Origin of the sequence: Caballeronia sp. ATUFL_M2_KS44 (assembly GCF_023630965.1) — a bacterium.
GTDB lineage: Bacteria > Pseudomonadota > Gammaproteobacteria > Burkholderiales > Burkholderiaceae > Caballeronia > Caballeronia concitans.
The window spans coordinates 681,273-734,721 of record NZ_JALQEA010000006.1; the positions used below are offsets into that span (position 1 = coordinate 681,273).

At 62.0% G+C, this 53,449-nt stretch carries 64 protein-coding genes and 4 tRNA genes (2 of these 68 only partly in view); 42 read left to right on the forward strand and 26 right to left on the reverse strand.

What is annotated here, in order from left to right:
* The 5 genes from map to minE all read left to right on the forward strand — a co-directional run.
* On the forward strand, window positions 1-259 hold the end of the coding sequence (gene map / locus NCR39_RS03170; RefSeq protein ID WP_040051815.1) for a type I methionyl aminopeptidase. The gene continues 524 nt to the left of window position 1, outside the view; only the last 259 of its 783 coding nucleotides appear in the window; its start codon lies beyond the left edge, outside the window; the stop codon is at window positions 257-259.
* Between the two features lie 189 nt (window positions 260-448).
* Window positions 449-973, forward strand: a complete 525-nt coding sequence (locus NCR39_RS03175; RefSeq protein WP_040051816.1) for a GNAT family N-acetyltransferase — start codon at window positions 449-451, stop codon at window positions 971-973.
* Window positions 974-1,089: 116 nt separating this feature from the next.
* Window positions 1,090-1,869, forward strand: coding sequence for a septum site-determining protein MinC (gene minC / locus NCR39_RS03180; RefSeq protein WP_250450653.1), 780 nt, complete (start codon window positions 1,090-1,092; stop codon window positions 1,867-1,869).
* A gap of 78 nt (window positions 1,870-1,947) precedes the next feature.
* Entirely contained in the window at window positions 1,948-2,763 is an 816-nt protein-coding gene (gene minD / locus NCR39_RS03185; protein ID WP_250450654.1) for a septum site-determining protein MinD, read from the forward strand.
* A 9-nt stretch (window positions 2,764-2,772) separates the two neighbouring features.
* Window positions 2,773-3,027, forward strand: a complete 255-nt coding sequence (gene minE, locus NCR39_RS03190; RefSeq protein WP_008350955.1) for a cell division topological specificity factor MinE — start codon at window positions 2,773-2,775, stop codon at window positions 3,025-3,027.
* A 122-nt stretch (window positions 3,028-3,149) separates the two neighbouring features.
* Here the strand turns inward: minE and NCR39_RS03195 are convergent, their stop codons facing one another.
* Window positions 3,150-4,523 (reverse strand): chloride channel protein, encoded by a 1,374-nt coding sequence (locus NCR39_RS03195; RefSeq protein WP_250450655.1) that lies wholly within the window; start codon window positions 4,521-4,523, stop codon window positions 3,150-3,152.
* 269 nt (window positions 4,524-4,792) lie between these two features.
* Window positions 4,793-4,972 (reverse strand): hypothetical protein, encoded by a 180-nt coding sequence (locus NCR39_RS03200; RefSeq protein ID WP_250450656.1) that lies wholly within the window; start codon window positions 4,970-4,972, stop codon window positions 4,793-4,795.
* Window positions 4,973-5,196: 224 nt separating this feature from the next.
* Between NCR39_RS03200 and NCR39_RS03205 the strand changes: the two genes are divergently transcribed.
* A complete protein-coding gene (locus NCR39_RS03205) occupies window positions 5,197-6,396 on the forward strand; it encodes an OpgC domain-containing protein (RefSeq protein WP_250450657.1) in 1,200 nt (399 codons plus the stop codon).
* A 24-nt stretch (window positions 6,397-6,420) separates the two neighbouring features.
* Here NCR39_RS03205 and NCR39_RS03210 read toward each other — a convergent pair whose 3' ends face one another.
* Both NCR39_RS03210 and NCR39_RS03215 read right to left on the reverse strand, forming a co-directional pair.
* On the reverse strand, window positions 6,421-7,725 hold the full coding sequence (locus tag NCR39_RS03210) for an MFS transporter (RefSeq protein ID WP_250450659.1): 1,305 nt from the start codon (window positions 7,723-7,725) through the stop codon (window positions 6,421-6,423).
* Window positions 7,726-8,007: 282 nt separating this feature from the next.
* A complete protein-coding gene (locus NCR39_RS03215; protein ID WP_250450662.1) occupies window positions 8,008-8,499 on the reverse strand; it encodes a TonB family protein in 492 nt (163 codons plus the stop codon).
* Window positions 8,500-8,625: 126 nt separating this feature from the next.
* On the opposite strand from NCR39_RS03215, the gene NCR39_RS03220 reads away from it, so the two are divergent.
* On the forward strand, window positions 8,626-8,796 hold the full coding sequence (locus tag NCR39_RS03220) for a hypothetical protein (RefSeq protein WP_250450664.1): 171 nt from the start codon (window positions 8,626-8,628) through the stop codon (window positions 8,794-8,796).
* A 62-nt stretch (window positions 8,797-8,858) separates the two neighbouring features.
* Entirely contained in the window at window positions 8,859-9,002 is a 144-nt protein-coding gene (locus tag NCR39_RS03225; RefSeq protein WP_250450666.1) for a hypothetical protein, read from the forward strand.
* Window positions 9,003-9,020: 18 nt separating this feature from the next.
* Here the strand turns inward: NCR39_RS03225 and NCR39_RS03230 are convergent, their stop codons facing one another.
* The 4 genes from NCR39_RS03230 to NCR39_RS29740 all read right to left on the reverse strand — a co-directional run bounded on the left by NCR39_RS03230 (window position 9,021) and on the right by NCR39_RS29740 (window position 10,411).
* Window positions 9,021-9,344, reverse strand: a complete 324-nt coding sequence (locus NCR39_RS03230; protein WP_250450668.1) for a hypothetical protein — start codon at window positions 9,342-9,344, stop codon at window positions 9,021-9,023.
* A gap of 376 nt (window positions 9,345-9,720) precedes the next feature.
* Entirely contained in the window at window positions 9,721-9,891 is a 171-nt protein-coding gene (locus NCR39_RS03235) for a hypothetical protein (RefSeq protein WP_250450671.1), read from the reverse strand.
* A gap of 91 nt (window positions 9,892-9,982) precedes the next feature.
* Complete coding sequence (locus tag NCR39_RS03240) at window positions 9,983-10,234, reverse strand: hypothetical protein (protein ID WP_250450673.1); 252 nt, start codon at window positions 10,232-10,234, stop codon at window positions 9,983-9,985.
* Between the two features lie 3 nt (window positions 10,235-10,237).
* Window positions 10,238-10,411, reverse strand: a complete 174-nt coding sequence (locus NCR39_RS29740) for a ribbon-helix-helix protein, CopG family (RefSeq protein WP_350029649.1) — start codon at window positions 10,409-10,411, stop codon at window positions 10,238-10,240.
* Between the two features lie 126 nt (window positions 10,412-10,537).
* Between NCR39_RS29740 and NCR39_RS03245 the strand changes: the two genes are divergently transcribed.
* The 18 genes from NCR39_RS03245 (at window position 10,538) to NCR39_RS03330 (ending at window position 21,666) form a co-directional block, all read left to right on the forward strand.
* Entirely contained in the window at window positions 10,538-10,798 is a 261-nt protein-coding gene (locus NCR39_RS03245) for a hypothetical protein (RefSeq protein WP_250450675.1), read from the forward strand.
* Between the two features lie 136 nt (window positions 10,799-10,934).
* Complete coding sequence (locus tag NCR39_RS03250; protein WP_250450677.1) at window positions 10,935-12,032, forward strand: hypothetical protein; 1,098 nt, start codon at window positions 10,935-10,937, stop codon at window positions 12,030-12,032.
* A 183-nt stretch (window positions 12,033-12,215) separates the two neighbouring features.
* Complete coding sequence (locus NCR39_RS03255; protein WP_250450678.1) at window positions 12,216-12,449, forward strand: terminase small subunit-like protein; 234 nt, start codon at window positions 12,216-12,218, stop codon at window positions 12,447-12,449.
* Window positions 12,442-12,645, forward strand: a complete 204-nt coding sequence (locus NCR39_RS03260) for a hypothetical protein (protein WP_250450680.1) — start codon at window positions 12,442-12,444, stop codon at window positions 12,643-12,645. The genes NCR39_RS03255 and NCR39_RS03260 overlap by 8 nt, the downstream gene beginning before the upstream one ends.
* Window positions 12,642-12,890, forward strand: coding sequence for a hypothetical protein (locus tag NCR39_RS03265; RefSeq protein WP_250450681.1), 249 nt, complete (start codon window positions 12,642-12,644; stop codon window positions 12,888-12,890). Before NCR39_RS03260 ends, NCR39_RS03265 begins: the two co-directional genes overlap by 4 nt.
* Window positions 12,887-13,378: a hypothetical protein gene (locus tag NCR39_RS03270; RefSeq protein ID WP_250450682.1), complete on the forward strand. Its 492-nt coding sequence runs from the start codon at window positions 12,887-12,889 to the stop codon at window positions 13,376-13,378. The genes NCR39_RS03265 and NCR39_RS03270 overlap by 4 nt, the downstream gene beginning before the upstream one ends.
* A gap of 7 nt (window positions 13,379-13,385) precedes the next feature.
* The gene (locus NCR39_RS03275) at window positions 13,386-13,628 is read left to right on the forward strand and encodes a hypothetical protein (protein WP_250450683.1); all 243 of its coding nucleotides are present in this window, start codon (window positions 13,386-13,388) and stop codon (window positions 13,626-13,628) included.
* Window positions 13,625-13,918: a hypothetical protein gene (locus NCR39_RS03280; RefSeq protein WP_250450684.1), complete on the forward strand. Its 294-nt coding sequence runs from the start codon at window positions 13,625-13,627 to the stop codon at window positions 13,916-13,918. Before NCR39_RS03275 ends, NCR39_RS03280 begins: the two co-directional genes overlap by 4 nt.
* Before the next feature lie 24 nt (window positions 13,919-13,942).
* Window positions 13,943-14,353 carry a hypothetical protein gene (locus tag NCR39_RS03285; protein WP_250450685.1) on the forward strand — a complete coding sequence of 137 codons (411 nt, stop codon included), beginning with the start codon at window positions 13,943-13,945 and terminating at the stop codon, window positions 14,351-14,353.
* Between the two features lie 21 nt (window positions 14,354-14,374).
* Window positions 14,375-14,611, forward strand: coding sequence for a hypothetical protein (locus NCR39_RS03290; RefSeq protein WP_250450686.1), 237 nt, complete (start codon window positions 14,375-14,377; stop codon window positions 14,609-14,611).
* 32 nt (window positions 14,612-14,643) lie between these two features.
* On the forward strand, window positions 14,644-16,584 hold the full coding sequence (locus tag NCR39_RS03295; RefSeq protein ID WP_250450687.1) for a transglycosylase SLT domain-containing protein: 1,941 nt from the start codon (window positions 14,644-14,646) through the stop codon (window positions 16,582-16,584).
* 39 nt (window positions 16,585-16,623) lie between these two features.
* Window positions 16,624-17,898: a hypothetical protein gene (locus tag NCR39_RS03300; protein WP_250450688.1), complete on the forward strand. Its 1,275-nt coding sequence runs from the start codon at window positions 16,624-16,626 to the stop codon at window positions 17,896-17,898.
* 176 nt (window positions 17,899-18,074) lie between these two features.
* On the forward strand, window positions 18,075-18,572 hold the full coding sequence (locus NCR39_RS03305; protein WP_250450689.1) for a DUF2280 domain-containing protein: 498 nt from the start codon (window positions 18,075-18,077) through the stop codon (window positions 18,570-18,572).
* Entirely contained in the window at window positions 18,565-19,845 is a 1,281-nt protein-coding gene (locus NCR39_RS03310; protein WP_250450691.1) for a hypothetical protein, read from the forward strand. Before NCR39_RS03305 ends, NCR39_RS03310 begins: the two co-directional genes overlap by 8 nt.
* 1 nt (window position 19,846) lies before the next feature.
* Window positions 19,847-20,200: a hypothetical protein gene (locus NCR39_RS03315; RefSeq protein WP_250450693.1), complete on the forward strand. Its 354-nt coding sequence runs from the start codon at window positions 19,847-19,849 to the stop codon at window positions 20,198-20,200.
* Window positions 20,201-20,415: 215 nt separating this feature from the next.
* On the forward strand, window positions 20,416-20,748 hold the full coding sequence (locus NCR39_RS03320; protein ID WP_250450695.1) for a hypothetical protein: 333 nt from the start codon (window positions 20,416-20,418) through the stop codon (window positions 20,746-20,748).
* A 3-nt stretch (window positions 20,749-20,751) separates the two neighbouring features.
* On the forward strand, window positions 20,752-21,075 hold the full coding sequence (locus NCR39_RS03325; protein WP_250450697.1) for a hypothetical protein: 324 nt from the start codon (window positions 20,752-20,754) through the stop codon (window positions 21,073-21,075).
* Window positions 21,076-21,084: 9 nt separating this feature from the next.
* Window positions 21,085-21,666 carry a hypothetical protein gene (locus NCR39_RS03330; protein WP_250450699.1) on the forward strand — a complete coding sequence of 194 codons (582 nt, stop codon included), beginning with the start codon at window positions 21,085-21,087 and terminating at the stop codon, window positions 21,664-21,666.
* A 549-nt stretch (window positions 21,667-22,215) separates the two neighbouring features.
* On the opposite strand, the gene NCR39_RS03335 is transcribed toward NCR39_RS03330, so the two are convergent.
* On the reverse strand, window positions 22,216-22,899 hold the full coding sequence (locus NCR39_RS03335) for a DUF4145 domain-containing protein (protein ID WP_250450701.1): 684 nt from the start codon (window positions 22,897-22,899) through the stop codon (window positions 22,216-22,218).
* A gap of 238 nt (window positions 22,900-23,137) precedes the next feature.
* Between NCR39_RS03335 and NCR39_RS03340 the strand changes: the two genes are divergently transcribed.
* Window positions 23,138-23,560, forward strand: a complete 423-nt coding sequence (locus NCR39_RS03340; RefSeq protein ID WP_250450703.1) for a hypothetical protein — start codon at window positions 23,138-23,140, stop codon at window positions 23,558-23,560.
* A gap of 3 nt (window positions 23,561-23,563) precedes the next feature.
* Entirely contained in the window at window positions 23,564-24,154 is a 591-nt protein-coding gene (locus NCR39_RS03345; RefSeq protein WP_250450705.1) for a recombinase family protein, read from the forward strand.
* Between the two features lie 245 nt (window positions 24,155-24,399).
* On the opposite strand, the gene NCR39_RS03350 is transcribed toward NCR39_RS03345, so the two are convergent.
* From NCR39_RS03350 to rph, 8 genes are all read right to left on the reverse strand, one after another.
* The gene (locus tag NCR39_RS03350; protein ID WP_250450707.1) at window positions 24,400-25,050 is read right to left on the reverse strand and encodes a hypothetical protein; all 651 of its coding nucleotides are present in this window, start codon (window positions 25,048-25,050) and stop codon (window positions 24,400-24,402) included.
* Between the two features lie 32 nt (window positions 25,051-25,082).
* The gene (locus tag NCR39_RS03355; RefSeq protein ID WP_250450708.1) at window positions 25,083-25,355 is read right to left on the reverse strand and encodes a helix-turn-helix transcriptional regulator; all 273 of its coding nucleotides are present in this window, start codon (window positions 25,353-25,355) and stop codon (window positions 25,083-25,085) included.
* An 88-nt stretch (window positions 25,356-25,443) separates the two neighbouring features.
* Complete coding sequence (locus NCR39_RS03360) at window positions 25,444-26,688, reverse strand: tyrosine-type recombinase/integrase (RefSeq protein WP_250450709.1); 1,245 nt, start codon at window positions 26,686-26,688, stop codon at window positions 25,444-25,446.
* A gap of 164 nt (window positions 26,689-26,852) precedes the next feature.
* A tRNA-Ser gene (locus tag NCR39_RS03365) sits at window positions 26,853-26,942 on the reverse strand.
* Window positions 26,943-26,987: 45 nt separating this feature from the next.
* Window positions 26,988-28,196, reverse strand: coding sequence for an MFS transporter (locus NCR39_RS03370; RefSeq protein WP_250451451.1), 1,209 nt, complete (start codon window positions 28,194-28,196; stop codon window positions 26,988-26,990).
* A gap of 11 nt (window positions 28,197-28,207) precedes the next feature.
* Window positions 28,208-29,431, reverse strand: coding sequence for a radical SAM family heme chaperone HemW (gene hemW / locus NCR39_RS03375; protein ID WP_250450710.1), 1,224 nt, complete (start codon window positions 29,429-29,431; stop codon window positions 28,208-28,210).
* Window positions 29,428-30,027 (reverse strand): RdgB/HAM1 family non-canonical purine NTP pyrophosphatase, encoded by a 600-nt coding sequence (rdgB, locus tag NCR39_RS03380; RefSeq protein WP_250451452.1) that lies wholly within the window; start codon window positions 30,025-30,027, stop codon window positions 29,428-29,430. The genes hemW and rdgB overlap by 4 nt, the downstream gene beginning before the upstream one ends.
* Before the next feature lie 10 nt (window positions 30,028-30,037).
* Entirely contained in the window at window positions 30,038-30,796 is a 759-nt protein-coding gene (rph, locus tag NCR39_RS03385) for a ribonuclease PH (protein ID WP_250450711.1), read from the reverse strand.
* Between the two features lie 269 nt (window positions 30,797-31,065).
* On the opposite strand from rph, the gene NCR39_RS03390 reads away from it, so the two are divergent.
* The 5 genes from NCR39_RS03390 (at window position 31,066) to NCR39_RS03410 (ending at window position 35,997) form a co-directional block, all read left to right on the forward strand.
* Entirely contained in the window at window positions 31,066-32,010 is a 945-nt protein-coding gene (locus NCR39_RS03390) for a YicC/YloC family endoribonuclease (protein WP_250450712.1), read from the forward strand.
* A gap of 9 nt (window positions 32,011-32,019) precedes the next feature.
* Window positions 32,020-32,694 carry a guanylate kinase gene (gmk, locus tag NCR39_RS03395; RefSeq protein WP_250450713.1) on the forward strand — a complete coding sequence of 225 codons (675 nt, stop codon included), beginning with the start codon at window positions 32,020-32,022 and terminating at the stop codon, window positions 32,692-32,694.
* 69 nt (window positions 32,695-32,763) lie between these two features.
* Window positions 32,764-32,967 carry a DNA-directed RNA polymerase subunit omega gene (gene rpoZ, locus NCR39_RS03400; protein ID WP_006025620.1) on the forward strand — a complete coding sequence of 68 codons (204 nt, stop codon included), beginning with the start codon at window positions 32,764-32,766 and terminating at the stop codon, window positions 32,965-32,967.
* A 77-nt stretch (window positions 32,968-33,044) separates the two neighbouring features.
* On the forward strand, window positions 33,045-35,441 hold the full coding sequence (locus tag NCR39_RS03405; RefSeq protein WP_040051831.1) for a RelA/SpoT family protein: 2,397 nt from the start codon (window positions 33,045-33,047) through the stop codon (window positions 35,439-35,441).
* 64 nt (window positions 35,442-35,505) lie between these two features.
* Window positions 35,506-35,997 (forward strand): phage protein NinX family protein, encoded by a 492-nt coding sequence (locus NCR39_RS03410; RefSeq protein WP_250450714.1) that lies wholly within the window; start codon window positions 35,506-35,508, stop codon window positions 35,995-35,997.
* Window positions 35,998-36,067: 70 nt separating this feature from the next.
* Here the strand turns inward: NCR39_RS03410 and NCR39_RS03415 are convergent.
* Window positions 36,068-36,144 (reverse strand) — tRNA-Arg (locus NCR39_RS03415).
* Window positions 36,145-36,231: 87 nt separating this feature from the next.
* A tRNA-Arg gene (locus NCR39_RS03420) sits at window positions 36,232-36,308 on the reverse strand.
* A gap of 160 nt (window positions 36,309-36,468) precedes the next feature.
* On the opposite strand from NCR39_RS03420, the gene greB reads away from it, so the two are divergent.
* Window positions 36,469-37,020 carry a transcription elongation factor GreB gene (gene greB / locus NCR39_RS03425; protein WP_250450716.1) on the forward strand — a complete coding sequence of 184 codons (552 nt, stop codon included), beginning with the start codon at window positions 36,469-36,471 and terminating at the stop codon, window positions 37,018-37,020.
* Window positions 37,021-37,096: 76 nt separating this feature from the next.
* Here greB and NCR39_RS03430 read toward each other — a convergent pair whose 3' ends face one another.
* The gene (locus NCR39_RS03430) at window positions 37,097-38,251 is read right to left on the reverse strand and encodes a porin (RefSeq protein ID WP_250450718.1); all 1,155 of its coding nucleotides are present in this window, start codon (window positions 38,249-38,251) and stop codon (window positions 37,097-37,099) included.
* Between the two features lie 528 nt (window positions 38,252-38,779).
* Window positions 38,780-38,962: a hypothetical protein gene (locus NCR39_RS03435; RefSeq protein ID WP_502800172.1), complete on the reverse strand. Its 183-nt coding sequence runs from the start codon at window positions 38,960-38,962 to the stop codon at window positions 38,780-38,782.
* A gap of 728 nt (window positions 38,963-39,690) precedes the next feature.
* On the opposite strand from NCR39_RS03435, the gene NCR39_RS03440 reads away from it, so the two are divergent.
* The gene (locus NCR39_RS03440) at window positions 39,691-40,836 is read left to right on the forward strand and encodes an exonuclease domain-containing protein (protein WP_250450720.1); all 1,146 of its coding nucleotides are present in this window, start codon (window positions 39,691-39,693) and stop codon (window positions 40,834-40,836) included.
* A gap of 10 nt (window positions 40,837-40,846) precedes the next feature.
* On the opposite strand, the gene NCR39_RS03445 is transcribed toward NCR39_RS03440, so the two are convergent.
* The 5 genes from NCR39_RS03445 to pepN form a co-directional block, all read right to left on the reverse strand.
* A complete protein-coding gene (locus tag NCR39_RS03445) occupies window positions 40,847-41,455 on the reverse strand; it encodes a chorismate mutase (RefSeq protein ID WP_250450721.1) in 609 nt (202 codons plus the stop codon).
* Between the two features lie 205 nt (window positions 41,456-41,660).
* On the reverse strand, window positions 41,661-41,810 hold the full coding sequence (locus NCR39_RS03450; RefSeq protein ID WP_250450722.1) for a hypothetical protein: 150 nt from the start codon (window positions 41,808-41,810) through the stop codon (window positions 41,661-41,663).
* Window positions 41,811-42,430: 620 nt separating this feature from the next.
* Window positions 42,431-42,506, reverse strand: a tRNA-Thr gene (locus NCR39_RS03455).
* 53 nt (window positions 42,507-42,559) lie between these two features.
* Complete coding sequence (locus NCR39_RS03460) at window positions 42,560-43,579, reverse strand: class 1 fructose-bisphosphatase (protein ID WP_250450723.1); 1,020 nt, start codon at window positions 43,577-43,579, stop codon at window positions 42,560-42,562.
* A 165-nt stretch (window positions 43,580-43,744) separates the two neighbouring features.
* Window positions 43,745-46,465, reverse strand: coding sequence for an aminopeptidase N (gene pepN, locus NCR39_RS03465; RefSeq protein WP_250450724.1), 2,721 nt, complete (start codon window positions 46,463-46,465; stop codon window positions 43,745-43,747).
* Window positions 46,466-46,669: 204 nt separating this feature from the next.
* Between pepN and NCR39_RS03470 the strand changes: the two genes are divergently transcribed.
* From NCR39_RS03470 to aepY, 7 genes are all read left to right on the forward strand, one after another.
* Complete coding sequence (locus NCR39_RS03470) at window positions 46,670-47,374, forward strand: DUF4136 domain-containing protein (RefSeq protein WP_250450725.1); 705 nt, start codon at window positions 46,670-46,672, stop codon at window positions 47,372-47,374.
* Between the two features lie 146 nt (window positions 47,375-47,520).
* Window positions 47,521-48,237, forward strand: coding sequence for a CDP-alcohol phosphatidyltransferase family protein (locus NCR39_RS03475; RefSeq protein WP_250450727.1), 717 nt, complete (start codon window positions 47,521-47,523; stop codon window positions 48,235-48,237).
* Complete coding sequence (locus NCR39_RS03480; protein WP_250450728.1) at window positions 48,234-49,046, forward strand: HalD/BesD family halogenase; 813 nt, start codon at window positions 48,234-48,236, stop codon at window positions 49,044-49,046. Before NCR39_RS03475 ends, NCR39_RS03480 begins: the two co-directional genes overlap by 4 nt.
* Window positions 49,043-50,059, forward strand: a complete 1,017-nt coding sequence (locus NCR39_RS03485) for a flippase-like domain-containing protein (RefSeq protein ID WP_250450729.1) — start codon at window positions 49,043-49,045, stop codon at window positions 50,057-50,059. Before NCR39_RS03480 ends, NCR39_RS03485 begins: the two co-directional genes overlap by 4 nt.
* Window positions 50,060-50,082: 23 nt before the next feature.
* On the forward strand, window positions 50,083-50,871 hold the full coding sequence (locus tag NCR39_RS03490; protein ID WP_250450730.1) for a phosphocholine cytidylyltransferase family protein: 789 nt from the start codon (window positions 50,083-50,085) through the stop codon (window positions 50,869-50,871).
* A 22-nt stretch (window positions 50,872-50,893) separates the two neighbouring features.
* A complete protein-coding gene (gene aepX / locus NCR39_RS03495) occupies window positions 50,894-52,591 on the forward strand; it encodes a phosphoenolpyruvate mutase (protein ID WP_250450731.1) in 1,698 nt (565 codons plus the stop codon).
* A protein-coding gene (gene aepY, locus NCR39_RS03500; protein ID WP_250450732.1) for a phosphonopyruvate decarboxylase crosses the window boundary here: on the forward strand, window positions 52,584-53,449 show its 5' portion. It continues 292 nt past the right edge of the window; the window shows 866 of its 1,158 coding nt (coding positions 1-866); the start codon lies at window positions 52,584-52,586; its stop codon lies beyond the right edge, outside the window. The genes aepX and aepY overlap by 8 nt, the downstream gene beginning before the upstream one ends.

Genomic DNA, 53,449 nt, shown 5'->3' on the forward strand with positions numbered 1-53,449 from the left:
GTATCACGAAGATCCGCAAGTGCTGCACTACGGCCAGCGCGGCGCGGGCCTGCGCCTGAAGCCGGGCCTCGTCTTCACCATCGAGCCGATGATCAACGCGGGCCGCGCGGCCACGCAGCAATCGCGCGATGGCTGGACGGTCACGACCAAGGATCGCTCGCTGTCCGCGCAGTGGGAGCACATGGTCGCGGTCACCGAAGACGGCTTCGAACTGCTCACGCCCTGGCCGGACGGCACGGGCGACTATGCGCAACCGTGAGCGGCACAGCAGCCTGGAAAGTCGCGAAAAACCACAGAAAGCCACGAAAGGGTGCGCTGTGAAGCACTTTCCAGGATTTAGGAATTGACGGGTTCGCCCGTTCGGATGAAGCTACGCGAATGGGCCTGCGCCCGCGCCGTCGCGAGGCGCCTTTAGCAGAGCCAGAAAGCCAGAGAGATAATCGCCCGCATGAGTCCCTCACTGACCGTCAGCCGCATCGGCGCGCAACAAGGTTCGGTTTTGCGCGAGCTTCGCACGGCATCGCTGCGCGAAGCGCCGTACGCATTCGGCGAAACGCTGGAAGACGCGCTGCTCGTCGATCCCGCTTCGTTCGACGACACCGCCACGCTGCACGCGAATTCGCCCCGGCTCGCCACGTTTCTGCTGTACACCGAAGGTCATCCGGCCGGGCTCGTGCATGCGTATATCGAAGAAGCCGACGGCGCGCGCGCATTCGTCAGCGCGTTATGGGTCGCGCCCGCGGTGCGTCATCTGCGCGGCGGCGAGCTGCTCGTGAACTTCGCGTCGCAGTGGCTCGCGGAGCAGGGCGCATCGCAGGTGCATGCATGGATCGCCGATGAAAACCGCAACGCCATGCGCTTCTACGAGCGTCTCGGCTTCGGCCCGACGGGGGATCGCCGTGCGATGCCGTCGCACGAGCAGGAAGCCGAATCGCTCTACGTGCGGCACATGCAGCCGGACCGCGACGTCTGAGACTTTCTCCGCGCGCCCGCTGCGCACTCATGCTTTCATCGCCAGAAAATCGGCCTTAAAAACTATGGCCGCGAGCGTGTACGCCTGTAAAATACGCAAAATTTTTGGCCGTTCCTATGTCGCTCAACAAAACGCCCTTCTTCGAACTGCGCAGCGGCTCCGTCGACACGCTTCTCTTCGTCGTCAAGACTCCCGACCTCGATGCCCTGCGCACCGAACTCACGCGGCGCTTCGAAGCGACTCCCGAATTCTTCGCTAACGATGTCGTCGCCATCGACGTGCGGCGTCTCGCCGCTACGGACGGCGGCGAAGGCGAGCGCGTGTCGCTTGCGGAGCTGGAGACGCTCCTGAAGAGCGTGCGCATGCGTCCCGTTGGCATCGTGGCGCTGCCTTCGCAAGCGTGGGCGATTCAATGGGCGAACGCGGGCGGCCTGCCGATTCTCGAAGCACGCGATCGCCGCGGCGCGCCGAAGCCTTCGGCCGACGAAGCGAAGCCGAACACCGAAGCCGCCGCCGTTATCGAAGCGGCCGTCGCGAAAGAGCCGCCGCCCGCGCTGCCGCAGCCGGCGACCATCATCGACCGGCCGCTGCGCTCGGGGCAGCAGGTGTACGCGAAGGGCGATCTCATCGTGCTCGGGCTGGTGTCGTATGGCGCCGAGGTCATCGCGGAAGGCAACATCCACGTGTATGCGCCGTTGCGCGGCCGCGCGCTCGCGGGCGTCCACGGCAATCTCGACGCACGAATCTTCTGCACGTGTCTGGAGCCGGAACTGATCTCGATCGCGGGAATCTACCGGACGACCGAGAACCCGCTTTCCGCCGACGTGCAAAGCAAGCCCGTGCAGATCTGGCTGGACGAAGAAAAACTCATGATCGAACCGTTGCGGCTGACCTGAAGCCGCGCGCCCGATGCGTTTGGCGCGCGCCGATGTGCCACGCGCGAGCGGACCTATTGACGAACACAAGGTACTTGTATGGCAAAAATCATTGTGGTGACTTCGGGGAAGGGCGGCGTCGGCAAGACGACCACGAGCGCGAGCTTCGCATCGGCGCTCGCGATTCGCGGCCACAAGACGGCCGTGATCGACTTCGACGTCGGTCTGCGCAACCTCGACCTCATCATGGGCTGCGAACGCCGTGTGGTGTACGACCTGATCAACGTCATTCAGGGCGAAGCGAACCTGCATCAGGCGCTCATCAAGGACAAGAAGTGCGAGAACCTTTATATCCTTCCGGCGTCTCAGACGCGTGACAAGGACGCTTTGACGCTCGAAGGCGTGGAGAAGGTCATCGACGAGCTGATCAAGATGGACTTCGAATATATCGTCTGCGATTCGCCCGCGGGCATCGAATCCGGCGCGCTCATGGCCATGCACTTCGCCGACGAAGCGCTCATCGTGACGAATCCGGAAGTGTCGTCGGTGCGGGACTCGGACCGCATTCTCGGCATCCTCGCATCGAAGACGAAGCGCGCGATGGAAGGCAAGGAGCCCGTCAAGGAGCACCTGCTGATCACGCGCTACAACCCGAAGCGCGTGTCCGAGGGCGAGATGCTGTCGCTCAACGACATCCAGGAGATTCTGCGCATCGACCTGATCGGCGTGATTCCGGAATCCGAAGCGGTGCTCCACGCATCGAACCAGGGTTTGCCGGCCGTGCATCTGGACGGCACCGATGTCGCGGAATCCTACAAGGACGTGGTGTCGCGTTTCCTCGGCGAGGAAAAGGCGCTGCGTTTCACCGACTACCAGAAGCCTGGCCTGCTGCAACGCATCTTCGGCACCAAGTAAGGGGACGCAATGTCGATTCTTTCGTTTTTGCTGGGCGAGAAAAAGAAGTCCGCTACGGTCGCGAAGGAACGCTTGCAGTTGATCATTGCGCACGAGCGCGCGGGTGGCAAAGCCGCCGCCGATTATCTGCCGGCGTTACAACGGGAACTCGTTGCCGTGATTTCGAAGTACGTGAAGATTTCCGACGACGATATTCGAGTGAGCCTCGAACGTCAGGACGATCTCGAAGTGCTGGAAGTGAAGATCGAAATTCCGCAGGCGTAAGTCGCAAGACGCCACGCGTAGTGCATGGCGTCGTTCGCTTCGTGCGGCGGCGTCGGAATGAAAAAGCCAGGATCGCGTGGTCCTGGCTTTTTGCCTTTGCACGCTATCGTTTGCGCGGGTTTTCACGCCTGCTTTTCGATGCGCTCCTCTTCCTCGTCGTCCGGCACTTCCGGCGACGGCGCTTCGGGCGCCACGGCCACGGGCGTCATGTAGCGCACCGCCAGCGCTTCGTACAGCGGCGGCGCGAACACGCGCGACACGCGGCTCGAAATGAGCGCCGTGCCCATCAGCGAGATGACGAGCGCGTGCCCGTTGATCATCTCCATCACGATGACGAACGCCGTGATCGGCGATTGCGTCACGGCGGCGAGGTAGCCGACCATCGCGAGTGCGATGAGCATCGGCAATTGCATGTCCGAGAAGACCATGTGGAGCACGTTGCCGAAGCCCGCGCCGATCGACAGCGACGGCGCGAAAATGCCGCCGGGGATGCCGGGCAGATACGAGCCGATCATCGACACCATCTTGAGCAGCGGATAGAACGCCGACAGCTGCTCGCGTCCTTCGAGCAGGCCGCGCGCTTCGGCGTAGCCGCTGCCGAAGGTCGTGCCGCCCGACACGAACCCGACCGCCGCGATGATGAGCCCGCACAGCGCCGCGAACGCGACCGGCTGCGACGTGTGCAGCGCGCGCAGCGGCGCGGGAATCCACTTCGCCGTGTTGAGCAGCAGCCAGCAGAAAAGCCCGCCCGCGATGCCCGTGACGACCGCCGTGACGACGACCGCCACCGCGAGCAGCTTCGGAAAATGCGCGCCGACGTCGATGGTCCCGAAGTACGTGTAGTTGCCGTTCAGCCCCAGCGCGACGATGCCCGCGACGATGATCCCGGTGATCAGCACGCCGCTTGCGCGCGTCGAAAAACTGCGCGTCAGCTCCTCGATGGCGAACACGATACCCGCGAGCGGCGTATTGAACGCCGCCGAGAGTCCCGCCGCCGCGCCCGCCAGCACCAGCTGCCGTTCGATTAGCGAATTCGAGCGCGGATAGAAGCGCCGCATGTTGAACATGAGCGCCGCGCCGACCTGCACGGTCGGACCTTCGCGGCCGATCGTGAAGCCGCCGAGAATCGCGATGAACGAGACGGCGATCTTGCTCGCGAGAATCCTGAGCGTGAGGAGCCGCCCGCCTGACGCCGACGTCGGACCATGCAGCACCGCGATCACCTGCGGAATGCCGCTGCCTTCCGATCCGCGAAAGAAGCGTCGCGTGAGAAAGACGCACAGCGCCGCGACGGCCGGCGTCACGATGAGCGGCAGCCACGGATGCGCCGCGCGCTGATGCATGAAGAGGCCGTATCCCCAGTCGATGAGCCGCGCGTAATACACCGCGACGACACCGACGAGAATCGCGCCCAGCCAGAAGATGCCGTAACGCCGCCAGAGGCTGCGCGTGCGGCGCGTGGTGATGGTCGAAAGAGAGCGGAGCGCTCGGAGCATGCTGTGGCCGTCGCTTTTGCAGGAAGCGCCGATTATATCGGCCATCTCAAAAACGACGCGGCGCTTCTTTCGTTGAAAAGCGGCGGCACAAAAAAGAACAGGCGCGAGGCTTTCGCCGGGCGCCCAGGAAACGCTCCCATGAAGCAGGAGCGGAGAGGAGAAGAGCGCCGCGCGCGCCGGAGTGGTTCATGGCATGCGCGGCATTACTCGTTCCGACTGTGCGCTCCGGCGGAAGTTCAATCGATCTGAAAGTCGCTTTGCAAAGACGTTCAGGCGGTAAGTATTTCGAAAGCAACGACGGCGGCGATCGCGCTCAAGTTGGCGATGATCGCTTCGCACACGACGCCGCGCCATGTCGCGGGCCGGAACCGGATGGCGAGCAGCAGCGCGACGGACAGCGCGATGGCAATCATCGCGACGAGATGCGAAGCTTGCAGATACACACGCATGACGATCTCCGTTGAACGCCTGATTCCTTCGAGTATAAGCAGCCTGCAGCGCGCCGAAAACCGACAAAAACGCCATGCTCCCGCCAGCTTGCGGACGGTGATCCGGTGTTACTTTTCATGCACGCATTTCAGGGAATCTTCTCACCGGCCTGCATACCAACCCGTATGCGCGCCGCCTGATTTCGAGAAGCGCGCCCGACCGCAGTCCGTGGAGCATTCGCCCGATGACTTCCCCGCCGACACGTTCTCTCGAAGTCGATTTCTTTCGAGGAATCGTGCTGCTGATTATCGCGGTGGACCATATATCGGGAAGCGTGCTGTCGCACTTCACGTTGCATCAGTTCGCGTTCTGCGATTCCGCGGAAGTGTTCGTGTTTCTTGGCGGTTATGCGTCGGCGGCGGCTTATACGGCGCTCGCGACTCGCCGTAGCCATTCGGCCGCTCGCCGACGCTTTTTCAAGCGAAGCTGGGAGATTTATCGCGCGTATCTGCTGACGGCGGTGCTGATGCTCGTCTGCGGCGCGCTTCTGATGCTCCTCAAGATCGATTCCCCGATGCTGCAATACACCGAATGGCCGGCGTTGCTCGCGCGTCCGTTCGGCCTGACATTCGATATCGCGACGTTCCGCCAGCAGCCGTATCTGTCGTCCGTGCTGCCGATGTACTCGCTCTTCGCGCTCGCCGTGCCGATGGCCGCGCCGCTCGCGCAACGCAAGCCCGTCATCGTGATGTTCGGCAGCCTGCTCCTGTGGCTCGCCGCCGCGCCGATCGCGCACGCGCTGCCGTCGTCGTACGGGCAGGCGTGGTCGTTCAATCCGTTTGCCTGGCAGCTCATGTTCGTGACAGGCGTGCTCGCGCGCGTGCAGCCGGTCAGCGACACGTTCCACGCGAGCCGGACCGCGCGCTGGCTCACGTGTGCCGCAATCGCGTTCGCGCTGACGTTCGCGTTCGCCAAGCTCTTTCTCGAAACGCAGGCGCCGCCGGGATACATGAAGCAGAACCTGGCGACGCTGCGCATCGTGAGCTTCGGCGCCGTCGCGTGGATCGTCGCGCGGGCGGTCTACGCCGGTTGGATCGGCGATCTCGCGCGCAAGCTGCCGGGCGTCGTGACGGTCGGGCAGCAGGGGCTCGTGTGCTTCATCGCGGGAACGTGCGTGTCGCTCGTGCTGGATTCGGCCCTGCGCGCGATGGGCGTCGAGAATCTCGGGCGCTCGCCGTCGCACTGGCTCGCGGGCCTCGCCGCCGATGCAATCGCCATCGGCGCGCTGCTCGCGCTCGCGCGCTTCTGGGCAGATCGCAAGGCGAAGGCGGCCCGGGCGAAGGACGCGGCGCGCGCGGCATCGTCCAAACCGGCGCCGCGGCTGCCGGTCATCGAGCGCCGCCCCGTGCCCGCGCACGCCGGCAACCGGCGGCGCGAGCGCTGAGCGAATCGCGCAAATCCGCTGCGATCAGTCGAGCGCGATATCGCGTGTCTCGCGCATCGCGATCACCGCAAGAAGGCTCACCGCCGCAGCCGCCGACACATATCCGCCGACCCACGCCAGCCCGCCGCGATTGGCGAGCAGTTGCGCGATATACGGCGCCACCGACGCGCCCAGAATCCCGCCCAGGTTGTACGCGACGCCCGCGCCCGTGTAGCGCACGTTCGTCGGGAAAAGCTCGGGCAGGAGCGCGCCCATCGGGGCGAACGTGACGCCCATCAGGAACAGTTCGATGATCAGGAACAGCGCGACGTAAGCGGTGTTGCCGCTGCCGAGCAACGGCGCCATCGCGAAGCCGGAAAGAATCGCCGCGATGCAGCCGACGATCAGCACGGGCTTGCGGCCGAAGCGGTCGCTGGCGATGGCGGAGATCGGCGTGGCGATCGCCATGAATACGACGGCGAGGCACAACAGGCCGAGGAATTTTTCGCGCGAGAAGTGCAGCGTCGCGACGCCGTACGACAGCGAAAAGACCGTCGAGATATAGAACAGCGTGTAGCAGACGACCATCGCGAACGCGCCGAGCAGCGTCGGTCCGAGATAGCGGCCGAGCAGCGCCGCGATGGGCACGCGCACGCGCTCGTGGCGTTCCAGCGCCGCGCGGAACGCGGGCGTTTCCGCGATTTTCAGGCGCACGTAGAGTCCGAGCGCGACCAGCACCGCGCTCACGATGAACGGCACGCGCCAGCCCCAGCTGCGGAATTGCTCGTCGGACAGCGCGAGCGCGAGGCCGAAGAACAGGCCGTTCGACGCCAGGAAGCCGACCGACGGCCCGAGCTGCGGGAACATCCCGAAGAGCCCGCGCTTGCCCTGCGGCGCGTATTCGGTCGCGAGCAGCGCCGCGCCGCCCCATTCCCCGCCGAGCCCGATGCCTTGCCCGAAGCGCAGCACGCACAACAAGATGGGCGCGAGACCGCCGATGGAATCGTAGCCGGGCACGAAGCCGATGAGCGTCGTGGAGACGCCCATCACGAGCAGCGAGGCGACGAGTGTCGATTTGCGGCCGACGCGATCGCCGAAATGCCCGAACAGGAACGAGCCGACCGGCCGCGCGAGAAACGCGATGCCGAACGTGACGAATGCGGAGAGCGCCTGCGCGGCGGGCGATCCGTGCGGAAAGAACACGGGGCCGATGACGAGTGCGGCGGCGGTCGCGTACACGTAGAAGTCGTAGAACTCGATCGCGGTGCCGATGAAGCTTGCGAAGATCACGCGCGAGGTGCTTTGGGCTTTGTCGCCGGGATTGGCGGCGGAAAGCGAGGGTGAGGCCATGGTGTCTCCGTCTGTCGTGCTTTGCGATGCTGTTATGTGGAGCAGCGCCGCGCGCATCGGCAGCCGATGAGCGATGGCGCTGGTCATGCTTCTATGCTTCTCGGGATGACGTGCCTCGGGATGCGCGGGAGTGTGCGCGAGGCGAGGGCGGCGTGGCCGCCTGGGCGCTTCGCACGGCGCGCGGGGTGAGCGCGCGGCGAAGGCGTGCGCCGGGCGGAGCCGGCAGGGGTGCCAAAAATTATAGCGACGGGGCGCGGCGAGCGCCATTCGGACGCACCTCGGCTAATCGATGCTCGTGGCTTGCGGCGAGTGCGACGTCTGCAACTGGAATTGGCCGTTGTCGTTGAACATCCAGCCTTCGAAGAGTTCGATCTGCCCGCTGCCGTTCAGAAGCCGCGCGGGCGGCGCGGGCAGCGGCGCGGCGCGGCGCAACGAGGCGAGCGCGGTGGCTTCGGCTTCGTCGTCGCCGTTGGTGCGATACACCGACGACTGCACGAGCCGTCCGCCGCGATCGACGGTGAACGCGACGAGGACGAACGAGCGGAGCATCGCTTGCGGTGTGCCGCGCAGCACGAGCGACGGATTGCGTTCGAAGATGCGCTGCGCAATGCGCGACTTGTAATCGTCGAGCGTCGGGCTGGGCGCGGGCGTCGACGGCGCGGCGGCGCGTGCCCTCACGACGCTCGGCGGCGGTGTGAACGTGCAGGCCGTCGTCGCGAGAAGGATGATCGACGCCAGGAAGGTGCCGGACCGTCGTATGAAAAGAGTCGTCATGGAACCGGGCTTCTAGGGAACGATGCTTCAATAGTAGACCGTGATCGCGGAGGCGGGTGCATAACTTGCTAACGACGTTCTTACACATCGAACATCGAACATGAACGAACGAGAACGGAGGAAGCCATGAATAGCGAACTGAATCGCGAACAGAATCGCCCGGAGGACGTACAGCCGGCGGAGCACAGCGACAACGAGAAGAGCAAGCTGCCGGAGCGTGACGATGAAGGCCGCAAGCAGGCGCCGCACGATCATCCCGGCAAGCAGCCGGGCGAGGGCGAAGCGCCGGTGGGTTGAGCGCACGGACGGTGCGGTGCTAAGGTAGGAAAGGGCCGTTCCACGCCTTTTGGGAGGATGTCATGTCGACCGCCAATGATCCCGCTTCCGCCGCCTCGCCCGAACAACAGCCGCCATCCCCGAACGAAGCCGAGGCCGCGCCCGATGCCGACAAGGCAGAGCCCGCGCCGCACGAACGTCCGCCCGTCAGGACGGACGACAACTGACGCCGGCGTTCGCGTCGCTCAGTCGCGGTACGGCTTGACGAGTTCGGCGCAGCGCAGCGGCGTGAGGGATCGCGCCGCTGCGGATTCCGTCGCGCGCGTTTCGGCGCAGCGGTACACGCTGTTCGTCTTCTGCAGGATATAGACGTCGCCCGGCAGCCCGGAAGTGCGCGCGGCGACGCTCGTCGTGCCGACGATGGCGTAGCCGTTCTGGATCAGATCGAACATCGACGTTTCGGCGGCGCGCCATTGCGCGTTGGGCAATGCGTCGGCGTGCGCGGATGCTGCGGCACAGCCGAAAGCGAGCGCCACGAGGATCGTCAGGATGCCGCTTGGCGTTTTCATGCGGAGGTCTCCGTGTGAAGGCGATGAGCGGGGTTAGATGGAAGCGGCGTGCGCGCGTTCATGAACCCATGCGAATGCGCGTGCGAGGAACGGCGTCGAATGGCGGCGATTGAATCGCCAGGCCGAAATAACACGCTCGGAGAGTGCGGCAAGCCGTGCGGCGGGACGGAAGAAGGGGGAGGGGAAGGAAGCTGGCGGAGGCGGTGAGATTCATGCAACCCCCGCAAACCCAAGCCAGTAAAGGGTTTCAGCTACCGTGGTAAAAAAAGTTACCACGGTTGTTACCACGCAACATCGAGTGCTTACGACGGGGATTCGAACTCCCTGCAAACGCTGTTCTACCTAATCGTCCCCGTCTTTGGCGATCCGTTGCAGCTTACAGCCATTGCAGCGGGGGATAGTCTTCGTCGGGAAGCGCGGGCCGCGTCGTGACGTACCACAGGAGTTCGCGCACCGACCGATTGCAATTAATTGCAATTGCAGATGGCGGCGCGGCGGGTGGCATGGCAGTGCTGGCGACTTCTGTTTTCTGAGTTTCCGAGTTCATCTCAACCTCCTCTAATGGACCAACGGCAGCGCCTGAACATATCCAGCGAGGGCCGCCAGCACCGAAATAAAGATCACCGCAGCCGCATTTTTCACAGTGACGCTCCTTGCGCATCGCGCTTCAACTGCATTTCCCAAAACTTGCGGATCACGCCGCCTAGTTCCCATTCGAAGTTATGCAGGGCACGTATCGCGTCATCGCGTGTATCGCAGCTAGGAATCGTGCCGAGTTTCAGGTGCGCCCAATACGCCGCACTCGATAACTCCTGAAGCGTCACGACCATGGCGTCAAACTCTTCCCGCGTTTTGACTTCGTGATTGAGTGATTCAATAAGGCTAGTCATCGTTTAACCCCCGTTTTTCTCAAGAAAATCACTGACTGCGCGTCGGATTGCCTCTGACATTGGCATTCCGGACTTATCGGCAAATGCCTTTAGGCGTGCATATAGCTCGCTAGAAATGCTGAAAATGGTTCGTTGCATGATTGGTGTGGGTATAAGGGCGGTGATGCCGAGCGGCATCACGTGATACCAGTATGAGCCAGTCTCAAAAATACTGGAAGGGCATTATGTACGATATCGGACTGATACTAACAAGTCGATTGTCAAACTAACGCCAACGAACGATTTGTCAATGTGAGTCGATTTATGCAACTCTCCTTCCCGGATACTCTGAAACAGAGGTATCGTCAGGGTATGGATTATCAGACCCGACTGGAGAACGATATGGAAGTGAGAGTGGTCGTGAGCAGCAAGCGGAAGAAACGCCAGCCAATGCACAAGGATAATTTCCTATTGCCCGAGGCAATCAGAGCGCCGCTGGCGGATCGGGCGGAGAAACTGGGATGCACGAAGGCAGATATCGTGCGCATGGCGCTGCGTCAGTATCTCGGAATTGATGCGGCCTGAAAACAAAAACCCCGAGTCCGTTGCGAGCGGATCGGGGTTGAACTGAGTAACGCACCTATCAGAGTAGCCGTTACGTAACCCTATTGTAGTTGCGTGACGGCACCTTTTCAACGTTTTAAACGTGAGGTAGCTAGTCGTGGCCGTTATCTTCAAATCGACGGTGAAACCGTCCGTAAATACCGGTTCGATGTTTTCCGCCGGTGTCTCCAACTCGGTCGCAGCCGCCGACCTTCGCACCAAGAAACAATCGCAGCCGGTCGAAACGCTGGATACCAAGGCGGGCGTAAGCGTCATTCCTGACGAGTACCTCATTCTTTGCAAGGGGAAAGAGGGCACCGCGCGGATGCTGGCGGAAATCGTATTCAAGTATCAACCTAAGCCGGACGGCAAGCCGTTTCTCGATCAGTACCGCAACGATGGCGGTTATTGGCTATGTTTCACCTACGAGGAGTGGGGTGAAATCACTAACTGCCGTAAGGAGCAAGCGAAATACCGGCTTGAGCAGCTTGTGGACCTTCGGTTGATCGAGATGAAGACGATGAAATACAAGGGCCGAGGGGTGAGACGCCAAGGCGTGCGCTTACTGATCGCTGAAGGCGCGGCGAGCATCAAGGGCCGCCCAACGTTCTCAGCTATCAGAGCAAATACTCTGATGAGCCATCAGAGCAAAAACTCTGATGCTATATACAAGCAGGAAGAAGACAAGTACGAAACACTCAAACACTCCAAAACAGCGAGCAAGCTCGCGGGGGGAGTAGGTACATCGGAAATAGGGGAAAGCCAGCAGGGGAAGGAAAAAACCAAAACCACCAAAACCACCAAAACCACCAAAACCACCAAAACCACCGAAACAACGAAAACCAACCCCACCAGCAGTGTGAAAAACCCCGGCAACCTTACAGAATGCGTACAGGAAGCACGGCACGTATGGGAAAGCCTGACCCAGCCTCAAGGGCTGCCCGCTCACCTGCGCGGTAACCTGACGCCCACCGAGATCAGCCAACTTGAGCGCATCGTCTTTCGCGTCAAGCGCCGGGGCGAAGAGAGCATAGGCAGCTTCTTCCAAAGCGTGGTGAAGGAATGGGAGACCTTCACGGCCATAGCGGTCACGGACAAAGGCGCGAAGAGCCCGCCCGCACAACCCAAGATTTATTTCCTGCTGCGCTTTCTCGACGTCCTCTTAGAAGACCGCGCCGCGCAGCATTGCAGCACCGCCAAGACGCTGGCGGCATGAAGTTGATAGGCGAGTAGCAGGAAGGGCGGCAACGCGTTGTAGGGCTTCTGGTAGATGGTCTGTCCCTAGATTGCAATCAAGTGCAATTGCCGGTGAGGACTGCGAAAAAAAGTTGTGGGCAGCCCTTCCAAGCTACCCCGGTGACGGAGTCTAATGATTGGACTCCTCACGAAACGACAAGCCATGAGCACCTATCGTAACGCGGGCCGAAAGACATACCCACCAGTGATTGCCGACGCGATCATTGCAAAGGTAGCAAGCGGCCTTGCCCTCGGGCAGATATGCGAAGACCGCGCCATGCCCTGTAAGCAGACGTTCTACAACTGGATCAGCGATGACCCGATGTTGAGCAAGCGGTACGCCGACGCGGTGCGGGCCGCCATCGATGCACGAACACAAGAGGTTAGCCATGAATGAACCGAAGACCACGATGGACCTGTTGAGCGATGCCTACGTGGCACTAGCCACCGCAGCCGCAGCGTATGAGGCCGACACGCCGGGATACAGCGTGATGCACGAGTTTTACTCGTTTCAGCTACGCCGCCATCTCAACACCATCGCGGGCGCATTGCAGGACCGCCGCGAGGAAGCAGCCAAGGGAGCCAAGTCATGATCACCGTAGAGCAAGCAATGGCCGCCCGCCGCAGTGGCCTCACTCCCAAGGGCACGACGCAAGCCGATGGCTTGGTCATGGTTGAAATCACCGATGACACGGGCCGCCGGATTCGTGAGTTCTACGGCCAGCCCGGAATGTGGATGGATGCGTTCAAGTCAAAGATGGGCCTAATGGTGAAACTCGATAAGGAGTGTGCGGGGCCGCAGAATTTCTCGTCAAGTGTTCCCAAGGTGATGCGATGAGCGGCGATCAACTTTATCAGCCGGTAGCCGACGGCCTGACGGTCAACGATGCACCGGGAATGCGGCCCGCCGATCTTGCCTATGCGGAGCGCCAACCATTCGAGCGGATCAGGGCACGGCTTGACGACGCCTTGCAGGTCACGGGCGAACGTCCCTTCTGTCCGCAAGTGGGGCAGTCGCCGGAAGCCTACCGCCGCCAGCTTTTACAAGTGCTGGCCCCGCATACCGAGACGTACAAGCGACTCAATACCGGCACGATCACCGTTGACAGCGCAGATCGGTTCGAGCACCGCATCGTTAGCGAGGCCATGACGGAGCCGATCAGGAACAACACGTTGGCAGCGATCACAAAGAAGGATCGCACGGGCCGTCAGATCACGGAGTACGTCGGCAGCATTGATTCTTGGATGGGCATGTTCAAGGCGACGCCTGCGGAGTCGGCCATCTTTGTGAACGGCAAGCCCAAGGCAGCGCCTGCGATCTTCTGAGGACGCGATGAAGACCTGCCCCAAGTGCAAAGTCACCAAGCCGCTTAACGAGTTCTCGATGAGCCGCGACCGTGTCGATGGCCGCGCCGCACAGTGTAAGACCTGCGCGAATGCCGCTTATCGGCAATGGTACGCGCGCAACGCGGCAAAGCGTCGGGAGCAGATCGAAGCATGGAAGCGTGAGCATCCCGAGAACGTCAGGGCACATAGCGCCCGCTATCGACAAGCAGCAACACGACGAGACGCATGATGAATCGACTTCAATTCCTGACGGAGAAGGCAGCGGTTTTGGTTCAGACCGCCGAACTTCAGACCAAGATGGGTGGCCGTGACCTTACGGTCGCACGAGGCGCGTTCACTCTGATTGCACAGGCCGCCCATGCACTGGAGGAAGCGGCAGGTATTGCGCCTGAGCCGTACCGCGCAGAGTTCCGCGCGAAATTCATCGGCCTCGTGCAGATTCTTGGCGAATTGACCGAAGCAATCAAAGACCTCGAAGGCGAAGAGATGGCGCTGGCCACCCGCGCGACCAAACATTAAGTGATGCAATCAATTGCAATCACCATGACGACGCCCAGCCTGCCGCCCGAAGTACTCGACGCCATCAACGCCGAATTCCCCGACGTGCTGGAAGTGAAACGGCGGGCGCGCATCAACAGCATCGTCATCACCGTAGAAGGCCGGGCGCGCACGGTTACCGGTGACCAATTTCAGCTAGGCGGCACGCAAGTGCAGGTGCAATGCGTCGATATCGACCCAGACCAAGAGACGAATTCGCATCGCGCGTGCTTTGGCGTGCTGGCCAACGGCTTCGCTGCAAGCAAGCGCGTCCGTGTCGGCAATCAATACCTTTGGGTTGCCACCGCATTCGGACAATCGCCCCGCGTCATTACCGAAGCCGATGGCATGGCGATGATGAACGCCGCCCGTAACCGAGCGATTGCCGACGCCCTCGCGGCAATTGATTGCAATTGATTGCAATGAGATCCCGACGCCATGACCACCGTTGAAGCCATGAAGAAAGAAGCCCGCGAACACGGCGGGGCCGCCGTCCGCACGCACGGCATGAAGGTAGCCGTCACCTTTGAGCCTAGCCAGAAACTCTACTTCTGGACCGTCGATGACTGCATGAGCAACGAGGCGGCAGCCCAGCGGCACCTCGAAACAATGGCGACCGCGCAGAGGCATTCCGCGTGGCCCGGTTACACCCTGCGCGCGCACGGCATCGCGTGATTGCAATTGATTGCAGCAACTGAGAACAGACCATGAGCGACAACACGGGCGGCGGTACGAAGGCCATCATCGAGATTCCAATCGATGACAGCGCGTTTAACGCCTTCATCGAAAAATACCAAGCATTCAGGCAGCAGAACGCCTCTCTGCCTGAGGCATGGGAGAAGGCCAACGTCCAAGTGGCGGAGCTTGAAAGTGAGTTTGAGAAAGCCGCGAACGAGGCGAATCGCCTCAACGCCGCCGCCTCCAATTCGCGCACGATGGGCGAGAGCGGTTTCCTCGCCAAGTTCGCGCACAATAGTCGCGACACGTCTAAGGCATGGCGTGAAATCAGCAAGGAAATCGAATCGAGCGGCAAGCACCTCTCAGGCTTGGCGAGAATGTCTCTGTCGTTGAACGGCTTAGGCAAGCTGCCCGGCCTCGTTGGCGTTGCTGGCGGCATCTTCGCGGGACTCTTCGCCGGAGTGGAAAAGTCCGCTGGCGACCTCGCGAATCAAAACAAGAGCGCCCGCGCCCTTGGTCTTCAGCCGGGTGAGGAAGGAGCGTTCGCCACTGAGTACGAGCGCGCAGGCGGTGACTCAGGCTTGCTGGGCAAGATCGCTGACGCGAAGGCCGACCCCCGCCAGTGGCAATCCTTTTTCGCGGCGGGCATCACGTCCGATGAGATCAAGTCGAAGTCAGTGCCCGACCTCGCCGCCGAGTTTCTTGAGAAGGGCGGCACCGCCTATCGCGAGAAGGGCGCGATGTTCGCGGATGCAGTCGGCTTAACGAAAATCCTCGATTTGCAGGGCTTGCGCCTCGCGAGTAGCTACGGCCATCAAGACTACGAGGGCATGCACCGCCGCTATGTCGATGACGTGCCTCGCTTCGCGCAGGACCAGAAGACGCTAGACCAAGCGTCCGATGCCAAAGCGCAGTTCGATAGCGCGTGGAAGACAGTTGAGACGGAGTTCGAAAAGGCGCTGATGCAACTCACCCCCGAATTCGTGAAGATCGCCGGGGCAGTGAAGGACGCCATCGCGCAATTTGAGGCCAGCGGCGGCGTAGCAAAGGCCGCCAAGAAGGTGGAAGACGGTTTCAATCGTCTATGGGGCGTCATCAAGCCGGTCATAGAGTTCGGAGAAAAGATCAATCCCCTACTGCCGACCATCGGCAAAGGCGGTGACGCCCTCGATGACAAGGCAATTGACTGGGGCAAGGGCTTGCTGGATGGCTTCGATAAGTCGATTGGCGAGATTGGCGACACGCTGCGCGGCAAACCGCACGCGCCGTCTAGCAGCGGCAAAACCCCGAAGGAAAGCGACTTCAAAGCCGATCCCGAACGCGAAGCCCTGTTCCCCGCCCTCGAAAAGCAATACGGCATGCCCAAGGGCTTGCTGCGTGGCGTATGGGATATCGAGAGCGGCGGCGGCAGCCGTCATATCGGCAAGGATGGCAAGTACTTGGGCAGCATGCAGTTCGATGAACCCACGGCAAAACTCTACGGCGTGAACCGTTTCGATGAGCGTAGCAGCATCGTGGGCGGTGCCCGCCTACTGCACGACCGCTACAAGCATTATGGGTCTTGGGATGCGGCGGTAGCGTCTTACGATGGTTTCGGCGGCCTCGACAAAGCCCGCGCTAAGTACGGCGACCAATGGCGCGACCACATCAAAGAATTCACGAGCAGTGACGAAACGCCCAACTACCTCCGGAAGCTGGAGACGAAGGAGGGCGTGACGTTTGCCACGGCCAAGGTTGATGCGCCGAGCGCGTCCACCGCCACCTTCATGGAGAGGGCACTGGGTACGTTCGGTAAGAAGAGCCGCGACGATGACGAGCGGCAACACCAGCGACAGCTTGACCTCGTTCGTGCCGCGACGCAGCGCGTTCCCTATGGCGGCGGCCCGCAAAGCCCCTTCAACATCAACGTGAACGTGAGCACGCCACCGGGCAGCAGCACCGCTGTCTCGATGGGCGGACTTCCTCAGTAATTGCAATTAATTGCAATCGCAGCCGAAGAGACCTGAGCCATGCGCTACTACGCGATTCGAGTAACAGACCCCAAAACCGGTGAAATTCTGGTGCCTAACCTTTTTGGGCGGCCCGGCTTTACGCGCGTACCCGCTGACGACCGCACGTACACGTACACGTCATTGAACGCGGGCCGCACGCCTAACGACATTGGTGGCACCAACCCCGCCGCGCAAGAAATCGTGTTGGATATCCCGACGACGTTCATGCACGCGCCGACCGCTAACTCCTTCGCGGAGATTCGCGGCGTGAGCCTCGCAGAGATCAGTCAGGCCAGTGATCTCAGCCTCATGAACGTCGCTGTCTATGGGGGCATGGCGCGGGGGCTGCCGCTGGCGAAGCCGCAGCAAATCGGATTGCTGGCGTCTGGCCAGATCGCTAATTGCTTCGGCAACTGGCAGGGCATTCAGCAAAGCCTCTGCATGTACCTGCAATACGGAGGCAGCAGCCCGACCAGCGATCAAGTCACGGGAGTTCCAGCATCGACCAGCACGGTCGCGGTGCCGACAACGAACCATGCCCCCGCCAACATCGTTTTCCAATGGAAGACGGGGCAGCCGCTGCTTAACGCAGTCGTCACCGCATTGCAGTCCGCTTTTCCGCAATACGTGATTTGCGGGGCCATCACGGATACGCTGTCTTCACTGCCGGGAGCAGACGTTACCGGCTTCTTTGCATCGCTCAAGCAGTTCGCGGAGTTTATCAACACTCGCAGCCTGTCCATCGTGGGCGGCTATGCCCCTGATACAAAGAGCTATCGCGGCATCACGATCACACTTGCAGACAACGTCATTACCGTGGCGGACGGCACCGTGCAAACGCCGCCCAAGCAGATCGCTTTCAATGACCTGATTGGTCAACCTACGTGGGCGAGCAACTTCCAAGTACAGGTCATGTGCGTGTTGCGGGGCGACCTAGAAGTTGGCGGCTACGTGACGTTACCGGCAGGCCCCGCGACTCTGGGCAGTGGTGTAAGTGGGTATCTGCCAGTGCCACCGCTCAACGCGTTGACGCAGCAACTGAAGACGCAAAGCCAGTTCCAAGGCACGTTTCAGATAGCGAGCATCCGCCACGTAGGCGAGAGCCGCAACCCCGATGGCCGCGCATGGATCAGCGTTATCGACTTGCTATACCTGCCGACGCCAAGCAGTAGCGGCGGGGGCGGCGATGCTCTAGCTGTAAGCACCGTGGATAGCTACCCTACGTTATATAACCCGAGCAGCACGGCGGCCAGCGGCGGCGGCAGCAAGTACCAATTCTTTGTGCCTCAATGATTGCAATCAATTGCACTTGCAGCAGCGGGAACATGAAGGACCGGGGGCACGCGCAAACACGCAAAAACCCCCGGAAAACAGGCGAAAACGCTTGATTTGATGCGGGCCGCCCCCTGCGGGCAACGTGAAATTCACCATGGAGGGACTTGATATTACTTGATTATAGGGAGGGCGAAATGCCCGTGCTGAGTAAGGACGTGAAGATAGCTGTAGTGCGGGCACTCGCGGAGTTCGATACGCCGACGATAGTGCAACGCATGCTCAAGACGGTCTATGACCTAGACGTACCAGTTAATCAGATCGTTGCCTATAACCCGACGACCTATCAAGGCCGCGCCTTGTCCAAGTCGTTGCGACGTGTTTTCGACGACGCCAGAAAAAATTTTCTCGATGGCGTGGAGTCCATCGGGATTTCGAATGAAACGCAGCGCTTGAAGCTGGTAGATGAAGCCGCGAACGCCGCGCGTGAGAACGGCGATACCAAGGGCATGATTCGCGCTGCGGAAGCCGCTGACCGTATCCGGGGCGGTCACTGGAAGCAGAAGAGTGCCGTGGCTAGCAGCGGCCCCATCGTGGTCTTCAATGCTCCGCAAGTGCCGGATGGCGTGGACGCCAGTGCTGCAATCAATTGCAATCAATTGCAATCGCCAGCGGAGGGCAGCGGCGATGCCTGAGATTCATTTGACGCCGTTGCACGCGGGCCAGCTGAACATCTTGGCCAACCGTAGCAAGCGCACCGTGGTCAGGTGTGGCCGCCGCTATGGCAAAACCACGATGTTTGAGCAGCTAGCCAGCACGTGGGCGCTCAAGGGTAAGCGCGTGGGTTTCTTTGCTCCCAGCTACAAGCTGTGGTTGCCCACGTATCAACGCATCCACAAGTCGCTGGCCCCCGCGATCAGCCAAGCGTCTAAGGTAGATGCTGTGCTTGACCTGCACACGGGCGGGGCCATCGAGTTTTGGACTCTAAGCGATCCCGATGCGGGCCGCTCTAGGTTCTATGATGAAGTCATTGTAGACGAGGCCAGTCTAGTGCCGGGCCTCCAAGATATCTTTGAGCAAAGCATTGCGCCCACCTTGCTCGATAGGAACGGCAACGCCCTTATGGGCGGCACGCCCAAGGGCCAAGACCCCGAAAGCTATTTCTATCAGGCATGCACCAACGCCGAGTTGCCGGAGCCGTGGCGAGAGTTTCACGCGCCCACCGCAGCTAATCCCAAACTGAATGCGGCAGCGGTGGCAGCCCTACAGGCTAAGAACCATCCCTTGGTGTGGCGGCAGGAGTATCAAGCCGAATTCGTGGATTGGAGCGGCACCGCGTTTTTCTCCTTGGAGAACTTGCTGCGTGATGGCAAGGGCGTGGGCTTGCCCATGTACTGTGACTACGTGTTTTGCGTGGTGGACAGCGCGCTGAAAACCGGGTTGCAGCACGATGGCACGGCAGTGGTGTGGTGCGCCTTCAACTCGTTGATACCGGACAACCCGCGCATCACCATCTTGGATTGGGAAATCACGCAGATTCAATCGAACTTGCTCACGTCTTGGCTGCCCGGCGTGCTAGAGCACGGCCAGCGGATTGCAATTGATTGCAAAGCACGCCATGGCTTCGGCGGTGCCTTCATTGAAGACAAGGCTAGCGGCATCACGCTCTTACAGCATGGCAAGAGCGCGGGATGGCCCGTGCATGCCATCGATGGGCACATTACGTCACAGGGCAAAGACGCGCGCGCCGTGCTGGCCGCTGGCCCCGTGTTGCGAGGCGACGTGAAATTGAGTGCTCACGCCGCCGACAAACAAATGAACTACAAGGGCGTGACGCGCAACCACCTGATTAGCCAGTTGTGCGGCTACGTGCTGGGCGACCCCGACGCCCATAAGCGCAGTGATGACCTGTTCGATTGTGCGGTTTATAGCGTGATCGTGGCGTGTGGCGATAGCGAGGGATTCTGATATGGGTAAGGTATTGGCATTCGCACCACGCCCCCGCATGCCGGGGCCACTTGGCGACGAGCAATTGCAATTAATTGCAGCGGGCCGCGCCACGCACGGTGCCCTCAACATCACCACGCCCCGCACTGTACAGCGTGGATACGGCACGTTGTGCCGCGTGTTCGTCATCACGATGCCGACCAACGGCGTGCGTATCTATGACGCCGCCACTATGGCGGAGGCCACGCCCGAGAACTTGGTATTGGAATGCACGACGCTACCAAGCCAAGGCATGATCGCGCTGGATTGGCCATGCATGCGTGGTATCACCATCGACCCCGGCGATGGCGGCCACGTCACTGCGACCTTCAACTAGGAATGTACGGAAACCCCGCTGGCGAGACGTACACGTACCAAATACGCGGAAGCTGGATTTAGTACTGGTTTCAGGGCCGAAAGCCCGTAAGTGCGCAACCGGTCGTTAGCGTACACCTGTATAGACGCGGCGGCCCGCGCTGCAATTGATTGCAATTTGGTAGCAAGCATAAAGACACCGCGTTAACCTCTAGGCTAAACACTTTGGAGCACTAAATGACCACTATCATCGTAACCACAGACGCACCGTATCCCCCGCAACGCCTTGCCATCGGTCCCGACCGTTTGGGAGCCGGTGAATTCCCGGTGAGCGGCACTATCTCTCACATTCACTGCGCGGGTGCTATCGACGCCACGATTTACGACGCTAGTGGCCAAGTGCTGGGCGTCTATCAGCGGACGCCGCCGCGCCTTACCGGTGCGAATGCGCCGCAGCCCTTTGACGTAGACGTGAACCTTGCATACTCAGGCGGGGCTGCCGTCATCGAGCAACGCAGTACCAGCGCCATCACGCTTACGCTCACTGACGTTACCGGCGTCGCGGAGTAAGCCATGAGCACCGCGACCCTGCATCGACTCGCTGGCCCTCGCTTTGCAGGGTCTAGCCTCCACGGCTTTGAAGCCCTGCCGTGTGCTGACGTGCTCGCCCTCATGGAAGCCCATGCCCGCGCCTGTGCTGAGTACCGCGAGGCCACGCGGGGCGCGTGCTACGCCCACGTTTCCCTTGCCAGCGAGGGCGGGGCCGTCGCCATCACGTATTTGCACGGCGAAAACTTTTATTTCTGGCGGGGCCAAGCCGTGACGCGTCGCCAGTGCATGGCGGCCATCGCCGTGGCCAAGCTGGTGGCGTGCAATCAATTGCACTGGGAGGACTGAGTGGAGCGCATGCACTTGCTCACGCAGCGCCCCATGATTTTTGAGGGTCAGCCCAGCCAGTGCTGGCGCGGTGATGCTCTGCCCTACGTAGAGCGCCCGCGACAAGCCGTTAAGCCCGAAGGCGGGCCGCCCCGTGAGTTGGCGAAGGTGACGCCCTTCAAGCTGGAGCACGTGCGCGAACTCCTGAGCCGGGGCTTTTACGCCAGCGCTATTGCCGCCGACGCCTGTCTTTCACTCGCCGTTGTCGAATACATTGGGCGTCACCCTGAATTCATTGCTACGGCAGCGCGTAAAGAGCCGGAACCGCCGAAGCCAGCGGTGAGGAGAGGACGCCCGCGCACGTCTGCGAAGCGAGCGGCAGCCGCAGCCATGAGCACGGCGGCAGCACCGGCGTTGCAATCAATTGCAACGGCTACGCTTGCAATCGCATCACTTGCCACTGCTGCCGTCACTCGATCAGCCAGGAACGCGCCAGCGCCCAAACCCGCTGTTTTCAAGGCGGTAGCGCCTCAGAACGTGCGCGCCCCCAAACTCAAGACGCTGGCGCTGGCCCTTGGCAACGTGGAGGTATCCGAGTGGAGCCGCGTGTGAGTCGTCACCGCTTGTGCGCGACGTGCGGCGTCCTCAAACCCCTGCGTGACTTCGGCACCGGCAGAGAGGCGCGCACGTGTTCAGGATGCAGCTTGCGTGACTATGTGCGATGGGCGGCAGCATCGGCGCTTACGACACGACGCTACGGGCAGCGCTAAGTCGCTGGCAACACTCGCGCAAAAGCTAGCCTAAGGTCGCTTTCTATCCTACAAAGGGCCAGAAACGGCCTTCCCATTAACAGAAACGATTGCGCGACGCTGGCGGCAAGTCTCAGTCGGGAGCCAATGGGTTCGTTGGCTTCCATCAAGTCGGCTAGCTCAGAAATGTCGGCGATGAGCTTGCGCGCTCCCGCGTCATCGACTTCGTTGAGCCGTCTCGCAATTGCGGACGCAATCACATGGTAGTCGTTCGCTTCCACGTCGTTTCCTTAGCCTACCTCGTCGTTGCCGGGGTTTTGCTCCCTCTTGGCGTCCGACATTATGCGGCAATCGCCATTCCCAATCGGTGCCGAGTACCGCATTGGGCGGCACCGCCTGCAATCAATTGCAATTAGGTAGTCTCTTCGTCTTGCTGGCGGTCTTCGTCCGGCGTGCGGCCCTTTTCCCTAAGCACGGCAAGAATCGACTCGCGGTCATCGTAGAAGTCCTCTAGGATGCGCTGCGCGTAGTAATGCGCCAACTCAACGTCTTCCGCTGTGAGCGCCGTCCATTCGTCGTGCAGCACGTCATTTCCGAGCACGCGCAACTCGTCATGCGCACGTTTCTGACGCGCGGCGTTAATGACGCCGTCAGCCGCAGCCAAGTCGATCTGTTGCTCCAGCGTTGTTCCCTTCTTTGCCTTGTAGCCGTTAGCCCGCAGCGTTTTGTCCAAAACCGAGCGGAACATGGCGGCCGCAGCACGGTAACAACTAGCTTCGAGACAGCGCTCCCCCTCCCGGTACTCTGCCTTAATGCCATCGGGCACATCGTCAGGTAGCCGCAAACGCTCCTTAGCCTCCGGATAGAAGTTGGCCAACCCCATGTTGGTACCGTGTCGAAAAGCAAAAATCGCTAAGGCACCCGCACCACAATTCTGGCAGCGCGCAAGCCGGAAGTCGTGTCTGTCCGAATTCCGGTCATACACAACGCCGCCCCAATTGGTTTGACCCGGATCAAGCACTTCGAAGCCGGTCTGCGCGCCGTCGCAATAAATGCAACGCGCCAGAACGTTGCCTTGTTTGTTCGTCTTCGCCACGTTTCCCCCCTGTTTTTGCGCATTGTGCGTGAATGGTCAGCGCAAAGCCATCGTCTCTCCTTATTGCGCCGCAGCAAAGTCCGGAAACGTTCGTTAGCGCACGCATCGCGAGAGAAGCTTCGCAATGGGTACGGAAAACAGCTTGTTGAACTTTAGTACACGTACTATAGTGACGCTACGGTTTCAGACGCATCCACGCCGACGAACCTACCTAACCACTTATCCCATGGAGGGGATCATGGCAGCGAAGAAAACAGTTAAGAGCAAGCCAGCCGTCAAGAAGGCAACAGGGCGCAAAACACGGGCGGTTGAGACGACCATGCCCACTGAAAATAGCAACAGCATTTCAGAGTTCACTTCGAAGCTCGACAGTATGACCGCCGCAGAGGCGCTGGAATTGTTGCGCGGCGGGCGTCCGCCACTGTCTGAGTCCGAAATATCAGGCGCTGCAGAAGAGGACTTCATTCGTAGACTCGGTGTGGCAATGCTCGAAATGCTTTCACCCGAGCAAACAAGGGAACTTCGGCGGGCTTTTGACCAAGTATCGGACGCGGCAGAAGCGGCCGATGAGGCTGCGAGGAAGGCGGGCGAAGTGTTGAGCGATTTTGATATGGAAGCCGCCGATGTGGAAGCTCTCGAACGCGTGCTTAGCGGAGGTTAAGTCATGAGCCGCACCTTCATCTACGCCCGCGTCAGCACCGCCGAGCAAACGCCCGCCAATCAGGTGCAGGAAATAGAGGCGGCGGGCTTCAAAGTCGATAAAAAGCGCATCGTTACCGAGACGATCAGCGGTAGCACGCCCGCCAGCGAGCGCCCCGGCTTTCAGAAGTTGTTGGAGCGCATTGAAGAGGGCGACGTGCTGATTGTGACCAAACTCGACAGGTTAGGCCGCAACGCCATGGACGTGCGCGCCACCGTGGAGAACCTAGCCAAGATGGGCGTGCGCGTGCATTGCCTCGCCCTAGGCGGTGCCGACCTCACCAGCGCGGCGGGCAAGATGACCATGGGTGTGCTTACCGCCGTGGCCGAATTTGAGCGTGACTTGCTGATTGAGCGCACGCAAGCCGGGTTGCGGCGCGCGAAGTCCGAGGGCAAGAAGCTAGGGCGTCCCGCCGCTCTTAGCGACGCCCAAAAGAAGCAAGTAATCGAGCGCCTAGACGCGGGGGAAACCGTCTACGCCGTGGCGAAGAGCCTAGACGTGGCGCGACAGGTAGTGATGCGCGTGCGTGACGCCCACCGCGCCCAGTGCAATTGATTGCAGCGCCCCGGAAGGCCGCTGAGGGTTTACCAGTGCGGCGGCGCGGGTTTACAGTGCGCGCGCCCACATTTGCACAGAAATTTGGCGCTTGTATACCCCGGCGCGTTTCCCTATTCTCCTCCTTGCCCGCTACAAAACCACAGACTACGGGGGTAGGGCACGCGGGGCCATTAAGACGACTATAAAATTACGGTATCCTAACTACGACAAGGGCGGCATAGACCGCCCTTCTTTTTGTGCAATCAATTGCAACGGCTAGACGGCCACGCATCTATCATTGAAATCAACGCTGCAATGTTTCCGACGACCAGTGCATCTTGTTCCTTCAACTGTACTGCATAGCCTATTAGACTTCTCCGCAAGGCAATGACTCTAGGCTTTTCCAACCAGTCGTTGCCATCAAGCGCCATCGAGTTGAGTTGCCCGAGCATCCCATTATTCAATTGATAGGAAGCGATCAACCCCTTAGCCTGCGCATATGCCGTAACAATCATGCGCCGCAAATCGGCATCAGGGATTTTTCCGACTTGGGCGCTGGCGTTGTTGTAAAACGTAAATGCGGCTTCGGACGTCGCGGGAAAGATAAACGCGAAAAAATCACCGTCAGCCACCGCCAAAAGGCGCTTCCGCGTATGTTCGTAATTCTGCAACGTAACTTGCAACTCTTCTCTCACAGCCGCGACGAACGCCCGCACCTCCCGCCATTCCGTTTCCTTGTCTTGTTCATGTTGCCGATGCAACACCCAAATCGCGGCCAGAATAGCGCCGATTGAGCCAATTGCTTGGACCCACGCCGCTAGGTCTTGGGAAGTAAGGCTAAAGCGGAAACACAGCGCCGCCAGCGTTACGAACACCAACGCGCAAAGTGGAATAAGCCAGCCGTCCCGTTTCATCGTTCCCCCGAAAGTATCGGGACGAGATGCTATCACGGGGCAGCGTCGTTGCAATCAATTGCAGTGCCGCCCTCAAGCAGCTTCAAGATGGTGGAATGCTTCCAGTAGCGAATCCGCCCCTCAACGTAATCCGGCGGCGGATATTTTCCAGTGGCGATGCCCTTGTACAGCCACGTGCGCCCAATACGCAGAATGGCTTGCACGTCATCGGCACGCAGCCTGCCCGGCAATGTTAAATCGACGCGGGGAGGAGACGGGCGCTTCTCGGCGGCAACAGGTTTGCCCGATACGTATTTGATAGTCATGGCGGCACCTTATTTTAGTGTGCCATCCATGGCGAATTGAACAGTAACGATCACTTACGGTTAACTACGTCCACATAATGCGCTGCAATCAATTGCCAGTCAAACCGTTTTGAACGGCTAAACCATTGGCTGCAAGATGATCCGCCCACCATCGCATCATCTCTGTACGGTGACTGAGGTATTTTGCCCGGTTATATGCGGCTGCAACTTGATTTGCCGGTACGTGCGCTAGTTGGCGTTCAATCCAATCCGATTCAAACTTGTTGGATTCATGCAACGCCGTGGACGCCACCGCGCGAAAACCGTGGCCCGTCATCTTGCCGCGATAACCGAGTCGATAGAGGGCAAACAACAGCGTGTTATTCGATATGGGCTTGGCAGGATTGCGACCGGGCAAAATCCAATCACTATCTCCCGCCAGCACCTTCAATTGTTGAAACAGTGCCACGGCTTGCGGGGCCAGCGGCACCATATGGTCTTTCTTCGCTTTCATGCGCGTGCCCGGAATGATCCACATGCCACCCTCGCTAGGGTTCTCAGGTAGCGTGAATTCATCCCACGTCGCGCCGATCAATTCGGATGTGCGCACGAATGTGAGTGCAAGTAATTGCAGCGCGATGCGGGTTTGCTTGTCGCCCTCACACGGTGGCAAATCATAGGTGCTGATATCGGCCAGCAGCTTGGGCAATGCTTTGTCTTTGACCGCCGCTTGGTTCTCCTTCACGTGCGGGGTTAGAGCGCCACGTAAATCCGCCGTATGGTCACGCGTACCGCGTCCGGTGGCGATGCCATATCTGAGCACTTGCCCGACCACGCCCATTACGCGATGCGCTAAGTCAGTGGCCCCGCGTGCTTCGATCTTGCGTACCGCTGCAAGAATCTCAGGCGGGTTCAGATCAGCGATAGGGCGGGAGCCAATCAACGGGTAGATGTTCCGCTCAAGGCGGCGTTTGACGTCTAGGGCGTGACTGGCCGCCCATGAGCCAACTTGCTTGCCGTACCACTCATTACCTACGGCCTCAAACGTGTTGGCGGCATTGAGCGCCGCCGCGACCTTTTCTGCCTTGCGTTCAATGCCGGGGTCTAGGCCGTCTTGTAGTTGCTTGTGCATTTCGGCACGCCGAGCACGCGCGGCACTCAGCCCGATCTTGGGATAGACGCCGAGGCTCAGACTCTTTTCCTTGCCGCCTACCCAGTAGCGCATGCGCCAGTACTTGGTGCCATCGGCATAGACCCACAGGTATAGGCCATCGCCATCCGAGAGCTTGCGAATGGACTTGCCTTGAGCCGTGGCGTTCTTGATTTGGAGCGTGGAAAGCAGATCAGTAGCCATCGTGGTAACCCCCCGCGTGAGCTTTTAAGCTACCACGGTTCTTACCACGGTCAAACTGTGCATCTAGGTGAGCGAGAGTGAACGTTAGTGTACGTTCGGAAGGGCGTAGAGCCTTATGTGGCGGGGGTTTCAGGCCATTGATAGCCTTGTTTTGGTGGGTCGGGTGGCGGAGGCGGTGAGATTCGAACTCACGGAAGGATCGCTCCTTCGCCGGTTTTCAAGACCGGTGCCTTAAACCGCTCGGCCACACCTCCAGCAAGGCGCGTATTGTAGCGCAACTCATCGGCGGGGAGGAGCGCTCAGCCTTCCAGCGTGCGCGTCGCCTTCAGCGCGGGGAACAGCCGCATCCACAGGAACGCGACCGCGATCGTGCCGATGCCGCCGATCAGCACCGCCGGCACCGCGCCGAACAGTCCCGCCGTCATCCCCGATTCGAATTCGCCCAGCTGATTCGACGTCCCGATGAAAAGCGAATTGATCGCGCCGACGCGTCCGCGCATGTCATCCGGCGTCTGCAACTGCACGAGCGACATCCGCACGACGACGCTGATCACATCCGATGCGCCCAGCGCCGCCAGCGCGATCAGCGAGACATAGAGATTGCGCGAAAGCCCGAACACGATCGTCGCGATGCCGAACGCGATCACGCCGCCGAAGAGCGCCGTGCCCGCGCGCTGCCGCAGCGGAAAATGCGCGAGCCAGATGGATCCGGCGAGCGCGCCCACGGCCGGCGCCGCGCGCAACACGCCGAGACCCCACGGACCCGTGTGCAGGATGTCGCGCGCGAACACGGGCAACAGCGCGGTCGCGCCGCCGAGCAGCACCGCGAAAAGATCGAGCGACAACGCGCCGAGAATCACCGGCTTGCTGCGAATGAAGCCGATGCCGCTGAACAACGCTTCGACCGACAACGGCGCGCGCATGCGCACGGCTTCGTCGATATGGATCGCCGCCACCGCGCACGCCGCGACGAGAAACGCGGCCGTCACCGCGCCGTACACCGTCAACGCGCCGAGGCTGTAGAGCAGGCCGCCCATCGCGGGACCGAGAATCTGCGCGGTCTGATTGGCCGATGTCGACCACGCGCTCGCATGCTGCAACTGATTGCGCGCGACGAGATTCGGCAGGAGCGCCGCCATCGACGGGGATTCGAACGCGCGCGCCGCGCCCGTGATGGTCGCGATCGCGTAGATCGGGCCGACGTGATTCCAGCCGCGCCACGCGCCGAAACACAGCATGAGCGCCGCGATGCCCTCGATCGTCTGACAGACATACGCGATCGTGCGCCGGTCGTATCGATCCGCGACGTGACCGACGACCAGCGTCAGCACGAACATCGGCACGAACTGCGCGAGGCCGACGAGACCGAGCGCGAACGCGCTGTGCGTGATCGAATAGACCTGCCATCCGATCGCCACCGACATCATCTGAAACGCCACCGACGACATCACCCGCGCGCTCCAGAAAAGCGCGAACGGGCGATGCCGCATCACCGAGCCAGGCGCCATCGTCGGCGCGCTCAACTTTGCGGGTCCTTCAAGAAGAGTTCCTGGAGATCGTTCAGAAAGCGCTGGCCGAGTTCCGTCGGCGCGATGCGTTCGAAATCGCGCGTGATGAGTCCGCGCTTCTCGGCTTCGACGAGCGCGGGTTCGATCGCGGACATCGCAAGCCCCGTGCGCTCGATGAACGCATGCACCGGAAAGCCCTCGACGAGCCGCAGCGTGTTCAGCATGAATTCGAACGGCAGATCGCGCGGGCCGACTTCGCGCTCTTCCTGAATGGCGCTTTCGGTCGGCGACAACGCCTGATCCATGTACGTCGACGGATGCTTGAAGCGCGCCTGCCGCAGAATCTTCGACGGAAACGACAGCTTCGTATGCGCGCCCGCGCCGATGCCGAGATAGTCGCCGAAGCGCCAGTAGTTCAGGTTGTGCCGGCTCTGCCGATGCGGCTTCGCATACGCCGACACCTCATACCGCTCGTAGCCCGCATCGCGCGTGCGTTCGTGTATCCAGTCCTGCATGTCGGCGGAGGCGTCGTCGTCGGGGAGCGCGGGCGGATACTTCGCGAAGAGCGTATTCGGCTCCATGGTCAGGTGATACAGCGACAGATGCGGCGGCGCGAACGCAATCGCCGTCTCGATATCGTGCCGGCATTCGTCGAGCGTCTGCTGCGGCAACGCGAACATCAGGTCGAGATTGAAGTTGTCGAAGTGCTTCGCCGCGATTTCGACCGCGCGCCGCGCCTGACTCGCATCGTGAATACGCCCGAGCGCCTTCAGATGCGCCTCGTTGAAACTCTGAATGCCGATCGACAATCGGTTCACGCCGCTCGCGCGGAACGACGCGAACTTCGCGGCTTCGAACGTGCCGGGATTCGCTTCGAGCGTGATTTCGGCGTCGGCGTCGATCGGCAGCAGCGCGCGTGCATCGGACAGGAGACGGTCCAGCCCCTTCGCCGACAGCAACGAAGGCGTGCCGCCGCCGATGAAGATCGTATGCACCTGACGTCCCCACACGAGCGGCAATGCGCTTTCGAGATCGGCGCGCAAGGCATCGAGATAACGCTCTTCGGGGAACGTATCGTCCTTCGATTCGTGCGAGTTGAAGTCGCAATACGGGCACTTGCGCACGCACCACGGAAAATGCACGTACAGCGAAAGCGGCGGCAGCGACGTCAGCCGGATGCTGCCCGGCGACGTGAATGCCTGCACGACGTTGATGGTTTTCAGTCCGGCCTTCACGCGAGTTCCTTCAGCCGTTGCAGCAGGTCACGAAGCGCGAGCGCGCGATGACTCAGCGCGTTCTTGCGCGCGGGATCGAGTTCGGCGGCGGTCGCGTTCAGCGCCGGCAGGAAGAAGTGCGGGTCGTAGCCGAAGCCGTTCGCGCCGCGCGGGGCGTCGATCACTTCGCCATGCCAGCGGCCTTCCGCGATGAGCGGTTCAGGATCGTTCGCATGCCGCACGAGCACGAGCACGCAGAAGTAATACGCGCGGCGATCCGCTTCGTCCGCGAGATCCGCGACGAGCCGCGCGTTGTTGGCGGCATCGCTTTTTTCGCCGCCGTTCATCATCGCGTAGCGCGCCGAATAGACGCCGGGCGCGCCGTTGAGCGCGCGCACGCAGAGGCCGGAATCGTCGGCGAGCGCGGGCAGGCCGGTCAGCGCCGACGCATGCCGCGCCTTCGCCAGCGCGTTTTCGACGAACGTCGCGTGCGGCTCTTCCGCTTCCGGCACGCCGAGTTCGCCCTGCGCGATCAGTTCGATGCCCGCGGCTTCCAGCAGCGATGCGAATTCGCGCAGCTTGCCCGCGTTGTTCGACGCGAGCACCACGCGCTTCATGCCATTCAGGTCAGACACCTTCAATCTCCAGCGCCGCCTTTTGCTTCGCGATCAGCGCCTTGATGCCGCTGTCCGCGAGGGCCAGCAGCGCGTTCATTTCCTCGCGCGAGAACGGCGCGCCTTCCGCCGTGCCCTGCACTTCGACGAAGCCGCCCGCGCCCGTCATCACGACGTTCATGTCGGTATCGCATTGCGAGTCTTCTTCGTAGTCGAGATCGAGCACCGGCGATCCATCGAAGATGCCGACCGAAATCGCCGCGACGAAGTCCTTCACCGGAGATTTCGCGATGCGTCCGGCAGCGAGCAGCTTGCTCACCGCGTCGTGCGCGGCGACGAACGCGCCCGTGATGCTCGCCGTGCGCGTGCCGCCGTCGGCCTGGATCACGTCGCAATCGATATGCAGCGTGCGCGGGCCGAGCGCGTTCAGGTCGAACACCGAGCGCAGCGCGCGGCCGATCAGCCGCTGAATTTCCTGCGTGCGGCCGGTCTGCTTGCCGCGCGCGGCTTCGCGGTCGCTGCGCGTGTGCGTCGCGCGCGGCAGCATGCCGTATTCCGCGGTGAGCCAGCCTTGATCGCGCCCGGTGAGGAACGCCGGCACGCGCTCGGCGATGCTCGCCGTGCAGATCACCTTGGTATCGCCGAACTCCACGAGCACCGACCCTTCCGCGTGCTTCGTGTAATGCCGCGTGATGCGGACATCGCGCAACTGATTGTCGCGGCGGCCGCTCGGTCGCGGGATGGAAGGCTTGAGCAGGGGAGAGTCGGTCATGGCGAGGAAGAGTAGAGGAGGTCAGGCGCGCATTCCGGTTGCCGACGATCGCGCCGCGTGCAGCGATTTTATCGTCAAACAACCGCCCGCGTTGCGCGCGCGGCGTGCGCCGGAACGCCCCGCGCGGGCGGGCTGCGCGGCAAAAATGGGATAATGCCGGTTCATCGCCCGGCGGCACACACGCGTGCTCATCCCAATGCACCTTCCCACGCGCCGGGCGTTTCGTTGAACCGGCCTTCGCAACGAAGGCTCACATCGCGAGACGTACCATGATCTACAGCATGACAGGCTATGCCAGCGCGACGCGCGAAGTCGTCGCGGATGGCGCCGGACCCAATGGCGCGGGCGGTTCGGGCGTCGGTGTATCGGTGGAATTGCGCACGGTGAATTCGCGCTTTCTCGACCTGAATTTCCGCATGCCCGAAGACGTGCGCGCGACCGAACCGCAATTGCGCGAAATGCTGATGACGAAGCTCTCGCGCGGCAAGGTCGATATCCGCATCAACCTGAATCGCGTCGAGCAGACGGCCAACGCAGGCGCGCTGAACCGCGACGCGCTCACGCAGCTCGCCACGCTGGAGCGCGCCGTGCTGGACATTTTCCCCGACGCGGAACGCATGCGCACCGGCGAAATCCTGCGCTGGCCGGGCGTCCTCGCGGAAAGCTCGGTGTCGGCGGAAACGCTGCGCGAAGCCGTGCTCGCGTGCGGCAAGCAGGCCATCGCCGATCTCATCGAAGTGCGCGCGCGTGAAGGCGCGGCGCTCGGCAACGTGCTCATCAACAACGTGACGGAGATGGAAGCGATCGTCGCGCGCATCACGCCGCTCGTGCCGGAACTCATCGCGAAGCATCAGCAGAAGATCGTCGAGCGTTTGCAGGACGCGCTCGGCATCGCGACGTCCGATAACCCCGCGACCACCAGTGTGCCGCGCGAAGAGATTGCCGAGCGCATCCGCCAGGAAGTGACGATGTACGGCATTCGCATTGACATCGCCGAGGAATTGCAGCGCCTGACCGCGCATCTCGCCGAAACGCGCCACGTCTTGCAGAAGGGCGGCAAGGTCGGCAAGCGGCTCGACTTCATGATGCAGGAGCTTAATCGCGAAGCGAACACGCTCGGCTCGAAGGCGGCGGCGAAGGAACTCGCGGATGCATCGATGACGCTGAAGCTGCTCATCGAACAGATGCGCGAACAAGTACAGAATCTGGAGTAACGCTCGATCATGCCGCATACCACGCACCGCTCGCATAGCAACTATACGGGCGTCTATCCCGGCAACCTGTTCATGGTGGTCGCGCCGTCGGGCGCGGGCAAGTCCACGCTCGTGAACGCACTGCTCGCGCAGGACCCGGCCATTCGCCTGTCCGTGTCGTACACCACGCGCGATCCGCGTCCGGCGGAAACCGACGGCGTGCAGTATCACTTCGTTTCCGTCGATGACTTCATGGAGCGCCACGGCAAGGGCGAATTCCTCGAAAGCGCCGAAGTGCACGGCAACTACTACGCGACGTCGCGCCTGTGGATTGAAGACCAGATGAAGATGGGTCACGACGTGCTGCTCGAAATCGACTGGCAGGGCGCGCAGCAGGTGAAGAAGCAGTTTCGCAACGCGGTGGAGATTTTCATTCTGCCGCCGTCGCTGGATGCGCTCGAAGACCGCCTCAAGAAGCGCGGACAGGATTCCGAGAAAGTCATCGTGCGACGCCTGCTCGCGGCCGGCAGCGAGATGGCGCATGCATCGGAAGCGGAGTATGTCGTGATCAACGAGAACTTCGATCGCGCGCTCGCCGAACTGCAGTGCCTCGTCATGGCGACGCGCCTGCGCTTCACGTCGCAATACGCGCGCCATACGCAGCTCTTCGTCGACCTCGGCATTCATCCCTCGCACCCGCAATGAGGCGAGCGGTGGCCAAGCCGTATCGGTCACATAAGGTAGAATAAAACACATATTGAGAAGGAAACAAACATGGCCCGCATCACCGTTGAAGACTGCCTGAAACAAATTCCGAATCGCTTCGAGCTCGCGCTCGCAGCAACGTATCGCGCGCGTCAACTCGCGCAAGGTCACACGCCGAAAATCGAAAGCCGCGACAAGCCGACCGTCGTTGCACTGCGCGAAATCGCAGCGGGGCAGGTGGGCGTCGAAATGCTGAAGAAAGTGCCCGTCTAAGGGCTTCACACGTTTCATTTCCTGCAACCGGCGCAACCGATGCCCGAGCGGCGCGTCACACGAACACGGAGGCGAACATGAGTCAGACACCGTTGCCCGTCTCCGCGTCCGTGGAGCCCGACACCGAGATCGACCAGGACGCGCTTCTCGACGCCGACAAGCCGCACGCCGCGCGCAAGTACATCGATGCGGTCCTCGAACAGTCGTTCCGCCATCTGTTCGGGCCGACCGCCACGCCGGAGCAGCCGCGCAAGCACGACGTCGTTTCCATTGCGAATCTGACGAACGCGCTCGCGAGCTACATCACTCCGGAAGAGATCAAGGAAGTCAAGGCGGCGTTCCACTTCAGCGACGAAGCGCATCTCGGGCAGTATCGCCAGAGCGGCGAGCCGTACATCACGCATCCGGTCGCCGTCGCGGAAATCTGCGCGGGATGGAAGCTGGACGCGCAGTCGATCATGGCGGCGCTCCTGCACGACGTGATCGAAGACCAGGGCGTGACCAAGACCGAGATCGCGGAGCGCTTCGGCGCGAAGGTCGCGGAACTGGTCGATGGCTTGTCGAAGCTCGACAAGATGGAGTTTCGCAATCGTGAGGAAGCGCAGGCGGAAAACTTCCGCAAGATGCTGCTCGCGATGGCGCGCGATGTGCGCGTCATTCTCGTCAAGCTCGCGGACAGGCTGCACAACATGCGCACGCTCGGCGCGGTGCCGCCCGAAAAGCGGCGTCGCGTGGCGCGCGAAACGCTGGACATCTACGCGCCGATCGCGCATCGGCTCGGCCTGAACAACACGTATCGCGAGCTGCAGGATCTCTCCTTCGCGAACTTCAATCCGAACCGCTACGCCACGCTCGAAAAAGCGGTGAAGGCCGCGCGCGGCAATCGGCGGGAAGTTGTCGGCAAGATTCTGGAGGCGGTGCAGCGCACGATTGCAGATGCGAAGATTTGCGCCGAAGTCACCGGCCGCGAAAAGACCATCTACAGCATCTACAAGAAGATGCGCGACAAGCAGTTGTCGTTCTCGCAGGTGCTCGACGTGTACGGCTTTCGCGTGGTCGTCGAGAGCGCGCTGGAATGCTATACGTGCATCGGCGCGCTGCACGCGCTCTACAAGCCGGTGCCGGGCAAGTTCAAGGACTACATCGCGATTCCGAAGGTCAACGGCTATCAGTCGTTGCACACCACGCTCGTCGGACCGTTCGGCGCGCCGATCGAGTTTCAGATTCGCACGCGCAAGATGCATGAAATCGCCGAGGCGGGCGTCGCGGCGCACTGGCTGTACAAGAACGGCGGCGCGGATCTCAACGATGTGCAGAAGCGCGCGCATCAGTGGTTGAAATCGCTGCTCGACATTCAAAGCGAAGCCGGCGATTCGAGCGAATTCCTCGAGCACGTCAAGATCGATCTGTTCCCGGACGCGGTCTACGTGTTCACGCCGAAATCGAAGATCATGCCGCTGCCGCGCGGCGCGACCGCGCTCGACTTCGCATATTCCATCCACAGCGACCTCGGCAACCAGTGCGTCGCGGTGAAGATCAACAACGAGCTTCTGCCGCTGCGCACGGAGCTGAAGAGCGGCGATATCGTCGAAGTGATCACCGCGCCGTATTCGAAGCCGAATCCCGCGTGGCTCGGTTTCGTGCGCACCGGCAAGGCGCGTTCGGCCATCCGTCATTATCTGAAGACGATGCGCCTGAACGAGTCCGTCCAGCTCGGCGAGCGGCTCGTCGATCAGAGTCTCAAGGGCTACGGCCTCGCGCTGTCCGAAGTCACGCCGGAAGTGTGGGAAAAGCTCGTGCAGTGGACGGGCAACAAGACGCGCCAGGAAATTTTCGCGGATATCGGCCTCGGCCGTCGCGTGGCGGCGGTCATGGCGAAGCGCATCGAAGTGTTGATGAACGGCATCGCCGATGACGAGGATCACCCGCATCGCGAGCATCACAGCACGAATACCGCGCCGCCGGTGGTCATCACCGGCACGGAAGGCATGTCGGTGCAACTGTCGCCGTGCTGCCGCCCGATTCCCGGCGACGACATCATGGGCTACATCGGCATCGGGCTCGGCATGGCGATTCACACCACCGAGTGCCGCGTCGCGCAACGCATTCACCGGCGCGATCCGGGCCGCTGGATCGACGTCGCGTGGGCGCCGCAGCCGGGCCGTCTCTTCGACGTCGCCGTGAAGGTGCTCGTGAGGAACACCAAGGGCGTGTTCGCGCGCGTCGCGGCGGATATCACGTCGGCCGACGCGAATATCGTGCATATCGCGATGGACGAGGACGTGTCGCAGGAAGCCAAACTTCTGCGCTTCGTGATCCAGGTCAGCGACCGCGTGCATCTCGCCAATGTGATGCGCCGCGTGCGCACCAATCCGGACGTGATGCGCATCGCGCGCGAGCGTCCGAGCGACGAGCCGCATCATCGCAATCAGGACGGCGGCATGCGCATCGAACGGGAACGCGCCGACTACTGAGCGGCGCGGGAACGCGGCGTGCATGCTTTTCGTCAATAGACCGAAAGCATCGGAGAGCGCCGCAATGAACACATCGAATCTGGAAGGCGCCACGCTCGACTACTGGGTCGCGCGCGGGCTCCACGACTTCATCAGGGAAATTCACTTCACCGACAGCGGAGAGACGCTCTCCATTCGCGGCAACGACCGCGGGAAGGCCTGGGACGGGCGCTTTCTGCCGTCGACGTCGTGGGAGGCTGCGTCCGTCGTGCTGGAACGCGCGTGCCGGCTCGAAATGACGGATCTCGGCCGTGGCGAAGTGCAATGCACGGCGGTCTTCGGCAAGGACGGAGAGCCGGTGGAAGGGCGCGGGCCGTCGCTGCGAATCGCGTTGCTGCGCGCGTTCGTGCGGCATTCGTTCGGCGAAACTGTCGATGACGTCTATCTGCGGCATCCGCAGACGTTGCTTGGGACGCGATCCGAATCGATCTCGGAGCAGACCGCCGTTTCCGCGACAGGCGATGTTCCGGTGCCGGACGGACGCATCGGCGATGTCAGGTCGCCGCCGCGTCCGTGATGCCGAAACGCACGCAAATACGTAAGGGAAAAACAAAAAGGGCCTTCCGTATGGAAGGCCCTTCGAAAGATGGCGCGGCTGGCAGGATTCGAACCCACGACCCCTTGGTTCGTAGCCAAGTACTCTATCCAACTGAGCTACAGCCGCACGCAAAACGGTACTGCTATGTTACTTCAACGCGCTTGTGGTTAAGCGCTCGATGCTTTCGCTTGGAAGTGAAAACACCGGAATAAGTGGCGCGGCTGGCAGGATTCGAACCCACGACCCCTTGGTTCGTAGCCAAGTACTCTATCCAACTGAGCTACAGCCGCACGCAGAAGCGGAATTATAGCGAAGCAATTTTCAAAAAGGAAGGGCTTTTGGCCGAAAAATCGCGGACGCCCCCGAGATAGCTGCGACGCCGCGGTTCGCTCGGCGTGGTAAGTTGATGGTCTGAAACCAACAGCGGACACCCGAAAAGCGGTTTGCACCATGAACAAGGCATTTGTCAAAGAATCCGACGAGAGCGATGACGATCTCGAACTGAGCCACCCGGACGTTCCGGCGGGCACGAAGAACTACATCACGCCTGCGGGCCATCAGAGGCTGCGGGACGAGCTGCTGCAACTGCTCGATACCGAGCGTCCCGAAGTGGTCAAGCTCGTGTCGTGGGCGGCGTCCAACGGCGATCGCTCCGAAAATGGCGACTACATCTACGGCAAGCGGCGTCTGCGCGAAATCGACCGGCGCATCCGCTTCCTGACCAAGCGGCTCGATCTGGCGGAAGTGGTGGACGCGAGGAAGCAGGAGAACGTCGATCAGGTGTTCTTCGGCGCGACCGTCGATTATTCCGGCGACGATGGCATCGTGCATACGGTGACGATCGTGGGCGTCGATGAAGTCGATCTGGATCTCGGCCACGTGAGCTGGATCTCGCCGGTCGCGCGTGCGCTGCTGAAGGCGCGCATCGGCGATACGGTGCCGCTGCACACGCCTGCGGGCATCCAGCAGATCGACATTCTCGACGTGCGCTATCCGCGCTGACCGAAAGAGAAGGGCGCGGAACGAAAAAAAGCCGCTCCGAAGAGCGGCTTTTCTACAACTGTGCTGCAGGTAAGGCTTAGAAGCGGTGACGAACGCCAACCGTTGCCGAAACCTGGTTTTCCGTCGACGACACGCCAACGCCGTTGATCGTCGCGCCCAGGCCCGAATCGCCCGTGCCCGAAACGTGCTGGTACTCGCCTTGCAGGTACACGTCGGTACGCTTCGACAGCGCATATGCCGTTTGCAGGTCGACCTGGTGCCACTTCGGCGCCACGCCGTCGATGCGGCTGTTCGTGTACGTGTAGTTCGCTGCGAGCGACAGAGCCGGCGTCAGGTTGTAACGGCCGTTCACTTCGTAGTTCGTGAAGCGGACATGACCGTCCGACAGCGGTGCCGAAACGCCCGCCACTTGCGTGCCCGTCGGCGTGATGAACGTGGCGTTGTCCAGCATCGTCTGCGTGAACACGAAGCCGACCGTTGCCGGGCCGAATGCGTAGCTGATGCCGCCGCCGAAGATGCGCTGACGGCCTGCCGCGAACGGAGCGTCGCCCGCGACTGCGCCGCCGTTGTTCAGCGCCGTGCCTGCTGCGTTCGTCTGCGTGTTGTTCAGTTGCAGGTAAGCACCCGCGATGTTCAACGGACCGTAGTTATACGACACGCCCGCGCTGTACTCGCGGTTGTTCGAGAAGCCGCCCGCTGCGTTCGAGAAGCCGTACTGCGCGCCGAACTTCAGGCCAGCGTAGTTCGCGCTCGTGTACTTGACCGAGTTGTTGACGCGGAACGTGTTGTCGAGGTTGTCGTTGTCGAACGGGTGGGCGAACTGCGTGCCGCCGTATTGCGTGCCCGTCAGAGCCAGAGGCCCGAGGAAGTCGACCACGGAGTCGTATTGACGGCCGAGGGTGACGGCGCCGAACTGGTTGCTCGACAGACCGACGAATGCCTGACGGCCGAACTCACGACCGCCTTGGCCGTTCGTGCCGTTCATGATGTTGAAGCCGTTCTCCAACGTGAAGATCGCCTTCAGGCCGCCGCCGAGGTCCTCAGCGCCGCGCAGGCCCCAACGGCTACCGTTGACCGAGCCGCTCGTCGCCTTCCAGTTGCTGTGACCGTTCTGGTTGTTCGTGTAGGTGATGCCCGCGTCGATCAGGCCGTACAGCGTGACGCTGCTTTGTGCTTGAGCAGCGGTAGCGAAGACGCCCGTGAGGGCTGCGACGATGAGAGTCTTTTTCATCTTTGTAACTCCGAGAGCAGATTGGGCGTTAGGGACCCAGGCTTTGAGGAAACCTCCGTGCGACGCGCTGCGAGAGGCGCAGTCGAAGGGAGCAATGCGTCCGAAGGTGCGACACATTTGTTTCCGGACCAGACGAAGTGTAAAGACGGTGTTACAGACAGGGCATTCCACTTTCCGCAATAAATCATTCTCCGATCCGCAATGATCGAAAGACGGCTATTTTCCCTTTAAACACAATGATTTATCGGCGAATAAAGACGTAAGGGCTGGGGTGTCAACCAATTGGCGTTGCGGAAGTGCTACAGCGAATCCGGCGTTCTTCATCGAAGAAAGTGCGCGGAATCGATTGTTGAGATTATTGGAACAGCAGTTTGCGATTTTTGAGAGTAATGCCGCTTGGCGGTGTCGCTATACTGTCGGTTCTGCTTTCCGAAGCAGACTTTTTCGTTGACGGAAAAGATCTCCAAACTTTGTCAGCGCGACTTCCCGGTCGCGCTTTTTTTTTGCGCGTGCGTGGCGCATGCGCCGTCAGAGCGCCTCGGCCCTTGCTGGCTCTGGGTTTGCGGGGACGATGTCGTCGTCCAGCGGGCTCGCCCAGTCTTCCATTACATAATGGCGCGCATCCATCGGCGACGAAAGCAAGTTCTGCCAGTGGCCGCCGTGCCATGTGGAATCAATTTCCGCCGGCTGGCCGTCTTCGCTTGCCGACATAATCGACGGGGCAAACACCGACTTCAACCACGAGGCGATGCGTGTGAACGACTTCATCATCGGTCCTCCCGATTACATTCACGCAATAATGAACCTCCATCTTGCTTAATGTCGGAGAATCGGGCAAGACGAGGAAAACACTTACGTTCGTTACTAAAATCGATTGCTTGTGTCAGTGATATCGAGTGACAACGTGATTTTCCCGTATTAATGAGATAATAAATAAGTTGATCGAAAGACATTAATACGAGCCGAAAAGCGGTCTAACGAAATGCGCTGATTCGCTAGAAAAAGGCGCTTCAGCAGGAGTTGATGCGGCGGCTTTCGATTGCCCGAAGGTCGCAGCCGCGATCCCTTCCGCCCCGTGCCGAGCATGGCTCACAGCCTTGCGACGCGGGTCACGCGAAACTGCGGCGTCCTAACACACCGAAACTTGCGTCAATAAAAATCGTTGCATTGCCGTCGCGTTTGACACAATCGGGTTATCCGCAGTAGCCGGTTCGCTTCAAATGCGGTGCGAAATAAAGAATGGTGCGAGAGAGGCAATTCCGATTACCCGTAAATCGGTGTTACTACTAATTCGGCCTTTTCGAATCTTCACCCAAGTAATACATGCCGATGCAAGCGCGCCCTGTTTCACCGCCCGATGCGCAAACACGTCGTACGTTAGAATGGGCAACTCCGATCGCCTTGCGCGATGCTCAAATTCCCCGATTTCGCCGTCCAAGATGCGCCTCGATACGCTCCCCGATTTCGCTCTGCCTTCCGAACCGCTCGTCTTCGTCGATCTGGAAACGACCGGCGGCACGCTGGGCGTCGATCGAATCACGGAAATCGGCATCGTCGAGGCGGGGCCGCAGGGCGTGTCGCAATGGACGTCGCTCGTGAATCCCGGCAAGCCGATTCCGGCATTCATCCAGCAGTTGACCGGCATCGACGATTCCATGGTCCGCCACGCGCCGACCTTCGAGGAACTCGCGTCCGGCCTCCTCGAGCGGATGAACGGACGCCTTTTCGTCGCGCATAACGCGCACTTCGACCACGGCTTTCTGAAGGGCGAATTCAGGCGCATCGGCATGCGTTTTTCGCCGGACGTGCTTTGCACCGTTCAGCTTTCGCGCGCCATCTATCCATCGGAAACGCGGCACGGCCTCGATGCGCTCGTCGACCGTCATGCGCTCGTGCCTTCGGCGCGGCATCGTGCGCTCGCGGATGCCGATCTGCTGTGGCAGTTCTGGCAACACCTGCATCGCGCGCACGCGCCGGACGTTCTGCGCGCGCATGTCGAACGCGTCACGCGCCGGTTCCAGCTTGCCGCTCATATCGATGAAGACACGATCGAGCGCATTCCCGCCGGCTGCGGCGTCTATATGTTCTATGGCGATGACGACGCGCCGCTCTACGTCGGCCGCAGCGTACGGCTGCGTCAGCGGGTGCGGTCGCATCTGACGGGCCCGCGCCGGTCCGCGAAGGATCTGCGGCTCGCGGCGCTCGTGCGGCGTGTCGAATGGAAGGCGACGGGCGGCGAAATCGGCGCGATGCTTGCCGAAGCGCAGATGATCGCGACGATGCGTCCGACGCTCAACCGCCTCCCGAAGTCGCGTCCCGGCGATGCACGCGGTGCGCCGTGGCTGCATGCCGGCGCGATTGCGATCGAGGAGCGCGATGCGTCGACGGGCGAACGTGCGTGGCACGTCGTCGATAGATGGCAGTATCTCGGGACGACGGCATCGCTGGCCGAAGCGCGTGCGCTCCGGGCGCCCGGCAACGCGCAGGCATTCGATCTCGCGATCTATCGGATTCTCGGCGAGCGTCTCGCGCGTGGTTTGCCGATCACGCCGCTCACGCTCGATGTCCTCACGAACGCTCTCTGACGCGCCCGTCTCAGCCCACCGCGCCCATGCCGCCCGTCGCGCAGACATGCGATAGCGCGCGCGAAAGCGGCGCGTTCATCGACGAGTTATAGCGCGTCAAATGTTTCCATCGCGCGACGCTGTCGGCGAGGCGAGAGGGGCAGTCGTCGGCATGACGGATCGGCTCGACGCGCGCCAGCGCCGTCAACAACGACCGCGTGAGCTGATCCAGTTTCGGACGCGTGTCGTTGGCCAGATCGGGCGGCGTGCCTTCCGGCGCGGCCCGCAATGCGCGCCAGTTCGCGAACAGCGCGTTTTGCACGTCCTTGCTCGCGTCGATCTGGTCGCGGAAAAACTGTTGCGCGAAATCCGGATCGACCTCCGCGGCGCGCGCACGCTCACCGACCTGCTTCAGCAGCGCGGTCTCGCGCGGTTCGTCCGTGATCGGCTCGTGATTCGCCCATTTCCAGCGGGCGACGGGTTCGGCCAGCGCGAGTCGTTGCGAAACGAGGGCGATGAGATTGGTGAACGCGGTGTCGTCGCCGTCCGCGTGCGCGGGGGCCGGAGAGGCGACGGCGAGAACGAGCGCCGAAGCGGCGGTTATCGCGCGAAAGGATCGAAGAGTGGGGAATCGGCGCATCGGTCGGTTGGCAGAAAACTGGCGGAAGCGCCAGCATAGCGCAGCGACGTCAGCAGGCGAGGCGAAGCCCCGCTAGGCGAAAGCGGTCGAGCATGTCGATGCGCGCGACGCGTCCTGGCGTGAGCCATACGCGGACCGTGCAGTCCGGGTGCGCCGCGCGCACGAGCGTCGCGATCACGACGGCGAAGTATGAAATCCGCCGCCGTTACTTCGACGAAGCCATGCCGCGCTGTTCATCGAAGAACGCGCGCACGTGCTCGGGCAATTCGGTCGCGAGAAATTCGACCGCCACCGGTTCCGGATCCGGGGAAAACACTTTGTCGGGCGTCGGGATCTTCGTCGGTTTCGCGTCCATGATTCTCTCCTCGGGTGACATCAACAATTTCGACTGCTCGCGGATACGGCCCTTTTGCGCCGGCTGCATCCTTGCTAATCCAATACTGCTTGCTCTGTTGATGCGTTATCGGATGCTCGCTGCTTCGACTTGAGCCGAAAACGGCGCGCTAAATCCGCGCATGATCGTTCGTGAGTCCTTCGGTAATTTCCGCTTAAAGCATTCACGGCGACTGGCATTTACCAGCAATATCTTCGTGATCGGGCGCCAGAAGGCAACTGCCCGCAAAGCCGCGTGGCGCTTGGCTCAGCGCCTCTCCACCGCTTCGACTCTAACGTTGTCTCCATAGGTATAACGATACCGGGAAACGATCGTTGACGCCTCATGCTGCGGGGCGGAAAATGGCTTGTTGTTGTATGAAAGCGCACATAACGAGCGAATTCGCGAAGCGCCCGCCGGTGAACGCGAAACGCATGCGCCGGAATTCGCCGAATTGCGCGCGAAGCTGAATCAATGCTGTGTGCGTTGCAGAAATGAAAACGCCGAAGGTGAGAAAAGGGCGGGACATCGATGGACAGCCCAAAAGCAAAATCCCGCGTCACTTGCGTGAACGCGGGGTTTTGTTTGCTGCTGAATCTTGATGGTGCCGGAAAGAGGAATCGAACCCCCGACCTTCGCATTACGAATGCGCTGCTCTACCGTCTGAGCTATTCCGGCATCAGAGAAACAAGATTATAGCGACCACATTCTCGTTTTGGCAATACCCTGAATCAAACTTTCTTTTCGAGATGGTAGCCGGTCACGCGCTCGACCTCGTTCTTCGAGCCGAGGAACACCGGCACGCGCTGATGCAGGCTCGTCGGAACGATATCGAGGATACGCTGCTCGCCGTTCGTGGCCGCGCCGCCCGCCTGCTCGACGATAAACGCCATCGGATTCGCTTCGTACATCAGGCGCAGCTTGCCGGGCTTCGACGGGTCGCGACGATCGGCGGGGTACATGAAGATGCCGCCGCGGTTCAGGATGCGGTGCACGTCCGCCACCATCGACGCGATCCATCGCATGTTGAAATCTTCGCCGCGCGGGCCGTCCTTGCCGTCGTTCAGTTCGCCGATGTAGCGCTGCACCGGCTCATACCAGTGGCGGCTGTTCGACGCGTTGATCGCATATTCCTGCGTGTCGGCGGGCACTTGCATGTCGCGCTGCGTGAGCACCCACGATCCCAGTTCGCGGTCGAGCGTGAAGCAGTTCACGCCGTTGCCGGTGGTCAGCACGAGCACCGTCTGCGGACCGTACACCGCGTAGCCCGCGGCCACCTGCGCCGAGCCGGGCTGCATGAACGCTTCTTCGGAAGGCTCCGCGCCGTCGGGGCAGCGCAACACCGAGAAGATCGTGCCGATCGACACATTCACGTCGATGTTCGACGAGCCGTCGAGCGGATCGAACGTCAGCAAATAGTTGCCCTTCGGATAGCGATTCGGGATCGGGAAGATCTTTTCCATTTCTTCCGATGCCATCGCGGCCAGATTGCCGCCCCATTCATTGGCTTCGAGCAGGATTTCGTTCGACAGCACATCGAGTTTCTTCTGTACTTCGCCCTGGACGTTCTCGCTGCCGGCGGAGCCGAGCGCGTCGCCGAGCGCGCCCTTGCTCACCTGATAGCCGATTTGCTTGCAGGCGCGCGCGACGACTTCGATCAACAGGCGCAGGTCGGCCGGCAGGTTCTGGTGTTGGCGCTGCTGCTCGATCAGGTACTTGGTGAGCGTGGTACGGCTGGAAATGGAGGACATGCTGGGCTCCGTGAGCGTTTAGACGAATGTTCACGATTCTAACCGCTCGATTCGGTCATTCCTTATGACAGCCTCCGGCATCGCCCGCCATAAGCGAGAACGGCCGCCGCACGAATCGTCGCGCGGCGGCCGTTCAAACTGCAAAATATCGTGACAAATCAGGCGTCAGCCGGCGAGCGCCTTTTCGACCACTTCGCGCACATCGCGCGATTTCACCTTCGACGCAACCTCGGTCAGCGCGGCGTGCATCTTCTCGCGAAGCTGCGGGGCGAAGCGTCGCCACATTTCGAGGCCACGCGCGAGGCGGGCGGCGACTTGCGGATTGAGCGCATCCAGCGCGATCACCTGTTCGGCCCAGAACGCGTAGCCGGAGCCGTCGACCGCGTGGAACTGCGCGGGATTGCCGCTGCAGAAGCTGAAAATGAGCGAGCGCGCGCGATTCGGGTTCCTGATGTTGAACGCCGGATGCTGCATCAGCTTGCGCACGATCTCGATCACCTTGCGATCCGCGCCGCCGCGCTGCGTGGCCTGCAGCGCGAACCACTTGTCGATGACGAGCGGCTCCGCCTCGAACCGGCGATGGAAGTCCTGAAGCGCCGCGTCGGCGATGCTGGCGTCCGCGCCCGCCGTCGAACTCGCGAGCAGCAGCGACGCGAGCGCGGCCGACCGGTCGGTCATGTTGTCGGCGGCATCGTATTGTTTCTGCGCGAGTTGCACGGCTTCGCGCGCATCGTCGAGCTGGCTCAGATAGGCGAGCGCGAGATTCTTCAGGCCGCGCTTGCCCGCGTCTTCCGGCGTCGGCCGATATTCGCCCGGCGTGCGGTTGGCCTCGTAAAGCGCGAGCCACTTGTCGCGCAACTGCGAAGCCAGCCGCCGGCTCATGAACACGCGCGCCGCGTGGACGGCCGCGGGATCGGACACGCTCATCTGCTCGGCGAGATAGCTTTCGGACGGCAGCATCAGCGCGAGTTCGCGGAACGCGGGCGTGAGCGTCGTGTCGTCGAGCACGCGGGCGAACGCGGCGATGGTTTCGTCGCCGATGGAAAGCGCTTCGCCCTTCGACGCGCGCGCAGCCAGCGCGAGCAGTTCGCGCGTGGCGAGGCGCTGGCCCGCTTCCCAGCGGTTGAACGGATCGCTGTCGTGGGCGAGCAGGAACGCGAGCTGTTCGTTCGTATAGTCGAAATCGACGATGACCGGCGCCGAGAAATTGCGCAGCAGCGAGGGCAGCGGCGGCTCATCGACATCGACGAACACGAACGACTGCTCGCGCTCCGTGAATTCGAGCACGCGCGTGGTGCCGTTTGGCTCCTGCTCGCCTTCGAGGCGCAGCGGCAAGTCCGCGCCGTTCGCGCCGATCAGGCCGACGGAGAACGGAATGAGCAGCGGCCCTTTCTGCGTGGCGCGCGCGGCCTCCGAGCCTTCGCCATAGCCTTGCGCGAGCGTCAGTGTGTAGCGCTTCGCGGCGGCGTCGTAGGCGGCGCGCACCGTCACGCGCGGCGTGCCGGCCTGGCTGTACCAGCGCTCGTACTGCGTGAGGTCGCGGTTGTTGGCGTCGGCCATCGCGCGGCGGAAGTCGTCGCAGGTGACGGCCTGACCGTCGTGGCGCTGGAAGTACAGGTCCATGCCGCGCCGGAAGCCGTCGCGGCCGAAGAGCGTCTGATACATCCGCACGACTTCCGAGCCTTTCTCGTAGACGGTCATCGTGTAGAAATTGTTGATCTCGACGTAGCTTTCCGGGCGCACCGGATGCGCCATCGGGCCGGCGTCCTCGGCGAACTGCATCTGGCGCAGCACGCGCACGTCTTCGATGCGCTTCGTCGCGCGCGCGGCGGCGCTCGCCGCGCCTTCCACGTCGCCGGCGGCCATGTCGGCGGAGAATTCCTGATCGCGGAACACGGTCAGGCCTTCCTTCAGGCTCAACTGGAACCAGTCGCGGCACGTGACGCGATTGCCCGTCCAGTTATGGAAATACTCGTGGCCGACCACGGCCTCGATGTTCGAGAAATCGATGTCCGTCGCGGTTTCGGGATTCGCCAGCACATACTTCGTGTTGAAGATATTGAGGCCCTTGTTCTCCATCGCGCCCATGTTGAAGTCGCTCACCGCGACGATCATGAAACGGTCCAGATCCAGTTCCAGCCCGAAGCGCTTTTCGTCCCAGCGGATGGAGTGGATGAGCGAATCCATCGCGTGACGCGTCTTGTCGAGATCCTGCGGTTCGACCCAGACCTGCAGCAGCTTTTCCTTGCCCGAACTCGACTGGATGCGCTCCTCGAGACACACGAGCTTGCCCGCGACGAGCGCGAACAGATAGCTCGGCTTCTTGAACGGGTCTTCCCATTTGGCGAAGTGACGGCCATCGGACAGATCGCCTTCTTCGAGCAGATTGCCGTTCGACAGCAGCACCGGATACGCCGCCTTGTCGGCGCGCAGCGTGACCGTGTACGTCGACATCACGTCCGGCCGGTCCAGGAAATAAGTGATGCGCCGGAAGCCTTCCGCTTCGCATTGCGTGAAGAAGTTGCCGCTTGACACATAAAGGCCGGAGAGCGTCGTGTTCTCGGCCGGATTGCAGATGCTTTCGATGACGAGTTCGAACGCGTCGCCGGGAATATTGCCGATCGACAGTCCGTTATCTTTCACCTGGACATCGGCGTGCGGCGCGCCGTCGATGAACGCGCTCACGAATTCGAGCTGCTCGCCCATCAGTTCGAGACGGGGCGCAGGGCCGGCGTCGGGATTGCGGCGCAGTCGCATGGTATTTTTCACGACCGTGCGCGACGGCACGAGATCGAACTCGAGCGCGACCGAATCGATCAGGAACGCGGGCGGCGTGTAGTCCTCGCGGCGGATAACAGCGGATGCAGTCTGTTCGGTGTTGGACATGGCAGGATCGTGTAGGTGAGATGGGCGCGGCCGCATGGCGCATGCCGGGTGCGGCGCCGCTACGGCACAAACGCGCGCGCGGCAGGTCGAACCATTGTACAAAACGCCCGGCCGACGTGAGTCCACGGCGGATCGCGCGAGTTCGGCAAGCCTCGTATCGGCTATCTATAACTGAGAAGGGCAGTGGACTAGTTGAGGAAGACCATGAATCTCTCGATCCCGAAGTCGCTCCTGCGCGCCGTCTGCGCGCTGGCCGCGCTGTGGCTCGCCGGCTGCACGAGTTACGTTCAGACGCGCGTGACCGCGTTCTCCGACTGGTCCGGCAGCGACGCCACCCGCACTTACGCATTCACGCGCACGCCGGAGCAGCAGAACAGCATCGAACAGGCGACGTACGAGGTGCTCGTCGCGAACGAGTTGGCGCGAAACGCGTTCACGCAGGCGCCGGAAGCGAGCGCGCATTACGAAGTGGCGCTCGCGTATTCCGTTCGCGGCGATCTGATGACCGTGCGCCAGCCCGTCTATTACGATCCCTGGCCGATGTACGGCTACTACGGCCGCCCGTACTGGGGTCCGTGGGGCGGCTTCGGGCCGTATGGTCCGTGGGGTCCGACGGGTTACGTCGATCAGAGCTATCCGGTCTTCGTCCACGCGCTGCAGATTCGCATGACGGACCGCGCGACGGGCCGCGAGGTCTACAAGGTGAGCGCGGTCAATTCGACCGGCGACGCATCGCTCTTCAACGCGATGCCGTACCTGGCCCGCAGCGCGCTCGCCGATTTCCCGCTCGGCAACGGCACGGTCCGCACGGTGACGCTGCCGTTGAACGCGGGCGGCGGCGTGCCGAACGAGACGGCGGCATCGGTCGGTTCCGGCACCGGCAATCCTGCGGCGAAGCAGGTCGAATGAAGCGGGCGGGGCGATCCTTCCGCGCTTATCCCGCGCGACGGATCGCCTCATCATCGCGCGCTACCCTTGATGGAACGGGCGTTCGCCGCCGTCACGGGGAGCGCGAATCAATGCAGCGCGGCCGGAATAGCGATATATTCGCGGTCATGACAAAACCGTGTCCGCCCGATCCCACAGCCGTTCCAAAGCCCTCCACATGGGATGCGCGGCTCGCCCGCCGACTCGTCACTCCGCTCGTCGGCACCCTCGTCACTCCGAATCATCTGACGACATTGCGCCTGGTCATCGGCCTGGCTGGCGCCTACTACCTTTCGCTCGGCGATTTCTGGCTCTGCACGCTCGGCGCGCTGCTCATCGCGCTGTCGAATTTCGTCGATCACACCGATGGCGAGCTCGCGCGCATCAGCGGTCAGTCGAGTAAAATCGGGCATTTTTACGACCTCGCGTCCGATGCGCTCATCACCGTGCTGCTGTTTCTCGGCATCGGTTTTTATGTAGCGGCGCATCATCCGTCCGTGGCCACGGCGGCGCAATGGCTCGGCGGCATCGCGGGCGTGGCGGTCGCGATCATTTTCTTCCTGCGCATGCGCATCGAGTCGATGGTCGGCAAGTCCGGCACGAAGCAGGCTTCGATGGGCGGCTTCGAAACCGAAGACGTGCTGTATCTGCTGCCCGTCGTCACGATTCTGAACGGCATGACGCCGTTTCTGATCGCCGCGTGCATCGGCGCGCCGCTGTTCGCCGCGTATGTCGCAGTGGATTACCGGCGGGTCGTGCGGCGCGTGCGGTCGGAAGCGGCCACGGGCGCGAACGCCAAGGCCACGCGCGGCAAGGACGGCAACGATTTTCAGGCGGTGAGATGAGCGATACGGCAATCCCGGTCAACAATGTCCAACACGAGCGGCAAGCGCCGCACGCCGGGCGTCCGACGCCAGGCGAAATCGACGCAACGCTTTCCGCCCGTCTCGCGGCGCTGCCTGCGCCGAAGCTGCATTCGGACTACGAGAAACAGGGTTCCTTTCTTTATCTCGAAGATTTCCTGCCGCGCGAATACACCGAACGCCTGATCGCCGCCGTGCATGACGTGACGCCGGCCGTGAACCGCAACTATCTGCCGGGACACAAGGCGGGCGGCAGCGTGAGCCGCCATACGCTCGACAAGCTCGCGCCGTTCATCGCGGACCTGTACCGGTCCGAGGCGCTTATCAAGTGGCTCGAAGCGGTCAGCGGCGACAAGCTGCAACTGTCGCCGGAAGACGATCCGCACGCCTACGCGCTGTACTTCTACACGCGGCCGGGCGATCACATCGGCTGGCATTACGACACGTCGTACTACAACGGCCGCCGCTACACGATGCTGCTCGGCGTCGTCGACAATTCCTCCTGCCGGCTCGACTACGAGCTGCACACGCGCACGCCGAACGCGACGCCCGAGCCGGGCTCGGTGCAGTATCCGCCGGGCGCGTTCGTGTTCTTCGACGGCGACAAGCTGCGTCATCGCGTGACGCCGCTCGGCGAGAACGAAATGCGCGTCTCGCTCACCTTCGAATACGTGACGAACCCGAACATGCGGCCGTTCCAGCGCTTCATTTCGAACATGAAGGATTCGATCGCGTACTTCGGCTTCAAACAGGTCTTTCGCCGCAAAGGCGGCAAGAACGGGCAGGCATGAGCCGCGCCGGAACATTCATGCTGTCGGTCGGCGTGGTGTTGTTCATCGCGCTGCTCGGCTGGCAGGGTTTCGGCTCGGTCGCATCGACGTTGGCCGCGGCGGGCTGGGGGCTCGTCGCGGTCGCCGCGTTTCACTTCGCGCCGCTTCTGCTCGATGCCGGCGCAATCAGCGTGCTCTTTTCCCACAAAGAGCGCGATGTTTCCCTGCGCGATGCGCTGCTCGCGCGCTGGGCCGGCGAATCGGTCAATAGCCTGATGCCCGCGGGCCAGATCGGCGGGCCGATGCTGATGGTCCGCCATCTCTCGCAGCGCGGCATGCGCGCACGCGACGCCGCCGCCGTCATCACCATCAGCACGACGATGCAGACCGTCGGGCAACTAATCTTCGCGCTCGTCGGCGTCGTGCTGCTCACCGATTACGCGGCGGGCGGATCGTCGGGCGCCGTGTCGATTGCCGTGCTCGCGGTCGTCGGCGTGATCGGCGCGCTGATCTTCGGCTTCTATCTCGCGCAGCGGCGCGGTCTCTTCGGCCGCTCGATGCGCTTCGTTTCCGGCATCGCCGCGCGATTCTCGAAGAAGCGCGATTGGTCGTCGCTCGTCTCGCGCGCCGAAGCCGTCGATGTCGCCGTCCACGATCTCTATCGCGAACGGCGCAAGGTCGCGGCGAGCTTCGGCTTGAGCCTTGTCGGCTGGATCGTCGGCACCGGGGAAGTGTGGCTCGCGCTCAGCGTGCTGGGCCATCCGGTCGGCTGGACCGAAGCGCTGCTGCTCGAAAGTCTCGGCCAGGCGATTCGCGGCGCCGCATTCATGATTCCCGGCTCGCTCGGCGTGCAGGAGGGCGGTTATCTGCTGCTCGCGCGCCTCGTCGGCCTGCCGCCGGAAGCGGCGCTCGCGCTCTCGCTCGCCAAGCGCGCGCGCGAACTGCTGCTCGGCGTGCCGGGCATCGTCTATCTGCATTTCGTTGAGAAAGGCTGGCAGCGCCGCCGTCTTGCGCGCGTGCCGGAAATCGACTGACTACCCTCGAAGGGAAAACTACCATGCGCGCAATCATTCTTGCGGCCGGGATGGGTTTGCGTCTCGTTCAGCCCGAAGGCCAGCAGAAACCGAAGTGCCTGCTGCGCTTCGGAGACACATCGGCAGACTCGGCCGCCGATGCATCGCTGCTCGAACGCCATCTTCATTATCTGAAGACCGCGGGCGTCGATGAAATCGTCTTCGTGACGGGCTTCAAACACGAGCAGATCGAAGCGGAACTCGCGGCGATCGACTGGAAGCCGACGACCTCGACCGTCGTCAACGCGGAATTCACGCTCGGCAGCGTGCTGTCCGTCCACACCGCGCGCGAAGCGATGACGCGCGGCGGCGACGTGCTGCTGATGGACGCAGACGTGCTCTACGACGAGCGCATCATCGAACCGCTGGTGGCGGGCGGCTCCGTGAATCGCCTGCTGATCGACCGCGACTTCGAAGCCGGCGACGAGCCGGTGAAGCTGTGCATCGAAAACGGCGTGCCGGTCGAACTGCGCAAGCAGGTGGCGGCGGGTCTCAAGTACGACACCATCGGCGAATCGGTGGGATTTTTCCGTTTCGATGAAAAGACGGCCGCGCGTCTCGCCGATATCGTCGCGGATTACGTGAACACGGGCCGCGCGAAGATGCCGCACGAAGAAGCGGTGCGCGATCTTCTGCTGGAAAAGCGCCACGTATTCGATATCGCCGATGTGACCGGCGCGCCGTGGATCGAAATCGACTTCCAGAACGACGTGACGCGCGCCGCCGACGAAGTCTTGCCGCAACTGCGCCCGCTGCGTCAGTTCGCGGCGTAAAAGATAAAAGGACAATTCGACAATGAACGCACCCAGCAACATTCCGGTTGGCTATTCGCGCACGCTGCGCCTGCGCGAGATGCTGACGAGCAACCGCCTCGAATTCCTGATGGAAGCGCACAACGGCATTTCCGCGCGCATCGCGAAGGAAGCGGGCTTCAAGGCGATCTGGGGCTCGGGCCTCTCGATCTCCGCGCAATTCGGCGTGCGCGACAACAACGAAGCGAGCTGGACGCAAGTCGTCGACAACCTCGAATTCATGGCCGACGCAAGCGATCTGCCCATTCTGCTCGACGGCGACACCGGCTACGGCAACTTCAACAACGTGCGCCGTCTCGTGAAGAAGCTGGAGCAGCGCGGCATCGCGGGCGTGTGCATCGAGGACAAGCAGTTTCCGAAGACCAACAGCTTCATCAATGGCGAAGCGCAGCCGCTCGCCGACATCGACGAATTCTGCGGCAAGATCAAGGCCGGCAAGGATTCGCAGAGCGATCCGAATTTCTCCATCGTCGCGCGCGTGGAAGCGCTGATCGCCGGCTGGGGCATGGAAGAGGCGCTCAAGCGCGCGGAAGCGTATCGCCAGGCGGGCGCGGACGCCATTCTCATCCACAGCAAGCTCTCGAAGCCCGACGAAATCCTGACCTTCGCGCGCGAATGGGCGGGGCGCGGTCCGCTCGTGATCGTGCCGACGAAGTACTACAGCACGCCGACCGACGTGTTCCGTCAGGCGGGCATCAGCACCGTGATCTGGGCGAATCATCTGATTCGCGGCTCGGTGTCGGCGATGCAGGCAATCGCGAAGGAAATCCACGACAGCGAGACGCTCGTCAACGTGGAAGACCGCATCGCGTCGGTGAACGAGATTTTCCGTCTGCAGGACGCCGACGAATATTCCGCCGCCGAGAATCTCTATCTGACGGCGGCGAACGAGAAGCGCGGCGCGGTCGTGCTGGCGGCGAGCCGCGGCGCGGGCCTCGAAGCGGTCACGGCGGATCGTCCGAAGGTGATGCTGCCGGTCGCGGGCAAGCCGCTTTTGCGTCATCTGGCCGAGGCGTTCAAGAAGGAAGGCATCAACGAGATCACCGTGGTCGGCGGTTATCGCGCGGACGCGATCGATGCATCGGGCATCCGCCTGGTCGTCAACGAGAAGCATGAAACGACGGGCGAACTCGCGTCGCTTGCGTGCGCGGCGAAGCACATCACCGGCGATACCGTGATTTCCTACGGCGATCTGCTGTTCCGCAGCTACATCCTGCGCGATCTGGTGGAATCGGAGAGCGACTTCTGCGTCGTCGTGGATTCGTCGCAGACGCCGCAAGCGGGCGCATCCGCGACGGACTTCGCCTACTGCTCGACCGCCGACGATCGCGCGCTCTTCGGCCAGAAAGTGTGGCTGGAAAGCGTCGTCGGCGCGGGGCAAAGCCTGACCGATGGCCGCGCGCCGCAAGGCCGCTGGATGGGCCTCATCAACGTGCGCGGCGGCGCGCGCGAGCGTTTCGTCGACACGCTGACGCAGCTTCAGCAACGCGCGGACTTCGACACGCTCGACATGGCCGCACTGCTCAACGCGCTGATCGCGGCGGGGCAGAAGATCGAAGTGCAATACGTGCACGGCCACTGGCGCGGCGTGAACGACCTCGACGACTTCCGCCGCGCGGGCGATTTCGCGCATGGCCAGACGCCTATCGGTTCGGAAGGCATGGAGAACGCGCGTGATTGAAGCCGCCGAGTTCGTCGAAGCGGCGCGCGCACGCGGCTTCGACTGGTATGCGGGCGTGCCGTGCTCGTTTCTCACGCCGTTCATCAACTACGTGCTGCAGGACGAATCGCTGCATTACGTGTCGGCGGCGAATGAGGGCGATGCCGTCGCGCTGATCGCGGGCGTCGCGCTCGGCGGCGGTGCGAAGCGTCGCGGCATCGCGATGATGCAGAACTCCGGTCTCGGCAACGCGGTGAGTCCGCTGACGTCGCTCACGTGGACGTTTCGGCTGCCGCAGCTTTTGATCGTCACGTGGCGCGGGCAGCCGGGCGTCGCCGACGAGCCGCAGCACGCGCTGATGGGCCCCGTCACGCCGCAGATGCTCGACACGATGGAAATTCCGTGGGAACTGTTTCCGACGGAGCGCGATGCCATCGGCCCGGCGCTCGATCGCGCGACCGAGTACATGGATCGCACCGGCCGTCCGTATGCGCTCGTGATGCAGAAGGGCAGCGTCGCGCCGTACGAGCTTAAGAATACCGGCTTGTCGGGCGTGCGTTCGGCGGCGGAACCGGCGGCGGTCGCGCGCTTCGAAGGCGAGCGCGTGGCGCGGCACGAAGCGCTCGAACGCGTGATCGCCAGAACGCCGAAGGATTCGACCGTCGTGCTCGCATCGACGGGATTCTGCGGCCGCGAACTCTACGCCATCGACGATCGCGAGAACCAGCTCTATCTCGTCGGCTCCATGGGCTGCGTCACGCCGATGGCGCTCGGTCTCGCGCTGTCGCGTCCGGACCTGACGGTCGTCGCGCTCGACGGCGACGGCGCCGCGCTCATGCGCATGGGCGCGTTCGCGACGCTCGGCGCATACGGCCCGTC

Bases quoted from the DNA above. Each gene is read 5' to 3' on its own strand.
- NCR39_RS03325 (WP_250450697.1), top strand. From the start codon at position 20,752: ATGAGCACCGCGACCCTGCATCGACTCGCTGGCCCTCGCTTTGCAGGG.
- NCR39_RS03315 (WP_250450693.1), top strand. From the start codon at position 19,847: ATGGGTAAGGTATTGGCATTCGCACCACGCCCCCGCATGCCGGGGCCA.
- NCR39_RS03280 (WP_250450684.1), top strand. From the start codon at position 13,625: ATGATGAATCGACTTCAATTCCTGACGGAGAAGGCAGCGGTTTTGGTT.
- NCR39_RS03445 (WP_250450721.1), bottom strand. From the start codon at position 41,455: ATGCGCCGATTCCCCACTCTTCGATCCTTTCGCGCGATAACCGCCGCT.
- NCR39_RS03230 (WP_250450668.1), bottom strand. From the start codon at position 9,344: ATGAAAACGCCAAGCGGCATCCTGACGATCCTCGTGGCGCTCGCTTTC.
- NCR39_RS03435 (WP_502800172.1), bottom strand. From the start codon at position 38,962: ATGTCGGCAAGCGAAGACGGCCAGCCGGCGGAAATTGATTCCACATGG.
- NCR39_RS03320 (WP_250450695.1), top strand. From the start codon at position 20,416: ATGACCACTATCATCGTAACCACAGACGCACCGTATCCCCCGCAACGC.
- NCR39_RS03255 (WP_250450678.1), top strand. From the start codon at position 12,216: ATGAGCACCTATCGTAACGCGGGCCGAAAGACATACCCACCAGTGATT.
- NCR39_RS03215 (WP_250450662.1), bottom strand. From the start codon at position 8,499: ATGACGACTCTTTTCATACGACGGTCCGGCACCTTCCTGGCGTCGATC.
- NCR39_RS03430 (WP_250450718.1), bottom strand. From the start codon at position 38,251: ATGAAAAAGACTCTCATCGTCGCAGCCCTCACGGGCGTCTTCGCTACC.
- NCR39_RS03245 (WP_250450675.1), top strand. From the start codon at position 10,538: ATGCAACTCTCCTTCCCGGATACTCTGAAACAGAGGTATCGTCAGGGT.
- rph (WP_250450711.1), bottom strand. From the start codon at position 30,796: ATGACCGACTCTCCCCTGCTCAAGCCTTCCATCCCGCGACCGAGCGGC.
- NCR39_RS03310 (WP_250450691.1), top strand. From the start codon at position 18,565: ATGCCTGAGATTCATTTGACGCCGTTGCACGCGGGCCAGCTGAACATC.
- NCR39_RS03460 (WP_250450723.1), bottom strand. From the start codon at position 43,579: ATGTCCTCCATTTCCAGCCGTACCACGCTCACCAAGTACCTGATCGAG.
- NCR39_RS03300 (WP_250450688.1), top strand. From the start codon at position 16,624: ATGCGCTACTACGCGATTCGAGTAACAGACCCCAAAACCGGTGAAATT.
- NCR39_RS03405 (WP_040051831.1), top strand. From the start codon at position 33,045: ATGAGTCAGACACCGTTGCCCGTCTCCGCGTCCGTGGAGCCCGACACC.
- rpoZ (WP_006025620.1), top strand. From the start codon at position 32,764: ATGGCCCGCATCACCGTTGAAGACTGCCTGAAACAAATTCCGAATCGC.
- aepX (WP_250450731.1), top strand. From the start codon at position 50,894: ATGAACGCACCCAGCAACATTCCGGTTGGCTATTCGCGCACGCTGCGC.
- NCR39_RS03175 (WP_040051816.1), top strand. From the start codon at position 449: ATGAGTCCCTCACTGACCGTCAGCCGCATCGGCGCGCAACAAGGTTCG.
- NCR39_RS03355 (WP_250450708.1), bottom strand. From the start codon at position 25,355: ATGACTATCAAATACGTATCGGGCAAACCTGTTGCCGCCGAGAAGCGC.
- NCR39_RS03470 (WP_250450725.1), top strand. From the start codon at position 46,670: ATGAATCTCTCGATCCCGAAGTCGCTCCTGCGCGCCGTCTGCGCGCTG.
- greB (WP_250450716.1), top strand. From the start codon at position 36,469: ATGAACAAGGCATTTGTCAAAGAATCCGACGAGAGCGATGACGATCTC.
- NCR39_RS03235 (WP_250450671.1), bottom strand. From the start codon at position 9,891: ATGAACTCGGAAACTCAGAAAACAGAAGTCGCCAGCACTGCCATGCCA.
- NCR39_RS03210 (WP_250450659.1), bottom strand. From the start codon at position 7,725: ATGGCCTCACCCTCGCTTTCCGCCGCCAATCCCGGCGACAAAGCCCAA.
- gmk (WP_250450713.1), top strand. From the start codon at position 32,020: ATGCCGCATACCACGCACCGCTCGCATAGCAACTATACGGGCGTCTAT.
- NCR39_RS03275 (WP_250450683.1), top strand. From the start codon at position 13,386: ATGAAGACCTGCCCCAAGTGCAAAGTCACCAAGCCGCTTAACGAGTTC.
- NCR39_RS03265 (WP_250450681.1), top strand. From the start codon at position 12,642: ATGATCACCGTAGAGCAAGCAATGGCCGCCCGCCGCAGTGGCCTCACT.
- NCR39_RS03285 (WP_250450685.1), top strand. From the start codon at position 13,943: ATGACGACGCCCAGCCTGCCGCCCGAAGTACTCGACGCCATCAACGCC.
- NCR39_RS03475 (WP_250450727.1), top strand. From the start codon at position 47,521: ATGACAAAACCGTGTCCGCCCGATCCCACAGCCGTTCCAAAGCCCTCC.
- NCR39_RS03260 (WP_250450680.1), top strand. From the start codon at position 12,442: ATGAATGAACCGAAGACCACGATGGACCTGTTGAGCGATGCCTACGTG.
- minE (WP_008350955.1), top strand. From the start codon at position 2,773: ATGTCGATTCTTTCGTTTTTGCTGGGCGAGAAAAAGAAGTCCGCTACG.
- minD (WP_250450654.1), top strand. From the start codon at position 1,948: ATGGCAAAAATCATTGTGGTGACTTCGGGGAAGGGCGGCGTCGGCAAG.
- NCR39_RS03450 (WP_250450722.1), bottom strand. From the start codon at position 41,810: ATGGACGCGAAACCGACGAAGATCCCGACGCCCGACAAAGTGTTTTCC.
- NCR39_RS29740 (WP_350029649.1), bottom strand. From the start codon at position 10,411: ATGCCGCTCGGCATCACCGCCCTTATACCCACACCAATCATGCAACGA.
- NCR39_RS03440 (WP_250450720.1), top strand. From the start codon at position 39,691: ATGCGCCTCGATACGCTCCCCGATTTCGCTCTGCCTTCCGAACCGCTC.
- NCR39_RS03220 (WP_250450664.1), top strand. From the start codon at position 8,626: ATGAATAGCGAACTGAATCGCGAACAGAATCGCCCGGAGGACGTACAG.
- NCR39_RS03345 (WP_250450705.1), top strand. From the start codon at position 23,564: ATGAGCCGCACCTTCATCTACGCCCGCGTCAGCACCGCCGAGCAAACG.
- NCR39_RS03370 (WP_250451451.1), bottom strand. From the start codon at position 28,196: ATGGCGCCTGGCTCGGTGATGCGGCATCGCCCGTTCGCGCTTTTCTGG.
- rdgB (WP_250451452.1), bottom strand. From the start codon at position 30,027: ATGAAGCGCGTGGTGCTCGCGTCGAACAACGCGGGCAAGCTGCGCGAA.
- NCR39_RS03490 (WP_250450730.1), top strand. From the start codon at position 50,083: ATGCGCGCAATCATTCTTGCGGCCGGGATGGGTTTGCGTCTCGTTCAG.
- NCR39_RS03330 (WP_250450699.1), top strand. From the start codon at position 21,085: ATGCACTTGCTCACGCAGCGCCCCATGATTTTTGAGGGTCAGCCCAGC.
- NCR39_RS03205 (WP_250450657.1), top strand. From the start codon at position 5,197: ATGACTTCCCCGCCGACACGTTCTCTCGAAGTCGATTTCTTTCGAGGA.
- NCR39_RS03480 (WP_250450728.1), top strand. From the start codon at position 48,234: ATGAGCGATACGGCAATCCCGGTCAACAATGTCCAACACGAGCGGCAA.
- NCR39_RS03290 (WP_250450686.1), top strand. From the start codon at position 14,375: ATGACCACCGTTGAAGCCATGAAGAAAGAAGCCCGCGAACACGGCGGG.
- NCR39_RS03270 (WP_250450682.1), top strand. From the start codon at position 12,887: ATGAGCGGCGATCAACTTTATCAGCCGGTAGCCGACGGCCTGACGGTC.
- pepN (WP_250450724.1), bottom strand. From the start codon at position 46,465: ATGTCCAACACCGAACAGACTGCATCCGCTGTTATCCGCCGCGAGGAC.
- NCR39_RS03200 (WP_250450656.1), bottom strand. From the start codon at position 4,972: ATGCGTGTGTATCTGCAAGCTTCGCATCTCGTCGCGATGATTGCCATC.
- NCR39_RS03390 (WP_250450712.1), top strand. From the start codon at position 31,066: ATGATCTACAGCATGACAGGCTATGCCAGCGCGACGCGCGAAGTCGTC.
- NCR39_RS03360 (WP_250450709.1), bottom strand. From the start codon at position 26,688: ATGGCTACTGATCTGCTTTCCACGCTCCAAATCAAGAACGCCACGGCT.
- NCR39_RS03225 (WP_250450666.1), top strand. From the start codon at position 8,859: ATGTCGACCGCCAATGATCCCGCTTCCGCCGCCTCGCCCGAACAACAG.
- minC (WP_250450653.1), top strand. From the start codon at position 1,090: ATGTCGCTCAACAAAACGCCCTTCTTCGAACTGCGCAGCGGCTCCGTC.
- NCR39_RS03485 (WP_250450729.1), top strand. From the start codon at position 49,043: ATGAGCCGCGCCGGAACATTCATGCTGTCGGTCGGCGTGGTGTTGTTC.
- NCR39_RS03305 (WP_250450689.1), top strand. From the start codon at position 18,075: ATGCCCGTGCTGAGTAAGGACGTGAAGATAGCTGTAGTGCGGGCACTC.
- NCR39_RS03340 (WP_250450703.1), top strand. From the start codon at position 23,138: ATGGCAGCGAAGAAAACAGTTAAGAGCAAGCCAGCCGTCAAGAAGGCA.
- NCR39_RS03295 (WP_250450687.1), top strand. From the start codon at position 14,644: ATGAGCGACAACACGGGCGGCGGTACGAAGGCCATCATCGAGATTCCA.
- NCR39_RS03410 (WP_250450714.1), top strand. From the start codon at position 35,506: ATGAACACATCGAATCTGGAAGGCGCCACGCTCGACTACTGGGTCGCG.
- NCR39_RS03195 (WP_250450655.1), bottom strand. From the start codon at position 4,523: ATGCTCCGAGCGCTCCGCTCTCTTTCGACCATCACCACGCGCCGCACG.
- NCR39_RS03240 (WP_250450673.1), bottom strand. From the start codon at position 10,234: ATGACTAGCCTTATTGAATCACTCAATCACGAAGTCAAAACGCGGGAA.
- NCR39_RS03350 (WP_250450707.1), bottom strand. From the start codon at position 25,050: ATGAAACGGGACGGCTGGCTTATTCCACTTTGCGCGTTGGTGTTCGTA.